The sequence below is a fragment of the Mycobacterium sp. NGS58 genome (assembly GCF_059812385.1).
In genome coordinates, this window is sequence record NZ_JCALCO010000022.1 from 1 (window position 1) to 57,671 (window position 57,671).

Annotated in this window: 49 protein-coding genes and 1 pseudogene (1 of these 50 running past the window's edge); 32 read left to right on the forward strand and 18 right to left on the reverse strand. The window is 67.7% G+C overall.

Annotated elements, in window-relative coordinates; translation table 11 throughout:
• The 11 genes from AC5Y4H_RS19490 to AC5Y4H_RS19540 form a co-directional block, all read left to right on the forward strand.
• A partial coding sequence (locus tag AC5Y4H_RS19490) for an MCE family protein (protein WP_499984144.1) occupies positions 1–818 on the forward strand: 818 nt, incomplete at its 5' end.
• A complete protein-coding gene (locus AC5Y4H_RS19495) occupies positions 815–1,855 on the forward strand; it encodes a virulence factor Mce family protein (RefSeq protein ID WP_499984146.1) in 1,041 nt (346 codons plus the stop codon). The genes AC5Y4H_RS19490 and AC5Y4H_RS19495, both read left to right, overlap by 4 nt.
• Positions 1,852–3,444, forward strand: coding sequence for a virulence factor Mce family protein (locus AC5Y4H_RS19500; protein WP_499984147.1), 1,593 nt, complete (start codon positions 1,852–1,854; stop codon positions 3,442–3,444). Before AC5Y4H_RS19495 ends, AC5Y4H_RS19500 begins: the two co-directional genes overlap by 4 nt.
• Positions 3,441–5,057 (forward strand): virulence factor Mce family protein, encoded by a 1,617-nt coding sequence (locus AC5Y4H_RS19505; protein ID WP_499984149.1) that lies wholly within the window; start codon positions 3,441–3,443, stop codon positions 5,055–5,057. Before AC5Y4H_RS19500 ends, AC5Y4H_RS19505 begins: the two co-directional genes overlap by 4 nt.
• Before the next feature lie 8 nt (positions 5,058–5,065).
• A complete protein-coding gene (locus AC5Y4H_RS19510; RefSeq protein WP_499984274.1) occupies positions 5,066–6,271 on the forward strand; it encodes a virulence factor Mce family protein in 1,206 nt (401 codons plus the stop codon).
• Positions 6,265–7,815, forward strand: coding sequence for a virulence factor Mce family protein (locus AC5Y4H_RS19515; RefSeq protein ID WP_499984151.1), 1,551 nt, complete (start codon positions 6,265–6,267; stop codon positions 7,813–7,815). Before AC5Y4H_RS19510 ends, AC5Y4H_RS19515 begins: the two co-directional genes overlap by 7 nt.
• The gene (locus tag AC5Y4H_RS19520) at positions 7,785–8,534 is read left to right on the forward strand and encodes an Rv1363c family protein (protein ID WP_499984152.1); all 750 of its coding nucleotides are present in this window, start codon (positions 7,785–7,787) and stop codon (positions 8,532–8,534) included. Before AC5Y4H_RS19515 ends, AC5Y4H_RS19520 begins: the two co-directional genes overlap by 31 nt.
• A complete protein-coding gene (locus tag AC5Y4H_RS19525; protein ID WP_499984154.1) occupies positions 8,531–9,502 on the forward strand; it encodes an RDD family protein in 972 nt (323 codons plus the stop codon). The genes AC5Y4H_RS19520 and AC5Y4H_RS19525 overlap by 4 nt, the downstream gene beginning before the upstream one ends.
• Positions 9,499–10,059, forward strand: a complete 561-nt coding sequence (locus AC5Y4H_RS19530; RefSeq protein WP_499984155.1) for an Rv1363c family protein — start codon at positions 9,499–9,501, stop codon at positions 10,057–10,059. Before AC5Y4H_RS19525 ends, AC5Y4H_RS19530 begins: the two co-directional genes overlap by 4 nt.
• A complete protein-coding gene (locus AC5Y4H_RS19535; RefSeq protein ID WP_499984157.1) occupies positions 10,026–10,790 on the forward strand; it encodes a mammalian cell entry protein in 765 nt (254 codons plus the stop codon). Before AC5Y4H_RS19530 ends, AC5Y4H_RS19535 begins: the two co-directional genes overlap by 34 nt.
• 37 nt (positions 10,791–10,827) lie before the next feature.
• A complete protein-coding gene (locus tag AC5Y4H_RS19540; protein WP_499984159.1) occupies positions 10,828–11,529 on the forward strand; it encodes a YoaK family protein in 702 nt (233 codons plus the stop codon).
• Here AC5Y4H_RS19540 and AC5Y4H_RS19545 read toward each other — a convergent pair.
• The 4 genes from AC5Y4H_RS19545 to AC5Y4H_RS19560 form a co-directional block, all read right to left on the reverse strand.
• Positions 11,522–12,631 (reverse strand): phosphodiester glycosidase family protein, encoded by a 1,110-nt coding sequence (locus AC5Y4H_RS19545; protein ID WP_499984275.1) that lies wholly within the window; start codon positions 12,629–12,631, stop codon positions 11,522–11,524. The genes AC5Y4H_RS19540 and AC5Y4H_RS19545 overlap by 8 nt on opposite strands.
• Positions 12,632–12,710: 79 nt before the next feature.
• A complete protein-coding gene (locus AC5Y4H_RS19550; protein WP_499984160.1) occupies positions 12,711–14,159 on the reverse strand; it encodes a YhgE/Pip domain-containing protein in 1,449 nt (482 codons plus the stop codon).
• A 57-nt stretch (positions 14,160–14,216) separates the two neighbouring features.
• On the reverse strand, positions 14,217–14,942 hold the full coding sequence (locus tag AC5Y4H_RS19555; protein WP_499984162.1) for a pirin family protein: 726 nt from the start codon (positions 14,940–14,942) through the stop codon (positions 14,217–14,219).
• 25 nt (positions 14,943–14,967) lie between these two features.
• Positions 14,968–15,792: an IclR family transcriptional regulator gene (locus tag AC5Y4H_RS19560; protein WP_499984277.1), complete on the reverse strand. Its 825-nt coding sequence runs from the start codon at positions 15,790–15,792 to the stop codon at positions 14,968–14,970.
• A 128-nt stretch (positions 15,793–15,920) separates the two neighbouring features.
• Between AC5Y4H_RS19560 and AC5Y4H_RS19565 the strand changes: the two genes are divergently transcribed.
• On the forward strand, positions 15,921–17,054 hold the full coding sequence (locus tag AC5Y4H_RS19565) for an NAD(P)H-dependent amine dehydrogenase family protein (protein ID WP_499984163.1): 1,134 nt from the start codon (positions 15,921–15,923) through the stop codon (positions 17,052–17,054).
• A 104-nt stretch (positions 17,055–17,158) separates the two neighbouring features.
• Here the strand turns inward: AC5Y4H_RS19565 and AC5Y4H_RS19570 are convergent, their stop codons facing one another.
• Positions 17,159–18,568, reverse strand: a complete 1,410-nt coding sequence (locus tag AC5Y4H_RS19570) for an alpha/beta hydrolase domain-containing protein (RefSeq protein WP_499984164.1) — start codon at positions 18,566–18,568, stop codon at positions 17,159–17,161.
• A gap of 13 nt (positions 18,569–18,581) precedes the next feature.
• Positions 18,582–19,716 (reverse strand): annotated as a pseudogene (locus AC5Y4H_RS19575) (sigma-70 family RNA polymerase sigma factor).
• On the opposite strand from AC5Y4H_RS19575, the gene AC5Y4H_RS19580 reads away from it, so the two are divergent.
• The 4 genes from AC5Y4H_RS19580 (at position 19,709) to AC5Y4H_RS19595 (ending at position 23,948) form a co-directional block, all read left to right on the forward strand.
• On the forward strand, positions 19,709–20,503 hold the full coding sequence (locus AC5Y4H_RS19580) for an alpha/beta hydrolase (protein WP_499984279.1): 795 nt from the start codon (positions 19,709–19,711) through the stop codon (positions 20,501–20,503). The pseudogene AC5Y4H_RS19575 and the gene AC5Y4H_RS19580 overlap by 8 nt on opposite strands.
• A gap of 66 nt (positions 20,504–20,569) precedes the next feature.
• Positions 20,570–21,319, forward strand: a complete 750-nt coding sequence (locus AC5Y4H_RS19585) for a DUF2786 domain-containing protein (protein WP_499984166.1) — start codon at positions 20,570–20,572, stop codon at positions 21,317–21,319.
• On the forward strand, positions 21,316–21,828 hold the full coding sequence (locus AC5Y4H_RS19590; RefSeq protein ID WP_499984168.1) for a TIGR04338 family metallohydrolase: 513 nt from the start codon (positions 21,316–21,318) through the stop codon (positions 21,826–21,828). The genes AC5Y4H_RS19585 and AC5Y4H_RS19590 overlap by 4 nt, the downstream gene beginning before the upstream one ends.
• 44 nt (positions 21,829–21,872) lie before the next feature.
• A complete protein-coding gene (locus AC5Y4H_RS19595) occupies positions 21,873–23,948 on the forward strand; it encodes a beta-glucosidase (protein WP_499984280.1) in 2,076 nt (691 codons plus the stop codon).
• Between the two features lie 42 nt (positions 23,949–23,990).
• Here the strand turns inward: AC5Y4H_RS19595 and mymT are convergent, their stop codons facing one another.
• Positions 23,991–24,137, reverse strand: a complete 147-nt coding sequence (gene mymT, locus AC5Y4H_RS19600) for a copper-binding metallothionein MymT (protein WP_067124138.1) — start codon at positions 24,135–24,137, stop codon at positions 23,991–23,993.
• Positions 24,138–24,295: 158 nt separating this feature from the next.
• Between mymT and AC5Y4H_RS19605 the strand changes: the two genes are divergently transcribed.
• A complete protein-coding gene (locus AC5Y4H_RS19605) occupies positions 24,296–24,949 on the forward strand; it encodes an O-methyltransferase (protein WP_499984172.1) in 654 nt (217 codons plus the stop codon).
• Here the strand turns inward: AC5Y4H_RS19605 and AC5Y4H_RS19610 are convergent.
• A complete protein-coding gene (locus tag AC5Y4H_RS19610) occupies positions 24,946–25,935 on the reverse strand; it encodes a nitronate monooxygenase (RefSeq protein WP_499984175.1) in 990 nt (329 codons plus the stop codon). The two genes, AC5Y4H_RS19605 and AC5Y4H_RS19610, sit on opposite strands and share 4 nt — an antisense overlap.
• A gap of 161 nt (positions 25,936–26,096) precedes the next feature.
• On the opposite strand from AC5Y4H_RS19610, the gene AC5Y4H_RS19615 reads away from it, so the two are divergent.
• Positions 26,097–26,537 carry an SPW repeat protein gene (locus AC5Y4H_RS19615; protein WP_499984179.1) on the forward strand — a complete coding sequence of 147 codons (441 nt, stop codon included), beginning with the start codon at positions 26,097–26,099 and terminating at the stop codon, positions 26,535–26,537.
• Between the two features lie 69 nt (positions 26,538–26,606).
• Here AC5Y4H_RS19615 and ilvD read toward each other — a convergent pair whose 3' ends face one another.
• Positions 26,607–28,319 carry a dihydroxy-acid dehydratase gene (ilvD, locus tag AC5Y4H_RS19620; protein ID WP_499984182.1) on the reverse strand — a complete coding sequence of 571 codons (1,713 nt, stop codon included), beginning with the start codon at positions 28,317–28,319 and terminating at the stop codon, positions 26,607–26,609.
• 118 nt (positions 28,320–28,437) lie between these two features.
• Between ilvD and ricR the strand changes: the two genes are divergently transcribed.
• The 5 genes from ricR (at position 28,438) to AC5Y4H_RS19645 (ending at position 34,265) form a co-directional block, all read left to right on the forward strand.
• Positions 28,438–28,728: a copper-sensing transcriptional repressor RicR gene (ricR, locus tag AC5Y4H_RS19625; RefSeq protein WP_112634682.1), complete on the forward strand. Its 291-nt coding sequence runs from the start codon at positions 28,438–28,440 to the stop codon at positions 28,726–28,728.
• Positions 28,729–28,875: 147 nt separating this feature from the next.
• Positions 28,876–30,108 (forward strand): MFS transporter, encoded by a 1,233-nt coding sequence (locus AC5Y4H_RS19630; protein ID WP_499984186.1) that lies wholly within the window; start codon positions 28,876–28,878, stop codon positions 30,106–30,108.
• A gap of 117 nt (positions 30,109–30,225) precedes the next feature.
• Positions 30,226–31,266: a L,D-transpeptidase gene (locus AC5Y4H_RS19635; RefSeq protein ID WP_499984188.1), complete on the forward strand. Its 1,041-nt coding sequence runs from the start codon at positions 30,226–30,228 to the stop codon at positions 31,264–31,266.
• A 168-nt stretch (positions 31,267–31,434) separates the two neighbouring features.
• Entirely contained in the window at positions 31,435–32,028 is a 594-nt protein-coding gene (locus AC5Y4H_RS19640) for a TetR/AcrR family transcriptional regulator (protein ID WP_499984190.1), read from the forward strand.
• Positions 32,025–34,265, forward strand: coding sequence for a molybdopterin-dependent oxidoreductase (locus AC5Y4H_RS19645; protein WP_499984191.1), 2,241 nt, complete (start codon positions 32,025–32,027; stop codon positions 34,263–34,265). The genes AC5Y4H_RS19640 and AC5Y4H_RS19645 overlap by 4 nt, the downstream gene beginning before the upstream one ends.
• Here AC5Y4H_RS19645 and AC5Y4H_RS19650 read toward each other — a convergent pair.
• Positions 34,249–36,237: a M13 family metallopeptidase gene (locus AC5Y4H_RS19650; protein WP_499984192.1), complete on the reverse strand. Its 1,989-nt coding sequence runs from the start codon at positions 36,235–36,237 to the stop codon at positions 34,249–34,251. The genes AC5Y4H_RS19645 and AC5Y4H_RS19650 overlap by 17 nt on opposite strands.
• Positions 36,238–36,278: 41 nt before the next feature.
• Here AC5Y4H_RS19650 and AC5Y4H_RS19655 point away from each other — a divergent pair, with 41 nt between their 5' ends.
• Both AC5Y4H_RS19655 and AC5Y4H_RS19660 read left to right on the forward strand, forming a co-directional pair.
• Complete coding sequence (locus AC5Y4H_RS19655; protein WP_499984194.1) at positions 36,279–36,935, forward strand: hypothetical protein; 657 nt, start codon at positions 36,279–36,281, stop codon at positions 36,933–36,935.
• 7 nt (positions 36,936–36,942) lie between these two features.
• A complete protein-coding gene (locus AC5Y4H_RS19660) occupies positions 36,943–37,626 on the forward strand; it encodes a hypothetical protein (RefSeq protein ID WP_499984195.1) in 684 nt (227 codons plus the stop codon).
• A gap of 4 nt (positions 37,627–37,630) precedes the next feature.
• Here AC5Y4H_RS19660 and AC5Y4H_RS19665 read toward each other — a convergent pair whose 3' ends face one another.
• Positions 37,631–38,167 (reverse strand): XRE family transcriptional regulator, encoded by a 537-nt coding sequence (locus AC5Y4H_RS19665; RefSeq protein ID WP_499984197.1) that lies wholly within the window; start codon positions 38,165–38,167, stop codon positions 37,631–37,633.
• Positions 38,164–41,202: an MMPL family transporter gene (locus AC5Y4H_RS19670; protein ID WP_499984199.1), complete on the reverse strand. Its 3,039-nt coding sequence runs from the start codon at positions 41,200–41,202 to the stop codon at positions 38,164–38,166. Before AC5Y4H_RS19670 ends, AC5Y4H_RS19665 begins: the two co-directional genes overlap by 4 nt.
• Before the next feature lie 350 nt (positions 41,203–41,552).
• Between AC5Y4H_RS19670 and AC5Y4H_RS19675 the strand changes: the two genes are divergently transcribed.
• Positions 41,553–42,107 (forward strand): hemophore, encoded by a 555-nt coding sequence (locus tag AC5Y4H_RS19675; RefSeq protein ID WP_499984200.1) that lies wholly within the window; start codon positions 41,553–41,555, stop codon positions 42,105–42,107.
• On the opposite strand, the gene AC5Y4H_RS19680 is transcribed toward AC5Y4H_RS19675, so the two are convergent.
• Complete coding sequence (locus AC5Y4H_RS19680) at positions 42,104–43,279, reverse strand: lysylphosphatidylglycerol synthase transmembrane domain-containing protein (protein WP_499984201.1); 1,176 nt, start codon at positions 43,277–43,279, stop codon at positions 42,104–42,106. The two genes, AC5Y4H_RS19675 and AC5Y4H_RS19680, sit on opposite strands and share 4 nt — an antisense overlap.
• Before the next feature lie 169 nt (positions 43,280–43,448).
• On the opposite strand from AC5Y4H_RS19680, the gene AC5Y4H_RS19685 reads away from it, so the two are divergent.
• The gene (locus AC5Y4H_RS19685) at positions 43,449–44,597 is read left to right on the forward strand and encodes an AI-2E family transporter (RefSeq protein ID WP_499984202.1); all 1,149 of its coding nucleotides are present in this window, start codon (positions 43,449–43,451) and stop codon (positions 44,595–44,597) included.
• Positions 44,598–44,642: 45 nt separating this feature from the next.
• Here the strand turns inward: AC5Y4H_RS19685 and mmpL3 are convergent, their stop codons facing one another.
• From mmpL3 to trmB, 3 genes are read right to left on the reverse strand one after another with little or no spacing between them, the layout of a single operon-like run.
• A complete protein-coding gene (gene mmpL3, locus AC5Y4H_RS19690) occupies positions 44,643–47,555 on the reverse strand; it encodes a trehalose monomycolate exporter MmpL3 (protein WP_499984203.1) in 2,913 nt (970 codons plus the stop codon).
• A 49-nt stretch (positions 47,556–47,604) separates the two neighbouring features.
• Positions 47,605–48,318 (reverse strand): NYN domain-containing protein, encoded by a 714-nt coding sequence (locus AC5Y4H_RS19695; RefSeq protein ID WP_499984282.1) that lies wholly within the window; start codon positions 48,316–48,318, stop codon positions 47,605–47,607.
• Positions 48,319–48,331: 13 nt separating this feature from the next.
• Complete coding sequence (gene trmB / locus AC5Y4H_RS19700; RefSeq protein ID WP_499984284.1) at positions 48,332–49,111, reverse strand: tRNA (guanosine(46)-N7)-methyltransferase TrmB; 780 nt, start codon at positions 49,109–49,111, stop codon at positions 48,332–48,334.
• A 192-nt stretch (positions 49,112–49,303) separates the two neighbouring features.
• Between trmB and AC5Y4H_RS19705 the strand changes: the two genes are divergently transcribed.
• The 5 genes from AC5Y4H_RS19705 to AC5Y4H_RS19725 all read left to right on the forward strand — a co-directional run bounded on the left by AC5Y4H_RS19705 (position 49,304) and on the right by AC5Y4H_RS19725 (position 56,541).
• Positions 49,304–50,404, forward strand: a complete 1,101-nt coding sequence (locus tag AC5Y4H_RS19705) for a hypothetical protein (RefSeq protein ID WP_499984204.1) — start codon at positions 49,304–49,306, stop codon at positions 50,402–50,404.
• Positions 50,401–51,966, forward strand: coding sequence for a hypothetical protein (locus AC5Y4H_RS19710; protein ID WP_499984206.1), 1,566 nt, complete (start codon positions 50,401–50,403; stop codon positions 51,964–51,966). The genes AC5Y4H_RS19705 and AC5Y4H_RS19710 overlap by 4 nt, the downstream gene beginning before the upstream one ends.
• A gap of 140 nt (positions 51,967–52,106) precedes the next feature.
• The gene (locus AC5Y4H_RS19715; RefSeq protein ID WP_499984207.1) at positions 52,107–53,936 is read left to right on the forward strand and encodes a phosphoenolpyruvate carboxykinase (GTP); all 1,830 of its coding nucleotides are present in this window, start codon (positions 52,107–52,109) and stop codon (positions 53,934–53,936) included.
• A 124-nt stretch (positions 53,937–54,060) separates the two neighbouring features.
• Positions 54,061–55,578 (forward strand): fatty-acid--CoA ligase FadD4, encoded by a 1,518-nt coding sequence (gene fadD4 / locus AC5Y4H_RS19720; protein ID WP_499984209.1) that lies wholly within the window; start codon positions 54,061–54,063, stop codon positions 55,576–55,578.
• A gap of 3 nt (positions 55,579–55,581) precedes the next feature.
• Positions 55,582–56,541, forward strand: a complete 960-nt coding sequence (locus tag AC5Y4H_RS19725; protein WP_499984210.1) for an enoyl-CoA hydratase/isomerase family protein — start codon at positions 55,582–55,584, stop codon at positions 56,539–56,541.
• Here AC5Y4H_RS19725 and AC5Y4H_RS19730 read toward each other — a convergent pair.
• Positions 56,526–56,993 (reverse strand): CD225/dispanin family protein, encoded by a 468-nt coding sequence (locus AC5Y4H_RS19730; protein ID WP_499984212.1) that lies wholly within the window; start codon positions 56,991–56,993, stop codon positions 56,526–56,528. The two genes, AC5Y4H_RS19725 and AC5Y4H_RS19730, sit on opposite strands and share 16 nt — an antisense overlap.
• A gap of 129 nt (positions 56,994–57,122) precedes the next feature.
• On the reverse strand, positions 57,123–57,671 hold the 3' portion of the coding sequence (locus AC5Y4H_RS19735; protein WP_499984213.1) for an acyl-CoA dehydrogenase family protein. 594 nt of this gene lie beyond the right edge of the window; the window shows 549 of its 1,143 coding nt (coding positions 595–1,143); its start codon lies off the right edge, out of view; its stop codon occupies positions 57,123–57,125.

Below are 57,671 nucleotides of genomic sequence, written 5' to 3' on the forward strand. Positions count from 1 at the left end.
ATCCGGTCAAGCTGAATCTGACGTTGAGTGCGGCGGCGCAGTCGTTGTCGGGGCTGGGGGAGAAGCTGGGCCAGTCGATCACCAACGCCAATACGCTTCTTGATGATGTGAATCCGCAGATGCCCCAGGCGCGCAAGGATATTCAGCAGTTGGCGGCGCTGGGTGATACGTATGCGAACGCGTCGCCGGATCTGTTCGATTTCTTGAACAATGCGGTGATCACCTCGCGCACGATCAATGCCCAGCAGAAGGATCTGGATCAGGCGTTGTTGTCGGCGGCCGGGTTCGGCAACACGGGTGCGGATCTGTTCAACAAGGGCGGGCCCTATCTGGCGCGCGGTGCCGAGGATTTGGTGCCGACGGCGCAACTGCTGGACACCTACAGCCCGGAGCTGTTCTGCACCGTGCGCAACTACCACGACATCGAGCCCAAAGCCTCATCGTTCCTGGGCGGCAACGGCTACTCGCTGGTCGCCCACACCCAGGCGTTGTCCGGCCTGGGACTGGTCGCGAACCCGCTGTCGCTGGTAGCCGTCGCCGCGCTGACGATGGGGCTTGGCGGCGCGGCCGGCCTGATCGGTGGTGCGCCCAACCCCTACGTCTACCCGGAGAACCTGCCTCGGGTGAACGCGCGCGGCGGCCCAGGCGGTGCGCCGGGTTGCTGGCAACCCCTCACCCATGACCTGTGGCCCGCTCCGGAGCTGGTGATGGACTCCGGCAACAGCCTCGCGCCGTACAACCACCTGGACACCGGATCGCCGTACGCGATCGAGTACGTCTGGGGCCGCCAGGTAGGGGATAACACGATCAACCCATGAAAATCACCGGAACCCTCGTCAAGCTCAGCATCTTCTCGGTGGTGCTGCTGGTCTTCACTGTGATGATCATCGTGGTGTTCGGTCAGATGCGCTTCGACCGCACCAACAAATACTCGGCGGAATTCATCAACGTCAGCGGCCTGCGCGCGGGCCAGTTCGTCCGCGCCTCGGGCGTTGAGGTCGGGAAGGTCGACACGGTAAAGCTGGTCGACGGTGGCAAGCGGGCGCTGGTGAAATTCAATGTCGATCGCTCGATCCCGCTGTACCAGTCGACGAGCGCCCAGATCCGCTACCTCGACCTGATCGGTAATCGCTACCTGGAGCTCAAGCGGGGTCAAGGCGAAGGGGCCGACAAGGTTTTGCCGCCAAACGGGTTCATCCCGCTGTCACGCACCCAGCCGGCGCTCGACCTCGACGCCCTGATCGGTGGGTTCAAGCCGCTGTTCCGGGCGCTCGACCCGCAAAAGGTCAACACCATCGCGAGCTCGCTGGTCACGGTGTTCCAGGGCCAGGGCGGCACCATCAACGACATCCTCGACCAGACCGCGCAGCTGACCAACCAGCTCGGCGAGCGTGACCAGGCCATCGGTGAGGTCATCAAGAACCTGAACACGGTGCTGGACACGACAGTTCGGCACCGGCAGCAGTTCGACCAGACCATCAACAACCTGGAGGTGTTGATCACGGGTCTCAAGGACCACGGTGACCAACTCGCCGGGGGGACCGCGCACATCAGTAACGCCGCGGGCACGGTTGCCGACCTGTTGGCCGAGGACCGCGGTCTGCTGCACAACACGCTCAACTACCTGGACGCGGTCCAGCAGCCGCTGATCGACCAGCAGGACCAACTGCAGGACTACCTCAAGAAGGTGCCGACGGCGTTGAACATGATCGGGCGCGCAATCGGGTCCTACGGGGACTTCGTGAACTTCTACGCCTGCGACATCACCCTGAAGATCAACGGTCTGCAGGCCGGTGGTCCGGTCCGCACGGTCCGGCTGTTCCAGCAGCCGACGGGTAGGTGCACGCCGCAATGAGAACACTGGAACCACCCAACCGGGTCCGCATCGGTCTGATGGGCATCGTCGTGACGCTGCTGGTGATCGGCGTGGGCCAAAGCTTCACCAGCGTCCCGATGTTGATGGCCAAACCGCACTACTACGGGCAGTTCAGCGACACCGGCGGCCTCAGCAAGGGCGACAAGGTCCGCATCGCCGGCGTGGACGTCGGCAAGGTGGAGGCCCTCAAGATCGACGGCGATCACATCGCGGTCCAGTTCAACGCCGGCACCGAACGCTTCGGCACCGAGAGCCGGATCGCGGTCAAGACCGACACCATCCTCGGTAAGAAGATTCTCGAACTCGAGCCGCGCGGCAACCAGACGCTGAAGCCCGGGGGGACGCTGCCGATCGGTCAGAGCACCACGCCCTACCAGATCTACGACGCGTTCTTCGACGTCACCAAGGCCGCCCAGGGTTGGGACATCGACACCGTCAAGCAGTCGCTGCACGTGCTGTCTCAGACCATCGACCAGACGTATCCGCACCTGAGCCCCGCGCTCGAAGGGGTGGAGAAGTTCTCCGCCACCATCGGCAAGCGCGACGAAGAGGTCAAGCACCTGCTCGCCCAAGCCAACAAGGTGGCCAGCATCCTCGGCGACCGCAGCGATCAGATCGACCGGTTGCTGGTCAACGCCAAGACGCTGCTGGCCGCGTTCAACGAGCGCGGCCAGGCGATCGATGCCCTGCTCGGCAACGTCGCGGCGTTCTCCGAACAGGTCAAGGGGCTGATCAACGACAACCCGAACCTGAACCACGTGCTGGAACAGCTCCGCACGGTCAGCGACATCCTGGTGCAGCGCAAAGACGACCTGGCCAACGGTTTCACCGAGGTCGGCAAGTTCTTGCCCTCGCTGAACGAGGCCATCGCGTCCGGACCGTTCTTCAAGGTGGTCCTGCACAACCTGGCCCTGTACCAGATTTCGCAGCCGTGGGTCGACGCCGCCTTCAAGAAGCGCGGCATCGATCCGGAGAACTTCTGGCGCAGCGCGGCGTTGCCGGAATTCCGGTGGCCCGACCCCAACGGCACCCGGTTCCCCAACGGCGCGCCGCCGCCGGCGCCGCCGGTGCTGGAGGGCACGCCGGATCACCCGGGTCCGGCGGTCCCGCCGGGTTCGCCGTGCTCGTACAGTCCGGCCAATCCCGGCGGCAACGTCACCATCGGGGACGAGGGTTTGCCGCGGCCGTGGAACCCATTGCCGTGTGCGGGTGCGATGACAGGGCCGTTCGGTGGGCCGGGCTTCCCGGCGCCGGTGGACGTGATGACCTCACCGCCGAACCCCGCGGGCCTGCCGCCGACGCCGGGCATCCCGATCGCGGGCCGGCCGGGCGATCCGCCACCCGACGTTCCGGGTACGCCGGTGCCGTTGCCGGCGCAGGCACCCCCGGGTGCGCGCACCGAGAACCTCGCACCCGCGGGACCGACGCCGCCGCCGTCGACGTTCGCGCCGGGATTCCCGCCGGGACCGGCGGCGCCGCCCGGGCCGGGCAACCAGCTCCCGGCACCGTTCATCAACCCCGGGGGATCCGGAGGCAGTGGCGCAGCGGGGGGAGGTAGCCAGAATTGAGCACCATCTTTGATATCCGCAACGTGCGGCTGCCGAAGCTGACTCGGGCATCGGTGATCATCGCATCGGTGGTGGTCATCCTGGCCATCGTCGTCGGCTACGTCGGTTGGCGGCTGTACCAGAAGGTGACCACCAACACGGTGGTGGCCTATTTCCCGGCGGCGAACGCGCTGTACCCGGGCGACAAGGTCCAGATCATGGGGCTGCGGGTGGGCGCGATCGACAAGATCGAGCCGGCCGGCAACAAGATGAAGGTGACGTTCCACTACGAGAACCAGTACCGCGTTCCCGCCAATGCCTCGGCGGTGATTCTCAACCCCACCCTGGTGGCGTCGCGGGCCATCCAGCTGGAGCCCGCCTACAAGGGCGGTCCGGTGCTGGCCGACAACGCGGTGATCCCCGAGGAGCGCACCCAGGTGCCGGTGGAGTGGGATCAGCTGCGCAACAGCATCACCAACATCATCTCCAAGCTGGGCCCGACGCCCGAGCAGCCGAAGGGCCCGTTCGGTGAGGTCATCGAGTCGTTCGCCGATGGGCTGGCCGGCAAGGGCAAGCAGTTCAACAACACGCTGAGCAACCTGTCGCAGGCGCTGACGGCGTTGAACGAGGGTCGCGGAGACTTCTTCGCGGTGGTGCGCAGCCTGGCGCTGTTCGTCAACGCGCTGCACAACGACGACCAGCAGTTCGTCGCGCTCAACCAGAACCTGGCCGACTTCACCACGCACCTCGCGCATTCCGACACCGACCTGGCGAACGCCATCCAGCAGTTCGACAGCCTGCTCACCACCGTGCGGCCCTGGCTGGACCAGAACCGCGGGGTGCTGGTCCAAGACATCAACAACCTGGAAACCGCGACGAACGCGCTGCTGCAACCCGATCCACTGAATGGGCTGGAGACCGCGCTGCACGTCCTGCCGACGGCCGCGTCGAATATCAACCAGATCTATCACCCGTCGCACGGTTCGGTGGTCGCCATCCCGTCGATCACCAACTTCGCGAACCCGATGCAGTTCATCTGTAGTGCGATCCAGGCCGGCAGCCGGCTGGGTTACCAAGAGTCCGCCGAGCTGTGCGCGCAGTACCTCGCGCCGATTCTCGACGCGATCAAGTTCAACTACCCGCCGTTCGGTTTGAACCTGTTCAGCACGGCCGAGACGCTGCCCAAGGAAGTCGCCTATTCGGAGGATCGGCTGCATCCGCCGAACGGATACAAGGACACCACCGTCCCGGGCATCTGGGTGCCGGACACCCCGACGTCACACCGCAACACCCAACCGGGCTGGATCGTCGCCCCGGGCATGCAGGGTCAGCAGGTCGGGCCGATCACCGCGGGTCTGATGACTCCGGACTCGCTGAACGAGCTGATGGGCGGACCGAACATCGCGCCGGTCCAGTCGACGTTGCAGACGCCGCCGGGGCCGCCGAACGCGTACGACGAAAATCCGATAGCGCCCGTCATCGGCCAGAATCCGCCGCAGGTTCCCATCCCGCCGCCACCGCCGGGGCCGGGCGTGATCCCGGGCCCCGTCGCCCCGACACCCGCGCCGGTGTCCGCGCCCGCACCGAACGCGGGCGGGCCCGCGTCACCCGCTGACTTTGGAGGTGGCCAGTGAGCCGCGCGATGGACGCGTTACGCGCCAGGGGCAAGCCGGACCGCCGGCCTGTGAGAGGTGCGGTTCGCGTGCTCCGCCATCGGAGCTGGCAAGGGCTGATCCTGCTGGTCGCCGCGATGGTGCTGAGCTCGTGTGGCTGGAAAGGTATCTCGCAGGTCCCGATCCCGGGCGGCCCCGGCAGTGGCTCCGGAGCCATGACCGTTTACGTACAGGTGCCCGACACCCTGGCGATCAACGGCAACAGCAAGGTGATGGTCGCAGACGTCTTCGTGGGCTCCATCAAGGCAATCCAGTTGAAGAACTGGATCGCCACCCTGACGCTGGGTCTGGACAAGAAGGTCAAGCTGCCCAAGAACGCGACCGCCAGGATCGGCCAGACCTCACTGCTGGGTTCGCAGCACGTCGAGCTCGCCGCGCCGCCAAACCCGTCGCCCGAACTGCTCAAGAACGGCGACACCATTCCGCTGAAGAACTCGACCTCGTATCCCACCACCGAGCAGACGCTGGCCAGTTTGTCGCTCATCCTGCGCGGCGGCGGCATCCCCAACCTGGAGGTGCTGCAGAACGAGATCTACAACGTCTTCAACGGACGCGGCGAGGCGATCCGGGCCCTGCTCGGCAAGCTGGACACCTTCACCAGCCAGCTCAACCAGCAGCGCGACGACATCACGCACGCGATCGACTCGACCAACCGGCTGCTGACCTACGTGGGTGGCCGGGCCGACGTCCTGGATCGGGTGCTCACCGACATCCCGCCGCTGATCAAGCATTTCGCCGACACGAAGAACCTGCTGATCAACGCCGTCGATTCGGTGGGACGGCTCAGCCAGGCCGCCGACCAATACCTTTCGGAGGCGCGCGGGCCGCTGCACACCGACTTGCAGGCGCTGCAGTGCCCGCTGAAGGAGCTCGGTAAGGCCTCGCCGTACCTGATCGGCGCGCTGAAGTTGATCCTCACCCAGCCGTTCGACATCGACACGGTCCCGAAGATCTTCCGCGGCGACTACATCAACATCTCGCTGACGCTCGACCTGACGTACAGCGCCGTCGACAACGCGTTCCTCACGGGAACCGGATTGTCGGGAGCCCTGCGGGCACTCGAGCAGTCGTTCGGACGCGATCCGGAGACGATGATCCCCGACGTGCGCTACACGCCGAACCCGAATGACGCGCCGGGCGGACCGCTGGTGGAAAGGGGGGACAGGAATTGCTGACTCCCTTCATCCGACGCCAGCTGATCGCCTTCGGGATCCTGACCATCATCTCGCTGCTCGTCCTCGGGATCTACTACCTGCAGATCCCGAGCCTGGTCGGCATCGGCCGGTACACGCTGAAAGCCGACCTGCCCGCATCCGGCGGGTTGTATCCCACGGCCAACGTCACCTATCGCGGCATCACCATCGGGAAGGTCACCGACGTCGAACCGACCGAGCACGGCGCCCTGGCGACGATGAGCATCGACAGCCACTACAAGATCCCGATCGATGCGACGGCCAACGTGCACTCGGTCTCCGCCGTCGGTGAGCAGTATCTGGACCTGACCTCGCCCGGTAACCCCGGCAAGTACCTGTCCGAGGGCCAGACGATCACGAAGGGCACCGTGCCGGCCGAGATCGGGCCGGCCCTGGATACGGCGAACCGTGGGCTCTCCGTGCTGCCGAAGGAGAAGATCGGCCAGCTGCTCGACGAGACGGCGCAATCCGTCGGCGGGCTGGGCCCCAACCTGCAGCGGTTGGTCGATGCCACGCAGGCAATCGTCGGCGACTTCAAGAACCAGATGACCGACGTCAACAACATCATCCAGAACTCCGGCCCGGTGCTGGACAGCCAGGTCAAATCGGGTGATGCCATTGAGCGCTGGGCACGCAACCTGAACCGGTTGGGCGCCCAGTCCGCGCAGGAAGATCAACATCTGAAAAGCCTGCTGCGCCAGGCGGCGCCGACGGCCGATCAGGTCAACTCGGTCTTCAACGACGTGCGGGATTCGCTGCCGCAGACGCTGGCCAACCTCGAGGTGGTGTTCGACCTGCTCAAGCGCTACCACACCGGCGTCGAGCAGGTCCTGGTGTTCCTCCCGCAGGGCGCATCGATCGCCCAGACGGTGGCCGCGCCGTTCCCCAACATGGCCGCGCTCGACCTGGCGCTGTCGATCAACCAGCCGCCGCCCTGCCTGACCGGCTTCATCCCCGCCCCAGAGTGGCGGTCCCCGGCCGATACCAGCATCCAGCCGTTGCCCACGGGCACGTACTGCAAGATCCCGATGGAGACCCCGGCCAACAGCGTGCGCGGGTCGCGCAACATCCCCTGTACGGACATTCCGGGCAAGCGAGCCGCGACTCCGCGGGAATGCCGTGACCCCAAGCCGTATGTGCCCGCGGGTACCAACCCCTGGTATGGCGACCCCAACCAGATTCTGACCTGCCCCGCACCGGCCGCGCGCTGTGATCAATCGGTCCGGCCAGGGATGGTGATCCCCGCGCCGTCGATCAACAACGGGTTGAACCCGGCACCCTCGGACCGGGTCGCGGGCACACCGCCGCCGACCAGCGATCCGTTGTCCCGGCCGGGGTCGGGTACCGTGCAGTGCAATGGCCAGCAGCCCAACCCCTGTGTCTACAAACCCAGCGGGCCTCCCTCGGCGATCTACAGTCCCCAAAGCGGTGAACTGGTAGGGCCAGACGGAGTGAAATACTCCGTCGAGAACTCGACCAGAACAGGAGACGATGGATGGAAGGAGATGCTGGCACCAGCCGGCTGAACCCCATCGACGCGGACGATTCGTTGACCACGCAGGACAAGGACGAGGATTCGACGGCACCCGAGACCGGATCCGGGCACACCGATCCGCAGGACGCCTCCGGGAATCCCGTGGAATCCACCGACGGTGATGCCGACGTCGACGCCGACCGGTCTGAAACCGACGGCCCTGCCGGGGATGACGCGGAATCCGGCGAGCCCGCCGTGGCCGCACCCCGCGGTCCATCCCGGGTGGGCCGCGGGTGGCTGGCCGCCATCGCCGCGGTGTTGGTGCTGTGCGCCGGCGCCGTCGGGGCGGGCGGCTACCTGGCGCTGCACTACCACCACCAGACCCAGCGGACCACCCGCAACGACGACGCGGCGCTGAAGGCCGCGGTGGAGTGCGTGTCGGCGACCCAGGCGCCGGACACCAACGCGATGACCGCGAGTGAGCAGAAGATCATCGACTGCGGCACGGACGCCTTCCGATCGCAGGCGTTGCTGTACACCAGCATGCTCGTGCAGGCGTATCAGGCCGCCAACGTCCACGTTCAGGTGTCGGACGTGCGGGCAGCCGTCGAACGCAACAACCCCGACGGTTCGATCGATATCCTTGTCGCACTGCGCGTCAAGGTGGCCAGCGACCAGAACCAGAGCGAAGCCGGCTACCGGTTGCGCGTGAAAATGGCGTTCGCCGAAGGGCAGTACAAGATCTCCAAGCTCGACCAGGTGACGAAGTGACGGTGGTGGTCGAACAGACTGCGCCCACGGCAAACCAGGAGTCATCGCCAGACACCCTGGCTCCCTGGCGTTCTCGCGTCAGCGCGTTCGCCGTCGACGTGCTGCCCGGCATAGCGGTGGTGACGACCCTGGTGTTGGTGTCGTTCACCGTGCCGACTGGCGGGGTGTGGTGGTGGCTGGCCATCTCCGTCCTCGGCATAGCGATCCTGCTGGTTCTCCTCAACCGGCTCTTGCTGCCGGTGATCACCGGCTGGAGCCTGGGCCGCGGGTTGGTGGGTATCGCGGTGACGCGACGCACCGGCGCCGCTGCGGGACCGTGGACGCTGCTGCTCCGCGACGTCGCCCACCTGCTCGATACCGCATCGATCGTGGGATGGCTTTGGCCCCTGTGGGATTCACGCCGCCGTACATTCGCCGACATCTTGGCGCGCACCGAAGTGCGCCGCCTGGAACCGGGCACGGTGCCGCCGCAGATCCGGCGCTGGAGCGCGGCCGCCGTGTCGAGCGCGCTGATGCTTTGCCTGGCCGGGGCCGCGGTGAGCTTCTTTGTGGTGTACTCCGCGGACCGGGCGACCGACCAGACCCGCGCCCAGCTCGCGACGCAGGGGCCCAAGATGGTCGCCCAGATGCTGACGTATGACCCCAAGACGCTGCACGACGACTTCGCCCGGGCACTGTCGCTGGCGACCGACAAATATCGGCCCCAGCTGGCGGCCCAGCAGGATTTGGTCCAGAAGGGCCACCCGGTCATCAACGAGTACTGGGTTACCAACAGCTCGATCGAATCGGCGAGCCCGGATCGGGCGACCATGCTGCTTTTCATGCAGGGCCGGCGCGGCACCGGGCCCGAACAGCGCTACATCAGCGCCACGGTGCGGGTGAACTTCGCCAAGGCCGGCGGTGACAGCTGGCGCGTGGACGATCTCAACGTGCTGACCAAGCCGAAACAGCCCGGGAGCGGCAAATGAGCCCCCGCCGCCGGTTTGCTCCCGGCGAGCGACCCCTGCTCGTCGCGCGCCCGGTCGAAGCAGGGGCGCCCCGGCCTTGGCTGATGCCGTTGGCGAGCACGGTCGCCGCGGTACTGATGGTGGCGGCGATCACCGCTTGCGTGCTGATGCTCGCCTCGCATGCATCCCGGGCGCGGACCGCGTCGAAGGACCGCGAGGTGCTGAACTACGTGAGCGGCTTCATGACGCAGTTCACCTCCATCGATCCGTTCCACGCCAACGACTACGTGAACCGGATCTTGGCGCAGGCAACCGGCGACTTCGCCAAGCAATACCAGAAGAACGCCAACGAGATCCTCCTCCAGGTCGCCCGGGCCGAACCGGCCACCGGCACCGTCCTGGACGCCGGCCTGGAGCGATGGAACGACGACGGCAGCGTCAATGTCATGGTGGCAACGGCGATCACCACCAAGTCGCCGGATGAAAAACAGGTAATGCAGAACGCCAATCGTTGGGCGGCAACCGCGACGCAGGAAGGGAACCAGTGGAAGATCAGCAGCCTGCAGCAGGTGATGTGACCGCCGAGGAGAGCGCAGCCGCCCCCGAGGACGCGGCCACCGAGGCGGCGGAGGGCAACGGGCCGGCGTCAAGCGACGAAAAGTCAGACGCGGCAACGGAATCCGAAGACACGGCAGCCGGGCCTGACGGCGGCGACGCCACGGACGAGCCCTCCGGCGGCGCCGCGGAGCAGGCGGCCGACTCGGCGCCGGCCGACGGCGCGCGGAAGAAGCGGCGAGCCGGCAGGGCCTGGGCCATCGTCGCCATGATTGCCGCCCTGCTATTCGTCGGATCCGCCGCGTTCGCCGGCGCCATGGTGCAGCCATATCTGGCCGACCGAGCCGTCGCCACAACGAAATTGAACGTCGCGCGGACCGCGGCCAACGCGATCACCACGCTGTGGACGTACACGCCGGAAAACATGGACACGCTCGCCGACCGCGCATCCCGCTACCTCAGCGGCGATTTCGAAGCGCAGTACCGCAAGTTCGTCGACGCGATCGTGGCGCCCAACAAGCAGGCCAAGATCACCAACAGCACCGAGGTCACCGGCGCGGCCGTCGAAACGCTCGACGACCCCAACGCTGCCGTCATCGTCTACACCAATACGACCTCCACCAGCCCGCTGACCAAGAACGTCCCGTCGCTGAAGTACCTGTCCTACCGGCTGTTCTTGAAGCGGTCCAGCAACCGTTGGCTGGTGACCAGGATGACCACGATCACGTCACTGGATCTGACGCCGAAAGTTTGACGGTGGCGGCCGGCGGAGCCGAAATATACTGCACCGCATGGCTGTCACGTCTCCGGTATCCGAACGATGGACCGTAGCAGCGTTGCTGCTGTTGACCTTCGCCACCGGATTGGCGGACTCGATCAGTATCCTGGCGCTGGGCCACGTGTTCGTCGCCAACATGACCGGCAACGTGATCTTCCTCGGATTCTGGCTGGCCCCGAGCAGCACCATCGACCTGACCGCGGTGGTGGTGGCGCTGCCGACCTTCGTCTGCACGACGATCGTCAGCGGCCGACTGGCGCGCTATTTCGGCAGCCGCACGCGAACGTGGATCACGACGATACTGGCAATCGAGATCGTGCTGCTGGTGACGCTGGCGATCCTGGCGGGCGCGGGAGTGCTGCGCTATCAAGGGAATTCCAAGTTGATCATGATCGGCATCCTGGCGGTGACGTTCGGCTTACAACACTCGAGCGCGCGCCAGTTCGGCATTCAGGAGTTGTCTACCACGGTGCTGACGTCGACGATCGTCAGCCTCGGACTGGACAGCCGCCTGGCCGGCGGCACCGGCGAACGCCACAGGCTGCGCATCGGCGTCGTCGCCACCATGTGCGCAGGCGCCTTCTTCGGCGCGACGATTTCGAGATACGTGATCGCCCCGGTGTTCGTGGTCACCGCGGCGGTGATAGCGACGAGCCTGCTGATCTTTTGGTTGGGGCCGGCCGCGACGAAAAGCGCCGCGGCCGTCGCTAATTGAACGCCAGCCAGCTGGGTAGCGCGCGCTCGTGTGAATCGCAGAGCACCTGCCTGGTGTCGCACGATCCGCGCGGTGATCCCGCCCCGGCCCACATGCCGCCGGTGTCGCGACGCAGCACGATCGCCGACGAGCCACCACCGTCGAGCAGCACGGCGTTATCGCTGCCGAGTCCGCGGAACAGATCCTGCATGTTGTCCGGGGTGTAGTTGCCACCCTCGAAGATGTACATCTCGTCCTTCTGCCTGGAGTATGCGATAGCCGTTCGTGCCGCGCTGGGCCCGCCGTCGTGCAGCTGGCCGGTGTTGCCGGGCGCCAACAGCCCGATGCCCGAGACCGCGACGAATCGCTCGTTCTTGTTCAGCAGGTCGGCGACCACCGGAGTGGCGGCGTCATAGTCGCTTTTTGTTCTGGGCCACACCACATATGGCGCACCGCCGGACGGCAGGATCATGGTTGACAGTGCGCTCCAGCTTTCGCCGCCGCCCGAAAGGCCCTGCTTGCCCGGGTAGGCGACGGTGCCGGTGACCGCCTGGTTGGCGCGTCCCTGGCCCTGGGTGTTGTCGACGAAGGCGCCCAACGGTGAACTGCAGCCGGTCTGGCGCCACGATCCGCCCTTTTGTCCGCGGACGTCGAAGAAGTTGGCGTTGATCGCGATGGTCGGCTGGCCCATGCGCTGCCAGGCCTGCAGCGGCGCGTAGAGCTCCGAGGCCTGCCAGAGGCCCTCACCGGTGCGGGCGCCGGGGTTGTTCTCACACCGGGCCTGATCGCCCTGGTGCGTGTCGACCAGCAGATGTGGCGACAGGCGTCCCGCGGCGTTCTTGATGATCATCAGGTGGCCGCCGTTGTTCATCTCGTACCAGCTGCCGCCGGCGTTGAGCATCGGCGCGGGATGGCCGGGGCCGAAGTTGTAGACCAGGTACGAACCACGCGTGCTGCCGATGGCATTCGCGAGCAGGTCACGGCCGTCGGCGGCCCGGGCCATGGGCTGTCCCGAGGTGATGGCCAAGGTGAAGCAGGCGACGACGGAGGCGCAGCACCCCGCGAGCCGGCGGAAGCTGGCGCGTCGGGTCAGCACGGTAGCCCTTTCCGCCTGAAGCTGGATGCAACATGAACATCATCTGCCTCAGAAGTCACACTGTCAACAAAGGTAACGGTGCGATGACGGTGCGGCTACACGCGAATTACGCTTGCTCGCTTGAACTTTCGGGCGAGGTGGCGGCGGGTTCGCCAACGCCGGATTCGGCCGGCTCGGTTGTGGCCGACGGCTCGGTTGTGGCCGGCGCGGCCGCATTCGCGTGCTTACCGCGGCGGGCCTGGTGCTGCGCCTGGTGCTCCTGGGCGATCGCGAGCTCGACCGCGCCCGGAATGCGGTGAAAGCCCTTGCGGTCGTAGAGATGTGTGACGATACCGCCGAGCAGCAGCCCGATGACGAGGCCGATCGTCGTCATGGTCAGCGCCTGGGTCAGGCCCGCATCGCCATGGCCGCCGAAGTAGAGCAGCGAGCGGGCCCCGAGGAAGACCTGGTGCATCGGTTCGAATTCGGCCAGCCAGCGGAAGAAGGACGGTGTCGCCTCCAGGGGTACCGTGGCGCCGGCCGACGGCAAACCCAGGATCACGAAGATGAGCATGCTGACCAGCATTCCGGCCGTGCCCAGAACCGAGAGCAGGGAACTGGACGTGATGCCAACCGCGGCGATCGCGAAGACTCCGAACGCCCAGAGTTGCCAACTGTGGTCGATGGGCATGCCGAGCCCGTCGGCTATCGCCAAATACACCGCCGAGGTGAGCAGCCCGAGCAGCACCATCATGGCCCACTTCAGCAACAGGGTCTGGAACCTGGAAATTCTGACCTGCTCGGCGAACCGGTACACCGGGCCGAATTCGGCAGGCACATAACCGAGCAGCGCGTCCACCAGCGTGCTGACCACGATGCTGCCGGTGAATCCGGCCAGCAGCAGCAGGAGCGCGTAGTAGAAGGCGGACAGGCCGTTGCCGGTGCCGTTCGGCAGCGGGTTGTACACGTTCGACTGGATGTCGATGGGGGCGCTCAGGCCCACCTGGGCCGCACCGGCCAGTGGTGCGCCGCCGGTCTGCGCGGCCACCTCCGCCATAACCCGTTGCCCGGCTATGCCGTTGGCCATCCCCATCGCGGTGTTGAGGGTCTGACCGGCGATGCTCGCGCCGAGCGTGCCGGCCCTCGGATTGGTGGACACCGTGATCGACGGCCGGTCCGCCCGGGCGGGTAGCACCGCGCTGGTCGCGAAGTCCCGCAACTTCGACGAGAAGCTGGGTGGAATCAGCACCTGGCCGTAGACCCGGCCGGTGTCCATTTGGTGCTTGGCCTCGGCGCGGGAGAGCACGCGAACGTCGAACCTGTTCTTGTCCAACCCATTGACCAGGCGGTCGACGATCTGTGCGCCGCCGGGCCCCGCGTCCTCGTTGACCACCGCGATGGGGAAATGACGCAGGTTGGTCGTCGGGTTCAAGATGCCACCGAGGTAGAGCGCGCAGAGCGCCGACATCAACGCCACGGTGATCACCAGGGGCGCCGCCCAGAACCGCACGGTGCGGATCGCCTTGATGTTCCGGTTGGGGTTGGGCGCCGCGTGCTGCGGGTGCGATTGAGGCATGCCGACTCCTGTCTGTCGAGCCCACTCTATGGGCTGGGGAGCCGGCCCTCTATGGCCTCAGTCACCGAGCTTTGCGTGCATCTCCCAGATCAGCAGTTCCGACGGCCCGCTCGCCGACACGCGCCGGCCGTCGGCGTCGGTGAATCGCACGGCGTCGCCCTCGGTCACCGCGCCGATTCCCTCCACGTTGACCCGGCCCCTGGCCGCGAAAAGGTGCAGGTAGGGAGCCCGCGGAAGGTCCACCGCCGCACCGGCCGCCAACCGCGTCACGTGTAGCGCGGCGTTGCGGTTGTGCAGGGTGATCGCGGCGTCGTGCGCGGGCATGCCTGAGGCGATCGTCACAAGATCGCCCGCCAACAGCTTCTCGTCGATTTCATGCTGTTGGTAGCTCGGTTCGACGCCGGTCTCATCGGGGGCCACCCACATCTGCACGAAATGAACCGGCTCAGTGGGGGAGTCGTTTCGCTCCGAGTGCAGGATTCCGTGGCCGGCCGACATCCGTTGCGCCAGGCCGGGATAGATCACACCTCGATTGCCCGCGGAGTCGCGATGCGACAGTTCGCCGTTCAGCACCCAGGTCACGATCTCCATGTCGCGGTGCGAATGGGTATCGAATCCCGTTCCCGGCGAGACGATGTCGTCGTTGTTCACCAGTAGCAGCCCGAAGTGGGTGTTTTCCGGGTCATAGTGGCCGCCGAAGGAGAATGAGTGCCGGGATGTCAGCCACGGCGTGCTGGTCACGGCCCGGCTTTCCGCACCCCTTATCTCGATGGTCGCGGACATGGCGCCAGCCTAATCGCTTGCCGCGTCAGGCCACCGCCGCGGTGAGCAGCCCTTGGGCGTGCCGCAGCGCCTTATCGAGTTCCGGCAAGGTCAACCCGGCGGCGTGGCCCAGGTGGATCTCGATCTGGTACTCCGGCTGCCCGTCATGGGCGAATATCGGCAGCACGACGAATTCCGTTGTGGCCAACTCGGTCTCGAGCACGTCGGTGACCGAACGCAAGGTGACCATCGTCATCAGCGTGGTGAGCTGGCGGGTGACCTGCGCTGTCGGCTCCAGCGAGGCGAGCACATCGGCAAGCCGAGTGTGCAGCGACCGGTGCGTGTCGTCGAACCGCCACGCGCCGTAGCCGCGGGCGCGGATATCGGCGAGTACCCGTCGGTGCTCGACGATTTCGGTGCGGGTGAGCCTGGGCATCACGCGATGCAGCCACGCCTCGACGAAGTCGTCGTCGCGCCAGGCCATGGCGACCAGACCGAACGGCGGGTCGATGGGGAAGCGCTGCCCCACGGCATGCTCGCCGTCGGTGCCGTGGCCGACCGCGTCGACGGTGGTCAGATGCCTGGCGCCGATCCTCGACATCGAGCAGCCCGCCCCCAGCGTGCGGTGCAGGAAGCGCAGCGCGTCACGCCCGCGGTCGAGCAACGGAAACTGCTCGCGCAGCCCATGCACCAGTCCGAACAATCCGCTGCCCAGCACGTAGCGGCGATCGCCGCGGCGGGCCACCCAGGCACGCCGTTCCAGTTCGGCCAGTACCAAGGCGCAGGTCGAGGTGCTGATCGCGCAGCTCTTCGCCAGCTCGGCCGAGGTCAGGCCCTGTGACGAATCCGCCAGCGCGGCAAGGATGTTCATTACCCGGGCGGTGGGCGGCGATTTGGTGCCCGTGTCGCTGCGGAATTCGGCCATTGACGTTCCCACCGCCACCTCCTTACGATCCGTCCAAAATGCCAAGCTATACGTCCTAATATTAGGAGAATGTGGTGTTCAAGGTGGGAGTTTGGGGGCCGGGTTCGATGGGCGTGGTCGCCCTGCGTGGGGTGATCGACCATCCGGAGCTGCAACTGGTCGATGTCGTCGTGCACAGCGATGCGAAAGCCGGGCGCGATGCGGGGGAGCTGTGTGGCATCGCGCCGGTCGGCGTGGTGGCCACCCAGGATCCGGCGGCCATGCTGGCCGGTGACGCCGACGTGGTGGTGTACGCGGCCGGCGCGAACCTGCGACCGCTGGAGGCCGTCGAGGACATGGTGTCGATACTGCGGGCCGGGAAGAACGTGGTGTCCTGCTCGGTGGTGCCGCTGGTATTTCCCGACGCCGTCGACGCCGCGTTCACCGATCCCCTGCGCCAGGCCGCGATCGACGGGGGTGCGTCGTTCTTCACCACGGGCATCGACTCCGGGTTCGCCAACGACGTGCTGCCGCTGCTTCTTACCGGCGTCTCCCGGGTGATCGAGTCGGTGCGGGTGACCGAGATGTTCAATTACGCGACCTATCCGGACCCCTCCGCCGTCTACGAGATCCTCGGATTCGGCCAGCAGCCGGACTATCCGGCGTTCGCGGCCCAGCCGGGGATCTTCACCTTCGGCTGGGGGCCGGTGCTACACCAGCTCGCCGCCGGGCTGGGCGTCAAGATCGACAACATCGAGGAGAGCAACGAGCGCATCCCTGCCTCCGAGTCTTTCGACACCCCCACGGGTCACATCGCCGCCGGAACAATCGCCGCGATGCGTTCGACGCTGACCGGTTACGTGGACGGGAAGCCGACTTTCGTGCTCGACCACGTGACGCGCATGCGTGATGACATCGCCCCGGATTGGCCGCAGCCGCGGATCTCCATTGCGCCGAAGGACCTGGGCTACGGGCCGGCGTCCGGACAGGGACTGTATCGGGTGGAGATCGAGGGCTCGCCGAGCATGCGCTGCGAATTCGAGATGGCCGAGGGCGCGGACCACGACCTGGGGGCGCGCATCGCCGGCTCGTCGCGAATGGTCAACGCCATCCCCGCGGTGTGTGCGGCCCCGCCCGGGCTACTGTCCGCGCTGGATCTGCCGTTGATCACCGGAACGGGCCTGGTGCGTCCGGTGCCCGGCCCGCCGCCGGACAGCCGCCTGTTCTAGCCCGGCGACGGCGAGCGCCGGAACGCCAGGAGCCGGGCAACCGGACCTAAACCCGGCGACGGCGAGCGCCGAAACCGCGCGAGTGAGGAGCCCGACGGACGGACCTAGGCCCGTCCGTCGGGATACGTCGCGGCGGCGAGCTCCAAGATCTCGGCGCGATCGGCCGGCAGGATGAACCCGGAGGCGATCGCCGCGTCGAGGGCCGCAGTGAAGCGTTCCAGGTACTGCGTGCCGCCGCCCGGATAGAGCCGCTGAATCATGTTGGCGTCGAACAGCTCTCCGGAGCCGAAGATGGCCGACATGATGCTCTCGTCGCCGCCCAGGCCCGACGTCCTGGCGATCGGCACGTCCACCCATGGGGTTCTGATGCCCCCACGGGCGAGTCCGTTGCCGTCCGGAACCGGCCGCGGCCCGGCGCTTTCGCGGACATCGAGCGGATCCGCACTCGGCGCCGGTTCGCCGGTGGCAACCCAGGTGTTCAGCGCCGCGAGCGCCGACTGCACCACATAGTGGTGCTGCGGGCCGAAGTTGATGTTGTGCGCCAACTGCTGGCCCATCAACATGCTGGTGGGCGTGTAGCCGGCCACGATAGCGTCGAGCGGTGCCGAGCCGCTGTCGATGAACGCCACCTGGATCGTGTAGTTGTCGGCGTGCGCGGCACCGGCGATCTCCCAGACCCGCAGCCGCTCGTTGTCCGGCTGCCTGGCGAAGTAGTAGCCCTCGCGCGGACCGCCGAAGACGTCGGTCTCGGTGATGACCGTCAGCAGCGGGACCCGCAGTTCAGGGCGGAACGTAACCGCCTGCGTCGCAGAGGAATCTTCGAAGATCGAGCTGCCATCCAGTGGGGCGGCCGGGCCGAAGCGGGAGTGCACCAGAAAGCCGTCGTAGATGCGGGCCAGCGGATCCACGGCATTGACGTAGGTCGTGAGGAACATTGCGGACTGCGATTCGCCCAGCGCGATGACACGTTGTGCGGGCAAGCCACGCAGAATCCGCTCGTGTTCGCCGCTCTTGATGAGCCCGCCGACCTGGGAGAAGATGTCGTAGGAAAATGCGTCACCCGGGTGGTGCAGGACCGCATACCGGTGCGGGTCTTGGCTTTTCAGCGACATATCCGTACCGAGCAGGCTTTCGCCGCCCTCGACTCCCACCCGTTGCGCCGAGACCGCGACGTAGGCATAACCGCTGCGCAGGATCTCGCGGTGGCTCATCATCCACACCGCGGCGGCGTCGATGCCACCGCTTACGTTGAGCCATTCAACGAGCGCCGTCCCGTTGAACCGGGCGGGGTCGGCCGGTGTCAACACCACGATGCGGGTGGTGAAATCGGCCGATCCCGAGGGAGTTACGTCCCAGCGGCCATCGGGTCCCAGCTCGCCTACCGGGGTGTAGCGGCAGGCCGTGCCGGCGACCAGGAACTCCTCGACGCAGTAGCCCACGTCGGCCAGGTCGAAGGCGCTCAGTAACAGCGCCGGCTTGCCAGGGGCGGGAGTCACCCGGGTGCTGTTCGTCATGACCGCGTCCTTCTCACCGCTGGTCCGCGGGCAGCGAACCGGGCAGGCCGAATTTCGTGAATAACGTGTCGTCGAGGAAGGCCACCACATGGGTTACCTTGCCATCCCGTACATCGAGCACATGCAACTGAAATGGAACATGCGCCTCGCCTGCGCGCATGTACATGGCCGCGGCAGGCTGGCCGTTGGCGATCAGCGGGAGCATGCGCATGTCCCCGCTGCCCTCCGCCGGGCACTGCTGATGAATAAGGGTGACGATGGCCTGCGCGCCCTGATACCAGCCGGTGTACGGCGGCATCTCCCAGATCGCCTCCGCGGTGAACAGGTCGACCAGGCGGTCGATGTCATAGGTTTCGAATGCGGCGATGTAGCGTGCCAGCAGATCCTGGGCCTCGGCCGAATCCGGCTGCACCAGTTCGTCTTCGGCGCTGGGCCCGACGGCTTCGAGCTGAGACCGGGCGCGCTGCAGCAGGCTGTTGACGGCGGTAGTGGTGGTCCCGACCGCGTCGGCCACCTCGGCGGAGCGCCACTGCAGCACGTCGCGCAGGAGCAGTACCGCCCGTTGGCGTGGCGGAAGATGTTGCAGCGCAGCAACAAACGCCAACCGCACGGACTCGCGTGACCCGACCACGACCGAAGGGTCGGCCGGATGCTCGGTCAGGTCCGGCAGCGGTTCCAGCCATGACACTTCGCGTCGCTCCACCAGCTCGGCGGTCGGGTCCGAGCTGGGACCGCCCAGACCCACCGGCAGCGGCCTGCGCTGGCGTCCCTCCAACGCGGTCAGGCAGGTGTTGGTGGCGATGCGATGCAACCATGTCCGCATCGAGGACTTACCTTCGAAACGGTCATAGGCCTTCCAGGCCCGTATCAGGGTCTCTTGCACCAGGTCCTCGGCATCGTGCACGGACCCGGTCATTCGATAGCAATGGGCCAGCAGTTCGCGGCGAAAGGGTTCGGCGCGCGCCGAGAAATCCTCGCCGGTTACCGGGTCACCTTCAGAGTTCTGCGCGAGAAGGCTCATCCGCAAGAGCCTACGCAGTGTCGGGGCTCCCGGCCCACAACAGCAGCCATTACGCTGCCCTTGATGACTAGGACCCGCGAGTGAACCGCACCGAACGCAGTTTCGACGGGTTCGGCGGCGTGCGCATCGTCTACGACGTCTGGATGCCGGACACGGCCCCGCGAGCCGTCCTGGTGCTCTCACACGGTCTCGGCGAGTACGCCCGTCGCTACGACCACGTGGCAAAGCGCTTCGGCGAGGCCGGCCTGGTCACCTACGCGCTGGACCATCGCGGACACGGCCGCTCCGGCGGTAAGCGGGTGCTGGTGCGCGACATCCATGAGTACACCTCCGACTTCGACACCCTGGTCGGCATCGCCACCCGGGAACACCACGGCCTCAAGTGCATCGTGCTGGGGCACAGCATGGGCGGCGGAATCGTCTTCGCCTACGGGGTCGAACGCCCGGACAACTACGACCTGATGGTGCTGTCGGGGCCCGCGGTCGCGGCCCAGGACCAGGTCTCGCCGCTGCTGGCGGTGGCCGCCAAGGTGCTCGGGGCCGTCGTGCCCGGGCTGCCGGCGCAGGAACTCGACGTCGATGCGATCTCCCGGGACCCCGCGGTGGTGGCCGCCTACAAAGAAGACCCGCTGGTGTATCACGGCAAGGTACCCGCCGGCATCGGCCGCGCGCTGCTCCAGGTCGGCGAGACCATGCCGCAGCGGGCACCGGCGCTGACGGCGCCGCTGTTGGTGGTGCACGGCGAACAGGACCGGCTGATCTCCGTCGCGGGCAGCCGTCGCCTCGTCGAGTGCGTCGGGTCCACCGACGTCGAGTTGAAGGTCTACCCGGGGCTTTACCACGAGGTTTTCAACGAGCCCGAGCGCCGGCAGGTGCTCGATGACGTGGTCTCCTGGATCACCGCCCGGCTGTGAGGCGGGACGTGTCGGCCGGCTCCCGTACTTTGGCGACAGAGCCAAGCGAAGGGGAGGAGAGGCGCCGTGACTGACGACAAGATGCTGGCGCGCATCGCCGCGCTGCTGCGTCAGGCAGAGGGCACCGACAACACCCACGAAGCCGACGCGTTCATGTCCGCCGCGCAGCGGCTCGCGACGGCCGCGTCCATCGACCTCGCAGTGGCGCGCTCCCATTCGGCCCAGCGATCGGCGGCGCAGACGCCGACGCAACGCACCATCACCATCGGAGCCGCCGGCACCAAGGGGTTACGCACCTATGTGCAGCTGTTCGTGCTGATCGCCGCGGCCAACGATGTGCGCTGCGACGTGGCCTCGAATTCGACGTTCGTGTATGCCTACGGGTTCGTCGAGGACATCGACGCCAGCCACGCCCTGTACGCCAGCCTGGTCGTCCAGATGGTCCGCGCGTCGGATGCCTACCTCGCCTCGGGTGCGCATCGTCCCACGCCGACGATCACCGCCCGGCTCAATTTCCAGCTGGCGTTCGGGGCACGCGTCGGCCAGCGGCTGACCGAGGCCCGCGACCAGGCCCGGCGGGAGGCCACCAGAGACCGCAGCCGGTCGTCGGGTACCGCTATAGCGTTGCGGGACAAGGAGGTCGAGCTGGTGGACTACTACCGGGGTGCGTCGAAGGCGCGCGGCACCTGGCAGGCCGCCCGGGCGTCGGCCGGGTATTCCTCGGCGGCGCGGCGTGCCGGGGACCGGGCCGGCAAGCGAGCGCGGCTCGGCAACAGTCCCGAACTCCCCGGGGCGCGGAGTGCGCTGAGCGGGTGACGGCGGGGAACGCGCCTCGGCGGGATTCTCAACGGTCCAGGGTCTATGCGGCTGAGGAGTTCGTCCGCACCCTGTTCGACCGTGCCGCCCAGCACGGTTCACCGGTGGTGGATTTCTTCGGCACGCAGTTGACGCTGCCGCCGGAGGGCCGATTCGGTTCGGTGGCCTCCGCGCAACGCTATGTGGACGACGTGCTGGCCCTCCCCGCGGTGCGTCAACGGTGGCCGGCCGTCGCGCCGCTGCGGGTGCGTCAACGGCGCGCCGCCACCGCCGCGCACTACGAAAACCGCGACGGCACAGGCATTATCGCGGTTCCCGATCGCGACACGGCCGACTGGGCGCTGCGCGAGCTGGTGATGCTGCACGAAGTGGCGCATCATTTGTGCCAGGCCGAGCCGCCGCACGGCCCGGCGTTCGTTGCGACGATCTGCGAGTTGACGGAGCTGGTGATGGGGCCGGAACTGGGGCACGTGCTGCGCGTGGTCTACGCCAAGGAGGGCGTGCGGTGAGCCTCGCCGATCCCGACGCGCGGGCCCGCGAGGTAGAAGCCCGGATGACCGACGACGAGCGATTCGTCCTGCTGGTGTCCGTGATCGGTGCCAGCGAGATGTGGCCGGTCCGCGACGAGCGCATCCCCGGGGACGTGCCGATGAGTGCGGGATACGTGCCGGGGATTCCCCGTTTGGGTGTGCCGGCCTTGCTGATGAGCGACGCCGGCCTCGGCGTCACCAACCCGGGTTTCCGCCCGGGCGACACGGCCACTGCATTGCCCGCCGGACTGGCCCTGGCCGCCAGCTTCAATCCGTCGCTGGCCCGGGCCGCGGGCGAGGTGATCGGCCGCGAAGCGCGCAGTCGTGGGTTCAACGTGCAGCTCGCCGGCGCGATGAACCTGGCCCGCGACCCGCGCAACGGCCGCAATTTCGAATACCATTCCGAGGATCCGCTGTTGACCGCCACGATGGCCGCCGAATCGATCGGCGGCATACAGCGCCATGGCGTGATCTCGACGGTCAAGCACTACTCGTTGAACTGCAACGAAACAAATCGGCACTTCCTGGACGCGGTCATCGATCCCGATGCCCACCGCGAATCCGATTTGCTGGCCTTTGAATTGGCGATCGAGCGCTCGCAACCCGGCGCCGTGATGAGCGCCTACAACAAGATCAACGGTGATTATGCCGCTGCGAACGCCGTATTGATCAACGACGTGCTGAAGGGCGCCTGGTGTTACCGCGGATGGGTGATGTCGGACTGGGGTGCCACGCCAAGCTGGCAGTGCGCTCTGGCCGGCCTCGATCAGGAGTGTGGGGCCCAGATCGACGCTTTGTTATGGCAGTCCGAGTCCTTCGGTGCGCCGTTGCGTGACGCGTATGCCGCCGGCCTGCTGACCAAGGATCGCCTGTCAGATATGGTTCGCCGGATCCTGCGGTCCATGTTCGCCGTCGGCGTCGACGACGCCGATGCGGCACCGGCACCGGACCTGGCCGCGCACAACGAGATTGCGCTGAACATCGCGCGGCAGGGAACGGTGCTACTGACCAACCGGGGCGTCTTGCCGCTGGCGCCGGGGTCGAGCGCGCGCATCGCCGTCATCGGGGGGTATGCGCACGTGGGCGTGCCGGCCGGATACGGTTCCAGCACCGTCGTTCCGGCTGGCGGGTATGCGGGTGTGGTCCCGATCGGTGGCACCGGCCTGGAGGCCGGGCTCCGCAATCTGTATCTGCTGGCGCCGGGTCCGCTGGAGGAGCTGCGAGAACTATTGCCACAAGCGCAGATTGAGTTCGATCCCGGCATCAGTCCGGCCGAGTCCGTGCGCGCGGCGCGCAGGGCCGACATCGTGATCGTCTTCGCGGTCCGCGCGGAGGGCGAAGGCTTCGACATCGCCGACCTCTCGCTGCCGTGGGGCCAAGACGAGCTGATCACCGCGGTGTCGGCGGCCAACCCCAACACCGTCGTGGTGCTGCAGACGGGCAATCCGGTGACGATGCCCTGGCGGGACTCGGTGAGAGCCATTGTGCAAGCGTGGTTTCCGGGCCAGGCGGGTGCCCGGGCCATCGCCGAGATCCTCACCGGGCGGGTGAATCCCTCGGGCCGGCTGCCGATCACCTTTCCGGTCGATCTGGCCCAAACGCCACGCCCGCGGCTGCCCGGCGCAGACGAGCCGTGGGGGACACCCACCCGGATCGACTACGTCGAAGGAGCCGACGTCGGCTACCGATGGTATGCCGCGCGCGGGCATGAACCGATGTTCGCGTTCGGTCATGGATTGTCCTACACCAGGTTTGACTACCAAGATCTGGTAGTCAGCGGCGGAGAAACGGTCCGTGCGAGCTTGCGCGTCGCCAACGTCGGCGACCGCGCGGGGGCGGACGTAGCCCAGCTGTACCTGACGGTCGCCGCGGGTGAACCGTGCTTACGCCTGCTGGGATTCGCTCGGGTGGAGCTCGAGCCTGGTGCAATACAGCGGGTGACCATCGAGGCGGACCCGCGACTGCTCGCCCGCTACGACGGCAGCGCTGGAAGTTGGCGGATCCGCCCGGGTGCCTACACGGCGGCGGTGGGCACGTCGGCGAACGCGATGCGGCTGGAAGCCGCGGTCGAGCTGACCGGTCGTACGTTCGGGCGATAAGTCACACGGGCACACACCCGAACGCACGACCGGTCCGGCGGGCTATTTGACCGGGGTCAGCGCGTCGCCGCACGTGCAGCGGTAGGGCTCACCCGAGCCCGAGCAGTGGCAGGGGACCTCGATGCGGACGCGACAGCCGCAGCCTTCGTGGCCGCAGGTCAATTCGGTACCGGCCTCGTACGTTGCCATTTAACTCACCCTTTTCTCGTTGTGATGACTCGTGCGGTGCGGGTCGACCGCACCCCCACTATATACCCCCCATGGGTATACGGTAAATGGCCGCGGTCGATCCGATACCGGCCCGGCCCCCGATGCCAACACGGCCGGGCGCCACTAGCGTGAGCGTCATGACCGAGAAGCCAACCCCCAAAGACGTCGACGAATTCTTGGACAGCACGGTGGTGCACGGCGATCCCAGCTTGAGCGCGGCCCTGGAGGCCAGCCGCGCGGCCGGATTGCCGCCGATTGCCGTATCGGTCCAGCAAGGGAAATTCTTGAGCCTGCTCGCCGGCGCCACGGGTGCGCGCAGCATCCTCGAGCTCGGCACGCTCGGCGGTTTTTCCACCATCTGGCTGGCGCGGGGCGCCGGCCCGCAGGGACGAGTGGTGACGCTGGAATACGAGCCCAAGCACGCCGAAGTGGCGCGGGCCAACCTGGAGCGGGCCGGCCTCGCCGATCGGGTGGAGGTGATCGTCGGGGCCGCGCTGGACACGCTGCCGACGGTGACCGGTCCCTTCGATCTGATCTTCATCGACGCCGATAAGGAGAACTACCCCGCCTACCTGGACTGGTCGGTGCGATTGGCCCGCCCCGGCACGGTCATCGTGGTGGACAACGTGATTCGGCAGGGGCAGATCCTCGATCCGGAATCCAACGCTCAAGCGCAAGCTGTGCGCCAGACGCTCGAGGCGATGGGCGAGGATCCACGGCTGGACACCGCGGTGATCCAGACGGTGGGCGCCAAGCACTGGGACGGCTTCGCCCTCGCGCTGGTGCGCTAGGCGTCAGCGCGGGCGAGGTCGGCGACCGCCTGCTCGGCGGAGATGAGTTCGCCTATCCGCAAAGCGGTTTCGCCGGCATACAAGGCCGCGCTGTCCAACCAGGAATCGGGCACGCCGGCCACCGGCGCCAGCGGCGTGAAGAACGGGAAGGCCGGTGACTGCAGACGCATCAGCGGCCCCGCATCGAAATAGCCCAGCGCCGACAGCGGGCGGCTGGCCGCGTTCAGCGCCGCGGGCAGCGCCTTGGCCTTCCCGTTCTGGTCACACCACCGCCGGGTTGCCGCGTTGGGCACGACGCGGTGGCGCAACGGCCAGCTCAGGGCGAACAGGTTGGTCTCGATCGTCATGTCGGCCCGCAGGATTCGGCGCTGGTACTCGCGGTTCGCGTTGGCCTCGTACGTCAAGAGGAATCGAGTGCCCGCGATGACACCGCTTGCGCCGGCGTCCAGCGCGGCGCGGGTGTCGGCGCCGGTGGCGATGCCGCCGGCCACGAACACTGGGCGGTTGGCGGCCACGGCGAGGGCGCGCGGCAGAAAGTCCAGCGCAGCCATGGTGCCCACGAGATGGCCGCCGGCCTCGCGGCCCTGAGCGATCAAACCATCGGCGCCCCAGGTGATCGCGGCGCGCGCCTGCGCTTCGGTGCCCACCATCACGAAGACGAAGATCCCGGCATCGCGCAGGTGCGCGACGAGCCCCCGCTTCTGGCCGAACGCCAGCACGATGGCGTCCACCCGGGCATCGACACAAACCGCGACATGACGACGATGAACGAAGGGCACCAACAGGTTTACCGCGACCGCGCGGCCCGGCGCCGCGGCGCGCATCTGTTCAATCGATGTTCTCAGCCGGCGGGGTGTGTCGATGCCCAGCGTGCCCAGTCCGCCCGCGCGGGCGACCGCGCCCGCCAACGGTGCGCCGGCCAGTCCGCCGCCCATGCCGGCCTGTCCGACGAGTACATCGAGGCGCAGCCGGTCCGCGATATCCATGCCTAAGACGCTACGCGCCTTGGGGATACGGCCACACAGAGCAGCCCCGGCTGCGCACCCGTTTTCGTTGCTGGCCAATGGCGCGCGGGCGTAATCTTGACGGCAGATGGATGGGTGCAGTCCGGCTCAAAAGGCTTGCTGCATAACAGAAAGGTCACAAAATGAGTACAGTCCATTCATCAATCGATCACCATCCCGATTTGTTGGCTCTACGCGCGCGCTATGAGCGCGTCGCCGAGTCGATGAGCGCGCATGTCACGTTCGGCCTGGCCCTGCTGACGGGCTTGTACGTGGCCGCGTCGCCATGGATCGTTGGATTCAACGCCACGGCATCGCTGGCCACGTCCGACCTGATCGTGGGGATCGCGGCGGCGTTCTTGGCCTACGGGTTCGCCACGACGCTGGATCGCGCGCACGGCATGACCTGGACGTTGCCGGTGCTGGGCGTGTGGGTCATCGTCTCGACGTGGATCCTGCCGGGTGTCACGATGACCGCCGGCATGACCTGGTCGAATGTCGTTGCGGGTGCGCTGTTGGCGTTCCTGGGCTTCAACGCGACCTACTTCGGCATGCGCACCCGCGCGACGGGCACGCACGCGTAATCACGAACTCGGTTAGAGCGCAGGGCGGTTCGCTCGGCCCGGGCCGAATCCCACGGCCCGGGACGGCGATCAACCGCAGACCGCGCCGATCGCGGCCGAGCTGACCAGCTTCACGTACTTGGCCAGCACGCCGGTCTTGTAGCGCGGCTCCGGCGGGGTGAAATCCGTTCGCCGGGCCTCGAATTCGGTGGGATCCGTCAGCACGTCGAGCACATGGTTGGCGACGTCCAGGCGGATGCGGTCACCGTCTTGCAGGAAGGCGATCGGTCCGGCGTCGACCGCTTCGGGCGCGATGTGACCGACGCACAGGCCGGTGGTCCCGCCGGAGAACCGGCCGTCGGTGAGCAGCAACACGTCTTTGCCCAGACCGGCACCCTTGATGGCCCCGGTGATCGCCAGCATTTCGCGCATGCCGGGGCCGCCCTTGGGGCCCTCATAGCGGATCACGACGGCGTCACCCTTGGTGATGGTGCCGTCCTCCAACGCGTCCAGCGCGGCCCGCTCGCCATCGAAAACCCTTGCGGTGCCCTCGAACACGTCGGAATCGAAACCGGCCGACTTCACCACCGCGCCCTCGGGCGCCAGCGAGCCCCGCAGGATCGTGATGCCGCCGGTCGGGTGGATGGGATTGCTCAGGGCGCGCAGCACCTTCCCGTCCGGGTCGGGCGGCGCGATCTCGGCCAGGTTCTCGGCCACCGTCGCACCGGTCACCGTCAGGCAGTCTCCGCGCAGCAGCCCGGCGTCCAACAGCGCCTTCATCACCACCGGGACGCCGCCGATGTGGTCGACATGGGACATGACGTGGCGGCCGAACGGCTTCACGTCGGCCAGGTGCGGAACCTTCGACCCGATCCGGCTGAAATCGTCGAGCGAGAGCGCGACGCCGGCTTCGTGGGCGATCGCCAGCAGGTGCAGCACCGCGTTGGTCGACCCGCCGAAGGCCATCACCACCGCGATCGCGTTTTCGAAGGCCTCCCTGGTGAGGATGTCGCGGGCGGTGATGCCCCGCCGCAGCAGCTCGACGACCGCCGCCCCGCTGCGCCGCGCGAATCCGTCGCGGCGGCGGTCGGGCGCCGGTGGCGCCGCGCTGCCGGGCAACGACATCCCGAGCGCCTCGGCCGCGCTGGCCATCGTGTTGGCGGTGTACATGCCCCCACATGCGCCCTCACCGGGACAGATCGCGCGTTCGATGGCGTCGACGTCCTCGCGGGGCATCAGGCCCCGGGCGCAGGCGCCGACCGCCTCGAACGCGTCGATGATGGTGACCTCGCGCTCGGTGCCGTCGGACAGTTTGGCCACCCCGGGCAGGATGGACCCCGCGTAGAGGAACACCGAGGCCAGGTCGAGCCGCGCGGCCGCCATCAGCATCCCGGGCAGCGATTTGTCGCAACCGGCCAGCAGCACCGAGCCGTCCAGGCGTTCGGCCTGCATCACCGTTTCGACGCTGTCGGCGATCACCTCGCGGGAGACCAGCGAAAAGTGCATCCCCTCGTGGCCCATCGAGATGCCGTCGGACACCGAGATGGTGCCGAACTCCAGCGGGTATCCGCCGGCCGAGAACACGCCCTCCTTGACCGCCTTGGCGAGCCGGTCCAGGGAGAGGTTGCACGGGGTGATCTCGTTCCAGGACGAGGCCACCCCGATCTGCGGCTTGGCGAAGTCTTCGTCTCCCATCCCTACGGCCCGCAGCATGCCCCGGGCGGCGGCCTTCTCCAGGCCGTCGGTGACGTCACGACTACGCGGCTTGATGTCGGCGCTGGCCGCCGAATCGGTGGTGGGCATCGTTCAAGTATGCGCTGGCCAGTCGCGATGGCCGTTTCCGGGGTTATACCCCAATGGGGTATAACCTGGAGTTCGGCGTGATGCCGCCGCAGGGTACGCAATTCAGCAGGGGTGACAGATGACGAACGACCACGGGTACTCGCAGCAGAAGGACAACTACGCCAAGCGGCTGCGCCGCATCGAGGGCCAGGTGCGCGGCATCGCCCGAATGATCGAGGAGGACAAGTACTGCATCGACGTCCTCACCCAGGTCAGCGCCGTCAACAGCGCCCTGCGTTCGGTCGCCCTGAACCTGCTCGACGAGCACCTGAACCACTGTGTCACCCGAGCCGTCGCCGAGGGCGGCGACGACGCGCAAGCCAAGCTCGACGAGGCCTCCGCCGCCATCGCGCGGCTGGTTCGTTCGTGACGTGGTTTGTCGATCGGTAATGCAGTTGAGACCTTCGCCACGGCCGTGATGCAGGGGGAGGCGTAGTTGCGGTCCGTACGGTAAGGCAGTGTGATCGCATTAGGCGCGACAACCCAGGAAGTGGGTAGTCCGGCCGGTATAGACGCCATGACTGCCGAAATCAACGCTGCCGCGCGAACGTGGACCCCACGGATCGCGGCACAGCTGGCTGTGCTGGCGGCCGCGGCCTTCACCTACGTCACCGCCGAGATTCTCCCGGTTGGTGCGCTGCCGGCCATCGCTCGCGACCTGCACGTCAGTTTGTTCGCGGTGGGAACCCTGCTGACCTGGTACGCCTTCGTGGCGGCCCTGACGACGTTCCCGCTGGTGCGCTGGACCGCGCACTGGCCGCGACGGCGCGCGCTCATGCTCAGCCTGACCTGCCTGACGGCGTCGCAGGTGATCTCGGCCCTGGCGCCCAATTTCGCGGTGCTGGCCACCGGCCGGGTGCTCTGCGCGATCACCCACGGCCTGCTGTGGGCGGTCATCGCTCCGATCGCGACCCGGCTCGTGCCACCGAGCCACGCGGGGCGCGCCACCATGTCGATCTACGTCGGCACCAGCCTCGCCCTGGTGGTGGGGAGCCCGTTGACCGCGGCCCTGAGTCTGATGTGGGGCTGGCGCGTGGCCGTTGTGTGTGTCACCGTGGCGGCCGCCGCCGTCACGTTCGCCGCCCGGCTGGTGCTGCCGGAGATGGTGCTCACCGAGGATCAGCTCGCCCACGTCGGCCCGAGGTCACGACACCACCGCAACCCCCGGCTGATCCTGGTGAGCGTGCTGGCGATGATCGCGGTCACCGGCCACTTCGTGTCCTACACCTTCATCGTCGAGATCATCCGCAACGTCCTCGGCGTGCGGGGGCCGAACCTCGCCTTCGTGCTGGCCGCCTACGGGCTGGCCGGCCTGCTGTCGTTACCGCTGGTGGCGCGTCCGCTTGACCACCGGCCCAAGAGCGCCGTCATTCTGTGCATCACCGGGTTGACGGTGGCCTTCGTGGTGCTGACCGGGCTCGCGTTCGGCGGTCGGGCCGGCGTGGCCACCGCGCTGATCGGAACCGCCGCCATCGTGCTGTGGGGGGCGATGGCCACCGCGGTCTCGCCGATGATGCAATCGGCCGCGATGCGCAACGGGGCCGACGACCCCGACGGGGCATCGGGGTTCTACGTGACCGCGTTCCAGGTCGGCATCATGGCCGGCTCGCTGGTCGGCGGGCTCCTCTACGAGCGCAGCGTCACGATGATGCTGGCCGCCTCGGCGGCCCTGATGGCCGTCGCGCTGATCGGCATCGCGGCCAACCGGCGGATGCTGGACGTAGCTCCGACAAGCTCACCCGATTCATAGCCGCCCAGGTCAAGCGCGTAATCAGCACGCTTCCCGGGGCACCGCCAACCGCCGATGATGGTAGCTGGCGTGGCCCCTATGCCACACTGTGTCGAGAACACGAGTGGAGGTATGCGTATGTCAGGCTGGACGAGGGCCGGCACAAGGAAGGGCCTCTTCGCCGCTCTGAGCACAACCGGGTTGGCGTCCGTCGTGGGCTTGGCGCTGGTGTTGAGCGCGGCCCCCGCATCGGCGGATCCGGACCCGGCTCCCGCTGATCCGGGCGCGGTCGCCGCTCCCCCCGGGCCGCCCCCACCGCCCGATCCCCTGGCGCCGCCTCCGCCCGACCCGCTCGCCGCCCCGCCGCCGCCCAACCCGCTGGCGCCGCCGGCGCCCTGGCTTCCGCCCAACGCGCAGCCCGCGGCGGCCGCGGCCGATGGGCAGAACGCCACGCCGTTCACCGGCACGGCGCCGTTCGGGCCGCCCAAAATTGTCCCCGCCAACGGGTCGACCGTGGGTGTGGGCCAGCCGATCATCATCAACTTCCCCGGAACGGTCGAGAACGCCGACGCGGCCATCGGCGCCGTGCACGTCTCGTCGGTGCCCGCGGTGCCGGGCAAGTTCTACTGGATGACCCCAACGCAACTGCGCTGGCGACCGATCAACTTCTGGCCCGCGCACACCGCGGTGACCGTCGACGCCGGCGGCACCGTCTCGACCTTTCAGACCGGTGACACGCTGATCGCCACGGCCGACGACGCCACCCATCAGCTGATCGTCTCCCGCAACGGCACGGTGGAGAAGACCTTTCCGATGTCGATGGGCATGACGTCCGGCAACCACCAGACCCCCAACGGCACCTACTACGTGCAGGACAAGAAGTCGTCGGTGGTGATGGACTCCTCGACCTACGGGGTGCCGGTCAGCTCGACCTACGGCTACAAGGTGACGGTGGAGGACGCGGTCCGCTTCGACAACGTCGGCGACTACGTGCACAGCGCGCCGTGGTCGGTCGACGACCAGGGCAAGCGCGACGTCAGCCACGGCTGCATCAACATCAGTCCCAGCAACGCGAAGTGGTTCTTCGACAACTTCGGTCCGGGTGACCCGATCGTGGTGAAGAACTCCAGCGGTGGCAACTACAAGAAGAACGACGGATCCGCCGACTGGATGAACTAGCCCGCAGCGCCAACGCAGAATCGCCCATTTCCATTCGGAGATGGGCGATTTCGCGTCTGCGCGTCAGCGAAGCCGTTCGGTGAATCACGCCAACAGCGGAGAGGGGCTTTCGCTCGCCGGGCGGTTATGTATAGCATCATACATAACCCGGATGCCTGAGGAGCTGCGATGCGTGGTCCACGCGAGCGGATGGTCGTCTCCGCCGCACTGCTGATCCGCGAGCGGGGCGCGCACGCCACCGCGATCTCCGATGTGCTCGAGCACAGTGGCGCGCCCCGCGGATCGGCCTATCACTACTTCCCGGGCGGCCGCACGCAGCTGCTGTGCGAGGCCGTCGACTACGCCGGCGAGCATGTCGCCGCCGTCATCGCCGGCGCCGACGACGGCCGGCAGCTGCTGGACACGCTGATCGACAAGTACCGCCGGCAGCTATTGGAGAGCGACTTCCGCGCCGGCTGTCCCATCGTGGCGGTGTCCGTCGAAGCGGGGGAGCAGCAAGAGACCGAACGCATGGTGATCGAACGCGCCGCGGCGGTTTTCGACCGATGGTCGGATCTGATCGCCGCGCGGTTCATCGCGGACGGCATTGCGCCGGAGCGGGCGCGCGAACTTGCGGTCCTCGCGACCGCGTCGCTCGAGGGTGCGATCGTGCTCGCGCGGGTGCGGCGTGACCTGACACCCCTCGACGTCGTCCACCGCCAGCTGCGCGATCTGCTGGTGGCGGCGTCGCCCCAGGCGCCCGGAAAAGGAACTGTGCGATGACCGGTGAATGGCAATCCAGCGCGTGCATCCTGTGCGAATGCAACTGCGGCATCGTCGTCCAAGTCGAAGACCGTCGGCTGGCGCGCATCCGCGGCGACAAAGCGCACCCGGCCTCGCAGGGCTATACCTGCAACAAGGCGTTGCGACTGGACCAGTACCAGAACAGCGGCGCCCGGCTGACCTCCCCACTGCGCCGCCGCGCCGACGGCAGCTACGAGGAGATCGATTGGGACACCGCGATCGTGGAGATCGCCGAGGGATTCAAGGGCATTCGCGACAACTACGGCGGCGACAAGATCTTCTACTACGGCGGCGGCGGGCAGGGCAATCACCTGGGCGGGGCGTACAGCGGCGCCTTCTTGAAGGCATTGGGCTCGCGCTACCGCTCAAACGCGCTGGCGCAGGAGAAAACCGGTGAGGCCTGGATCGACGGGCACCTCTACGGCGGTCATACCAGGGGTGAATTCGAGCATGCCGAAGTCGCGGTGTTCGTCGGGAAGAACCCGTGGATGTCGCAGAGCTTTCCGCGGGCCCGGGTGGTACTCAATGAGATCGCCAAAGATCCGGCCCGCTCGATGATCGTCATCGATCCGGTGGTCACCGACACCGCCAAGATGTCCGACTTCCACCTGCGGGTGCGACCCGGCACCGATGCGTGGTGCCTAGCGGCGCTGGCCGCCCTCCTCGTCCAGGAAAACCTATGCAACGAAACATTTCTCGGTGATCATGTGCGCGGCGCGGATTCCGTCCGCGCCGCCCTGCGCGAGGTTCCGGTGGGCGACTACGCCGAACGCTGCGGGGTCGACCAGGAATTGCTGCGCGCGGCGGCGCGGCGCATCGGCACGGCCGCCGGCGTCGCGGTGTTCGAAGACCTCGGTGTACAGCAGGCGCCCAACAGCACGCTGTGTTCCTACCTGAACAAATTGCTCTGGATCCTCACCGGTAACTTCGGGAAAAAGGGCGGCCAGCACCTGCATTCGTCGTTTGCTCCGCTGTTCGGCCAGTTCTCCGGGCGCACACCCGTCACCGGTGCCCCGATCATCTCCGGGCTGGTGCCCAGCAATGTGGTGCCCGAGGAAATCCTGACCGACCACCCGGACCGGTTCCGGGCCATGATCGTGGAAAGCAGCAATCCCGCGCACTCGCTGGCCAACTCGGTCGCTTGCCGGGAGGCCTTTCAAGCCCTGGAACTGATGGTGGTCATCGATGTCGCGATGACCGAGACCGCCAGGCTCGCACATTACGTGCTGCCCGCGGCGTCCCAATTCGAGAAACCGGAAGCCACCTTCTTCAACCTCGAATTCCCGCACAACACGTTCCAGCTGCGCCGCCCTCTGCTGGAACCCCTGCCGGGAACCCTGGCCGAACCCGAGATCTGGGCGCGGCTGGTGCGTGCGCTCGGTGTGGTGGACGACTCGGATCTGCGGCCACTGCACGAGGCCGCGCGAAACGGCCGGCAGGCATACACCGAAGCGTTCCTCGGCGCCGCCGCGGCCAATCCCACTGTGGCACAGCTGCTTCCGTATGTACTGTACGAAACGCTCGGACCGACTCTGCCCGATGGGCTGCGCGGCGCGGCCGCCCTGTGGGGCCTCGCCCAGAAAACCGCGCTGACCTATCCGGAGGCGGTGCGGCGCGCCGGGCACGCCGACGGCAACGCCCTGTTCGACGCGATCCTGGACACGCCGTCGGGGGTGACTTTCACCGTGCACAACTATGAGGACGACTTCACGCTGATCAGCCACGCCGACCACAAGATTGCGTTGGAAATTCCGTCCATGCTCGACGAATTGAAGGCGCTATCTCGCACTCCACCCCGGCTCACCACGCCGGAGTTCCCGATCGTGTTGTCGGTGGGCGAGCGGCGCGCCTACACCGCGAACGACATCTTCCGCGACCCGACCTGGCGCAAACGTGACGCCGACGGCGCACTGCGGATCAGCGTCGAGGACGCCCAGACCCTCGGGCTGGTCGAGGGATGCCGGGCGCGCATCAGCACCGCGTCCGGTAGCGCCGAGGCCACCGTCGAGATCACGGAGACGATGATGGCCGGTCATGCCGCCCTCCCCAACGGGTTTGGGCTCGATTACCTCGACGCCGAGGGACGCACCGTCACTCCCGGTGTCGCCCCGAACGTGCTCACGTCGACCGAGTGGCGCGACCCCTACGCCGGCACGCCGTGGCACAAGCACGTGCCCGCACGGATCGAGGCCATGAGCGTCAGTTCCAGATCTTGACCCGGCTGTCCGGCTCCAAGAACAGCGCACCGGCGTCGGCGCCCTCGAAGGCGTCGTAGAAGGCGTCCATGTTGCGCAGCACGCCGTTGCAGCGGAACTCCGGCGGCGAATGCGGATCCACCGCGAGGCGCCGGATCGCCTCCGCTTCACGGGATTTGGTGCGCCATACCTGGGCCCAGCCGTAGAACACGCGCTGTACGCCGGTGAGGCCGTCGATCACCGGGGCGGGCTGGCCGTTCAGTGACAACTGGTAGGCCAGCAGCGCGATCGACAAGCCACCCAGGTCGCCGATGTTCTCACCGACGGTGAAAGCACCGTTGACGTGGTGGTCGCTGTCCAGGCCCCGCGGCGTGTAGGCGTCGTACTGCTCGATGAGAGCCTTTGTGCGCGTTCCGAATTCGGTCCGGTCGGCATCCGTCCACCAGTCGACCAGGTTGCCGTCACCGTCGTACTTTGCGCCCTGGTCGTCGAAGCCGTGCCCGATCTCGTGCCCGATCACCGCGCCGATGCCACCGTAGTTGGCCGCGTCGTCGGCCTCGGGGTCGAAGAACGGCGGCTGCAAAATGGCGGCCGGGAAGACGATTTCGTTCATCCCCGGGTTGTAGTACGCGTTGACCGTCTGCGGCGTCATGAACCACTCGTCCTTATCCACCGGGCCGCCGAGCTTGGCCAGCTCACGATCGTGGTTGACGGCATACCCGCGCAGGTAGTTGCCGTACAGGTCGTCGCGATGAATCACCAGTGCGGAGTAGTCGCGCCACTTCGCCGGGTAGCCGACCTTGGCGGTGAACTTCCCCAGCTTGCCCAGCGCCCGCTCCCGGGTCTGCGGCGTCATCCAGTCCAGGTCGCTGATGCTTATCCGGTACGCCGCCCGCAGGTTGGCGACCAGTTCGTCGATGCGGGCCTTCGCCCCGGGCGGGAAATGCCGCTGCACGTAAAGCTTTCCGACGGCGTCGCCCATCAGGTTTTCCACCAGCGACACCGCGCGCTTCCACCGCTCCCGGATCTGCTCGGCGCCGGTCAGCAGCCGGCCGTAGAAGTCGAAGTCCGCGGACACCAGCTCGTCGGTCAGCCAGGAGGCCCGCGCCCGGATCAGCCGCCACCGCGCCCAGCTCTTCCACACCTCAAGGTCCTCGTTGCGCCACAGCTCGGCGAAGGTGCGTAGGTAGTCGGGTTGGCGCACAATCACTTCCGCGAGCGACTCGGGGCTCGCGCCCAGTGCGGTGGCCCACCCCGCCCAATCGAAGCCCACGGACTCGTCACGCAGTTCGGCGAACGTGCGCAGGTTGTAGCTGAGGTCGGCGTCGCGGCGTTTGACCACATCCCAATGGGCCTCGGCAAGCTTGCCCTCCAGTGCGACGACCCGTTCGGCGTCCCGGATGTGGTCGTCGGGGTCCCCGCCGAACACCAGGGCGAACATCCGCGCGATGTGTGCGGGATACGCCTCCAGCACCTGCAGGTGCCGCTCTTCGCGGTAGTAGGACTCGTCGGGCAGCCCGAGGCCGGACTGGGTGAAGTGCACCAGGTAGCGGGCCGAGTTCTTGGCGTCGGTGTCCACGTACACCCCGACGCCGCCGCCCGCGCCCGTGCGCTGCAGCGCGCCGATGGCTCGGGCCAGCGCGTCGGCGTCGACGGCGTCGTCGATCACGGACATCTCGTCGCGCAGTGGCCGCACGCCGCGCGACTGCACGGTGTCCTCGTCGAGGAAGCTGGCATACAGGTCGCCGATGCGCTGCGCGTCGTCGTCCGCGGCGCCCGAGCCCTGCTGGCTGGCCTCCACGATCAGATCGCGCACCTGTTCTTCGGCGCGGTCATACAGCTGGCGGAAGGCGCCGTCGGTCGCCCGGTCCGCCGGTATCTCGTATTCGGCCAGCCAGCGACCGTTGACATGACCGAACAGGTCGTCTTGAGGGCGGATGCTGTCGTCGACAAAGCTCAGGTCGATGCCCGAGCGGATGGCCGTATTCGTCACCCCGCCATCCTTCCATCTTTCCCGGATGCGACGATCGGGCCATGTCCGACGGCGAGCGAACCGAAGAAGATTCCGTTGACGTCGACCCCGACGATGACACGAGCGACGACACCGCCGACCTCGACGGGGAGGAATCCGAAGGCGCCGAGATGTTTTCCCATTACGGCATCGCGTCGGCAGTTCTCGGTGTGCTGTCGGTGGCCGCGGTCGTGCTCGCCGCCATCATCTGGTCCGATCACCGCGACCAGGTTGCCGAACGCGGCTATCTGAGCCGCGCCATGCAAACCGCCGCGGACTGGGCGAATGTCTTGATCAACATGAACAGCGGCAATGTCGACGCCAGCCTGCAGCGGCTGCATGACGGGACGGTCGGCGAACTGAACACCGACTTCGATGCGGCCGTGCAGCCGTACAAGGCTGTGGTGGAAAAGCTGCAGTCGAAGAGCGCCGGACGGATCGACGCGGTGGCGATCGAAACCGTGCACCACGACCTGGACACCCAGCCCGGCGTCTCCCGTCCGGTAGTCACCACCAAGCTGCCGCCGTTCGCGAGTCGAACCGACTCGGTGATATTGATCGCCACGTCGGTCAGCGAAAACGCCGGAGCCAAGCCGCAAACCGTGCACTGGAGTCTGCGGCTGGACGTCTCCGACGTGGAGGGCAAGCAGATGATCTCCAGGTTGGCGTCGATCAGGTGAGGATCCGATGAGGAACATCTGGCGGCTGGCCGCCTTCGACATCCTGGCGCCGCTGGCCGCGATCGCGGCCCTGCTGGCCATCGGGCTGGTGCTCGACTGGCCGCTGTGGTGGGTGTCGGCGTGCTCGGTGCTGATCCTGCTGATCGTCGAAGGGGTGGCGATCAATTTCTGGCTGCTGCGCCGCGATTCGGTCAGCCTGGGCACCGACGACGACGCACCGGGGCTGCGGTTGGCGGTCGTCCTGCTGTGCACGGCGGCGCTGGGAGCGGCCGTCGCGACCGGCTACACGCATTGGACCGAGGCGGACAACGACTTCACCAACGACTCCCACCGAGTCGTTCAGATCGCCACCGGCATGGCGGAGGCGATGGCGTCGTTCAGCCCCACCGCCCCTACCGGCTCCATCGACCGGGCCACGGCGATGATCGTCCCGGAGCACGCGGCCGCGTTCAAGGAGCAGTACACCAAGTCCAGCGCCGAGCTGGCCCAGCACAATGTCACCGCGCAAGCCACCACGGTGTCGGCCGGGGTCGAGGCCCTGGGCCCGGCGGCGGCCAGTGTGGCGGTGGTGCTGCGGGTCACTCAGAACACCCCGGGACAGCCGCCCAGTCAGGCGGCGCCGGCGCTGCGGGTGACGCTGACCAAGCGGGGCAGCGACTGGCTGGTCGCCGATGTGCTGCCGGTCAGATAGCGCATCAGTTCGCTTCGGCTGACCGAGCGGACTTCACCTTGACGAATCGATCCGACAACCGGCGGATCCGGATCATCAGCGCGGCCGTCGGGCTGGTGCTGCCGTCGAGGTAGCCGGCCAGCTCCTCGGCCGTGACGCCGATGCGGGACGCGAACTCCTGCGGCGCCAGACCCGACCGCTCGATCAGGAGCCCGACGTGACGCGCCACCTCGGCGCGTTCGTTGGCCTCCAGGTGGGTGCGGGCACGCTCGAGCACTTCCCATAGCGCCTTGGCGATGCCGTACGGCCGGGTGCCCTCGAGGACCTCCTCGACCTGGCGGGCGGTCCGCCCGTACGGGTCGCGCTTGAGTGCGCCGGCGATGCGCTTCCAGGTGGCGATGTCACCGCCCTGCAGGGCGGAACGGATGGCCGCGGTCGGCCAGAACTCCACCGGCTGGTCGGTGTCCTGCAGGGGCCCGGATGGCCCATTGCCGGGTTGACGCCGTTCGGGGGCCGGCCGCTGGGGCGGCGGCGCGGAGCGTCGGTCGGGTGCCAACGTCACCTCGCCTCCTCCAGCATCGCTACGGCCACAGACATGCAGCGTTGCCTGATTCCCTCCCAGTCCGAGTCGGCCTCGGCGTCCGATCCCTGGTCTTCGGGGTAGTCGCAGGGGTCGGGATCTGCGAGGCGACGGACCAGCTGGGTGGCAATCCACTGCCGCCTGGATGATTTACAACAGTAGTACCTGTCCATTCCGGCCAGCACCACCGCGGCGGTCTCGGGCTCCAACGTATCGACCATGTCTGCAAAGTCGGCGTAATCGCGCCGGGTGTTACGGCACATGATCAGGTAGCCCTTGAGCCGCAGCGTCTCCGCGCCGGTGGGGACCAGCAGCCGGTCGCCGGTGGGCAGCTGCACGTTGGTGGTCTCCACCGGGCTGCGCCGCTCGTATCTCGGTCCGTCGTCGACCGCCGTGGCGGTGTCGCTTTCCAGCGCGTCGATCGCGACCGACAGGCGTCCCCGCCACAACGTCACCGGGTGCACGGGCCGGTCGACCCCGGCGATGGCCTTGGCGATGCCGTTGCGCGAGGTCAGGCCGGTGACGAGCTTCTTGGCCGCCGGGGAGCCGTTGGTGTGGCCGTTGCTGCCGGGCTTCTTGTCGGCCCCGACGCCGACGCTGGCCTTCTCGCCGAGGGCGACCTGGTGGGGGATCTGCCCGGGCCCCAGGCCGCGCGACTGATCCTCGTCCGGGCCCAGCGCCGTCTGCGCGGTGCGGGCACAGCCGGTGAAGGCCAGCGGGTCGGCCACGCAGATCGCGTCGGGCGCCAAATGTTTCAGCTTGGCGGCCGACTTGACCACCATGCGCAGGTCGGCACTGGGGGCCACCAGCGCCGAAATGTCGTCGGGGATGACGACGACGTCGCCGAGATCGACCTCGGGCAGCGGCCGGTCGAAGTCGACCGACGGCAGCACGCGGGACAGCCACGGCGGCAGCCACCAGTTCCACTGGGCGAACATCGCCATCAGCGCCGGCACCATCACCAGCCGCACCACGGTGGCATCAACCGCGATCGCCACCGCGCACGCCACGCCGATCTCGGCCACCAGCGGCATGCCGGCGAATGCGAAGCCGACGAACACCGCGATCATGATCAGCGCCGCGCTGGTGATGGTGCGGGCGCTGGTGCTGACGCCGTAGGCCACCGCATCGCGGGTGTTTCCGGAATGCAGGAAGCGCTCCCGGATGCGGGTGAGCAGGAAGATCTCGTAGTCCATCGACAACCCGAAGGTCATCGCGAGCACCAGCGGGGGAACTGTGCTGTCGATCGAGCTGATCTGCGCGAAGCCGAGGTCTTTCAGCCACCCCCACTGGAACACCATCACGAGGCTGCCATAGGCGGCGGCGACCGACAGCAGCGTCATCAGGACGCCCTTGAGCGCCAGGAACACCGAGTGAATGGAGAGCAATAGCATCACGAACGCGATCAGCGCGACGAAGCCCAGCACCAGCGGCTCGGTCGCGGATACCCGGTCGTCGAAGTCCTTGATCAGAGCGGTCGGGCCGCCGACGTCGACGCGCGCGGTGCCCGCTTCGGGGACCTTGGGCAGCTGCGCGCGCATCCAGCCGACGGTCTCGCGGGCCTTCATGTCCTCGGGATCCACCGACAACACCGCGGACAGCAAAGCGCTGCCGTTGTCCTCGGCGAACTGCGGCGGCGACACCGAGACGATGTTGGGGGCCTGCGACATCCGCTGCCGGATCGCGCCGACGGTGTGGCTGTGTTCGGGGGAGGCCGCGCCGCCGTCGGGGAAGTTGATCAGCACGCGGATCGGCCCCAACGCACCGGGACCGAGGGCCTGGGCCGCGGCGCCGACGCCGGCGCGGATTTCGTGCGCCGAGTCGAACTGGCGCAGCAGGCTGTTGCCCAAGACCATTGACGACGCCGGCGCGGCCATCACGAGCAGCACCAGCGACGCGGCCAGCGCGGACATCCACGGCCGGCGCATCACCCAGCCGATCCAGCGGTTCCAGAACCGCGACTGCGTGCTCTCGGGCCGTCGCGACCAGTGCAGGAAGCCGGACCGTTTGGCCGCCGCCCGCCCGAACGTCGCGAGCGCGGCAGGCGTCAGGGTCGTCGAGGTCAGCATTGCCACCGCGACGGCCAGGATGGCGCCGGTGGCCATCGACTTGAGGGCGGGGGTGTTGATCACGTAGATCCCGGTCAGCGAGGCGACAACCGTCATGCCGGACAGCACCACGGCCAGGCCGGAGGTGGCCATGGCGGCGTCGACGGCTTCGCGGGGCTGGCGCCCGGTCCGCAGCTCCTCCCGGAACCGCATCAAGATGAATAGTGAGTAGTCGACCGCGAGCGCGATCCCGAACATCGACACCGTCGAGGTCACGAACACGGACATGGTGGTGTAGGCGGACAGCAGATAAACCAGGCCCATGGTGACCACGACCGTGCAGATCCCCAAGGCAAGGGGGATGGCCGCGGCGGCCAGCGACCCGAACACCGCGAGCAGCACGATGAGAATGACGGGCAGGTTCCACTTTTCGGCGGCCGCGATGTCGTGTTTGGTGTTGGCCGCGGCGGCGGCGGACAGCGCGCCCTGCCCGATCACGTAGAGCCGCACGCGGCCGTTCGCGGTCTCGCCGGGCTGATCGCCCTTGATGCCGACCTTGGTCCGGAGCTGCTTGGCGATGTCGCTCGTGTTACGCGAATCCAGCCGCACCGACAGCACGTAGGGGCGGTCGGGTTGCGGCGGGCGCTGCGTGGGGTTGGGGATTTCGGCGGTGCCGGGAATGCCGCTGGCGATCTGTCGCAGCTGCGCGACGGCGTCGTTCATGTCCTGGTAGCTGGCATCGGGCCGGGGCGCGGCCACCAGCGCCAGCGACGATCCACCCTGGTCGTGGTACAGCTCCTCGAGCTGGTCGTGGACCGCCAACGATTGCGATCCGGCCACGTCGAAACCACCGCCGGTCAGATTTCCCGACTGCGCCAACGCCAGGTACACCGCCGGAACCAATGCCAGCAACCAGCCTGTGAAGACCAACCAGCGGTACTTACGCAGGCTGCGGCTGAGGCGGATCATTAACTGCTGGATGTTGTCGCTCCCCGGTTCTCGCGTAGCGCGTGCTCGCGACGATACCGCAGCGGGCTGTGGAATATCTGGCTTATCTAGTTCCTGAGCTGCGGCGACGGCGTTGTTGCCAAGACGCTGCGAAGACGTTGTGAACCGGTGACCAAGCGGGATTTCGGTCACATATTCCGGGTTCGGGTTCGTTCGAACTGGCAGCGGTGATATCGCCGGTGGCAGGATGTCGGATGGCCCGGCGGGTGGCCGCCGAGATTCAGGGATGCCCGCGCACAGGGGCCTTCTATTTGCAGCCGTTTGCGGGGCGCCGATTGCGGCGTCCGCCGCAAACTCCTAAGGAGTTATCGATGACGAGAGCCACCGCTGGCCGCGGTCGCAAAATCTTCGCGGGGCTGATCGCCGCCACCGTGCCCGGCGCAGCCTTGGCGGTGCTCGCCGGCGCCCCGGCGACCGGCGCCAACGACCCGTGCGCGGCCAGTGAGGTCGCCCGGACGATCGGGTCGGTCTCCAAGTCGATGGGTGACTACCTTGATTCGCACCCGGAAACCAACCAGACGATGACCTCGATGCTGCAGCAGCAGGCCGGGCCGCAGTCGGTGAACGGGTTGAAGTCCTACTTCGAGGCCAACCCCAAGGTGGCCGGTGACATGACGTCGATCGCGCAGCCGCTGACCACCCTGTCGACGCAGTGCAAGCTGCCGATCTCGATCCCGCAGGCGATGGGTCTGATGCAGCAGGCGCAGGGCGCGGCCGGCGGGCTGCCCGCGCTGCCCGGTAACCCCGCGGCCGCATCGCCATTGGGCGGGACCACCGGTGGCGGCGCCCCGGTCGCGGCACCGCAGCCCGCCCCGCCCGCGACCAACCCGCTGCCGGGTCCGTCGCGCGGAAACACCGTCGGCTAGAGCGGTCCGTCGGCTTCGGGGTTCCGGTCGGGCGGCAACGGCCCCTGCAGGGCGGTCTCGGTCGGGTCGGCCGGGCGGTCGCCGTGGAGCGGCACGACCGGTAGTGGACCCGTGATCGGGTCCTCATCGGAGTCGGCGACGTTCTCAGTGCGGAACACGAAGAAGAACACCACCCAGCCGATCGCGGAGATGAGCAACCAGCTGATCAGTCGGTAGATCAGCATCGCCGAGATCGCGTTTGGCAGCGACATCCCGCTGGACACCAGGCCGGGCACCAGCACCGCCTCGACGATCAGGAGGCCGCCGGGCATCAGCGGGATAGTGCCGACCGCGCGGGCGGCCGCGTAGGCCACCGTCAACCCGGCCACCGACGCGTGGTCCCCGGCGGCGTACGCGGCGAAGCCGAGGCAGGCGACGTCCGCGATCCAGTTGAACATCGACCAGCCGAACGCCACCCCCAGGTCGCGGCGGCCCAGGCTCACCGATTCCAGCTGCATCAGCGTCTCGCGCCACTTATCCAGGCCGGTGTCGGCGGGCCTGCCGCGGACCGAGTTGATCCACGCCAACACGCGGGTGCCGATGCCGTCGATCAGCTCCGGCCGTGACGCGACGGCCTGGGCCAGCAGCAGCAACGCGACGAACCCGCCGAGGGTGAACAACAACGAGAACGGGTTGTTCTTGGCGCCCAGGAGGAAGGCGCCGCCCAGGCCGAGCAAAGCCAACCCGACCGCCTGCAGCACGCCCGACATCACCAACTGCCACGACGCCACCACGGTCGAGGCGCCCCATAGCCGCTGCTGGCGGAACAGGAACGTCGCCGACAGCACGGGTCCGCCGGGCAGCGTGGTGCTGAGCGAATTGGCGGCATAGAAGGCGGCCTCGGAGCGCAATTGCTTGACGTGTACGCCCGCCGACTTGAGCAACGTGCGCTGGATCTGAGCAAAGCTGTGCATCGACGCGGCCGCCGCCACCGCCGATGCGAGCAACCACCACCAATTCGCCTCATACAGGCTCATCCAGGCCTTGGCCAGCTGATCCCAACCCAGCGAAACCTCGACGGCAAGCACGACGGCTACCGCGCCCAGGATCACCCAGCGCACCCACCAGTACTTCCCGCGCGGGGTCTCTTCGCGCGGGAGGTCGAGATTGCGGGCGGGTGCGTCGTGCGGCACGTGATTTAGGGTAACGGTGCAGGTGGCGCCGCGATCGCTGTGGATCGCTTACCGTGTCGACGTCGTAACCGGATCGTGCCGACGGCAGCCGCCCCCGAACGGTGCGCGCAGGCCCTTGGGACAGGTTGAGTCACGTTTGACCGCGCGCCGCGGCGGATAGGCTGGCCAGATGTCAGCAAACGTCGACGATGCTTCGGTCGAACCCCTTGTCCGCAAGACCGCAGCCTGGGCGTGGCGCTTGCTCGTCATCCTGATCGCCGTGCTCGCGCTGTTGTGGGTGGTGAAGAAACTTGAAGTCATCGTCGTTCCCGTGCTGGTGGCGCTGCTGCTGAGCGCGCTGCTGGTGCCCGTGGTCGACTGGCTGGACAAGCGGGGCCTGCCCCGCGGCGGCGCGGTGGCCCTGGTGTTGCTGGGCGGCTTCGCCATCCTGGGCGGCATCCTGGCGTTCGTCGTCCTGCAGTTCATCGACGGCCTGCCCGGCTTGACCGAACAGGTGACGAACAGCATCGAGTCGACGCGCCGCTGGCTGATCCACGGGCCGGCGCATCTGCGCAACGAACAGATCGACAACGTGGGCAACGCCGCCATCGAGGCGTTGCACAACAATCAGGCGAAGCTCACCAGCGGCGCGCTCTCCACCGCGGCCACCGTCACGGAGCTGGTCACGGCGGCGGTGCTGGTGCTGTTCACGCTGATCTTCTTTCTCTACGGCGGGCGCAACATCTGGCAGTACGTCGTGCAGATCATCCCCTCGGACGTCCGCGGCCGGGTCCACGAAGCCGGTACCGCGGGATACGGGTCACTGATCGGGTACGTGCGGGCGACGTTCCTGGTGGCGCTGACCGACGCGGCCGGGGTCGGCACGGGCCTGGCGATCATGGGCGTGCCGCTCGCGCTGCCGCTGGCATCGCTGGTGTTCCTGGGCGCGTTCATCCCACTGGTCGGTGCCTTGATCTCAGGCCTGGTGGCGGTGGTGGTCGCGCTGCTTGCCAAGGGATTTGTCTACGCCCTGATCACGCTGGGCCTGCTGATCGCGGTCAACCAGATCGAGGCCCATTTGCTGCAGCCGCTGGTGATGGGCCGCGCGGTCTCGATTCACCCGCTCGCGGTGGTGCTCGCCATCTCGACCGGCGGGGTGCTCGCCGGGATCGTCGGCGCCCTGCTGGCGGTACCGACGGTGGCGTTCCTGAACAACGCGCTCCAGGTCCTGTTGGCGCCCGATCCGTCCGCCGAGGCCGAGAAGCAGACGGAGGACGCGGATGAGAAGAACGCGATCCTGCAGGCCGAGCCGGACAAACCCGAGGGCGAATCCGGCTGAGGCTCACGCCTTTTCGAGGTTGATGCGGGGCGGCTGGGCGCCTGGTTACAGCCGTCCCTCGCGGCGCAGCAGATCCTGCGCGGACAGCCCACCGCCGGAGCGCCGGCGTTGCCGCGCCGGGTCGCCGTTCTCGCCCTGCCCGCGCGCGTTCGCCTGATCGGTGGCCGCGTTGGGGTCGTCGCCCTCCGCACGCATCTTCGGCAGGGCCGTGGTGGGTTCGGCGGCGTCGCCGGTGTCGTCGGACCGGTGGCCGGGCACCGGGATGGCCCGCGTCGGATCGCCGGACGGCGGTGCGGCCGCACCCGGCGCCGGGGGTCGCTGGGCGGCCTGTGGTGCGGAGTTGGTGGCGGAGCGCATCTCGGCCGGGCGGTCATGCCCGGGCGCCCCCTGCGCGGAGAAGCGCGCGGTCTTGGCTTCGGTCGGCTGGCTGGGCCGGGCCGGGATGCGGGTGCCGCCCGCGCCTTCGCTCGTGCGCGTCGTCGCACCGGTCGGGGACGGTTCCCGCGCGGGGCGCGGCTCGGCCGGACCCGGGCGCGCCGGCCGCGGCGGCTCAAGAGCGCCGGGATGGGTGGGATCGTGCGGTGGCCGCGGTGCAGCCGCGACCAGGCTGGCCGCGACGGGCGGCCGAGCGGGCCGGCCGTTGAGCGTGGGCCGCTTGCGCTCGTCGGGCAGGTCGATCTCGCCGAGCCCGATCTTGTTCTGCAAACGCCGAGCCCAGCGCGGCGCCCACCAGCAGTCGTCGCCGAGCAGCTTCATCACCGACGGCACCAGGAACATCCGGACGACGGTCGCGTCCAGCAGCAGCGCCGCCATCAGACCGAAGGCCAGGTACTTCATCAGCACCAGGTCGGAGAAGACGAACGAACTGGCGACCACGGCGAGCACCAGCGCGGCGGCAGTGATCAGGCGTCCGGTGGTCGCGGTGCCGATCCGGATGGCTTCGGCCGTCGACATGCCGCGTTCGCGCGCTTCGACCATGCGCGAGACCAGGAACACCTCGTAGTCGGTGGCCAGGCCGAAACCGACGGCGACGACCAGCGCGATCACCACCACCATCAGCGGGGTCGGGGTGAAATTCAAGACACCCGACAAGTGCCCGTCGACGAAGATCCAGGTCAGGATCCCCATCGTCGAGCCCAGCGTGAGCGCGCTCATGAGCACCGCCTTGACCGGCAGCACCACCGACCCGAACGCCAGGAACATGAGCAGCAGGGTGGCGCCCAGCAGCAGCACCAGCATCAGCGGAGCCTTGTCGAACAGGCTGTGGATGCTGTCCTGCTCCAGCGCCGGCGTGCCCCCAACGTAGAGGTTCAGCCCCTTCGGCGGATTCACCGACCGCAGCTCGGCGAGCTTCTTCGCGGCATCACCCTTGTTGACCAAGCCATTCTGGATCACCCGGACCGAGTCGTCCTTGGGCACCGTGGTGCCGTTCGGTCCCGCGACGCAGGGGTTGCCGGCAATGGCCGGACACGGCCGTTCCTGCCAGGTCGTGTCGGTGAAGCCGCCGATCGAAGAAATCCTGTTGCGGATGTCGGCAACCTGCTGGTCGGTCACCTTGCTGCCGTTGCTGCTCTGGATCACCACCGTCAGCTGTTCGGTCCGGTAGCCGGGGAACTGCTTATCGAAGTGCTCCTGGGCCAGGCGCACCGGGTTGTCCGGTGGTAGGTACTTCTCGCTCATGCCGCCGAACGACAGGTTGCCCAGCGGGATGACCAGCAAAATCATGCCGACGGCGATCGGGATGGCGAAGGCCAGCGGCCTCTTCATCACCCAGTTGACGAGCTTGCCCCAGAATCCGGCCTCGACCTCTTCGCGGGTCTTCGTCTTCTGCAGCCGGTCGGCCAGCCAGTTCAGGTAGGCGCGCGAATACTTCCAATTCCGCAGGAACGGCACCCGAAACGCGGTCCGCACACCCAGCGCGTCGACGTGACGGCCTAGGATGGCCAGGCACGCCGGAAGGAACGTGATCGACAGCAACGCGGCAAGCCCCACGGCGGCGAAGATCGCGTAGGTGAGCGAATGCACGAAGCCCTGCGGCAGCACCAGCAGGCTGGCGCTCGACGCGATGATCAGCACCGCGGAGAAGGTGACGGTGCGCCCGGCGGTCATCACCGTTCTTCGCACCGCGGCCTCGGTGTCGTAGCCCTCGGCTATCTCCTCCCGGAACCGGCTCACCACGAACAGCCCATAGTCGATGGCGATACCCAGCCCGATCAGCGACACCACCGGCTGGGCGAAATAGTGCACCGGCCCGAACACGGCAACCAGTCGCAGGATGCCCAGCGCGCCGGCGATGCTCAGCCCGCCCACGATGGCCGGCAGGCCGGCCGCGACCGCGCCGCCGAACACCAGGAACAGCACCACCGCCACCATCGGCACCGCCAGGACCTCCATGCGTCGCTGGTCGGTGGCGATGGTGCCAGTCAGGGCGTCGGCAATCGGCTCGAGGCCGGCCAGCTGCACCGTGCCTCCGTTGAGCTTCTGCAGGTCTGGCTGGATGGCTTTGTAGTTGTTGAGGATGCTGTCGTCGTCATTGCCCTTCAGCGGAATGCTGACGAAGGTGTGCTTCCTGTCCTCGCTGACCATTCCCTTGATGACCGGGTTGGTGCTGTCCGGTGCGGCCAGCCAGCCGGCCCAGCCGACGACCTGGTCGGGGTGGTCGGTCTTGAACTTGTTGAGTTCGGCGACGAGTTTGTCGCGCCACGCCGGATCGTCGGCGGTTTTCCCGTTGGGAGCGGTGAAGGTGGCCACGACGTGGCTGGTGCGGTCGCGGCCGTAGGTCTGGTCGCCCAGCACCGAGGCCTTAACGGATTGGCTGCCGTCGTCGTAGAAGCCGCTCTGTGTAACATGCTTGCCCAGGCTGACTCCGAAGACGCCGCCCAGCAGACACAGAGCCACCGTGACCCCGATCACGATGTACCGATATCGGTACACAGTTCGACCCCACCAGGCGAACACGCAAGCTCCTTACTGGATCGTTTCCGACCCGCGCATCGGTTTTCCAGTGTCACACACGCGCGGTCAGCAGCGCGGAGAGCGGCCGGAACGGCTGCAGCCACGCACCCTGGTCAGGCAGCGAATCTAGGCCGATCCGCGGCAACGGTTCCCGGAAGACACCAGCGATATCCTCCAGATCAACGAAGTCCAAGGTATCCGACGCTAGCGCCCAACTCGCATGTTCGCGAAATCCGATCACCTGGACGCTGACCCCGGTCCGTGCGATGTCTTCCAGCGGGTGACGAAACGCCTGGCCGTCGGCCGAGGCCACCACCAGCGCCGCCAGTCCTTCGGTGCGCCGCAGTTCGATGTGGGCCAGCATGTCCCGGTCGACGTCGCTGTCCTCGTCGATCTTCGGCTTCGCGAACACCGCGAATCCGACGTTTCGGAGCGCGTCCACCCAGGGCCGGACGACGTCGGCGCTGCCCGGCGCGATGTTGGTGAAGACGGTGGCCTCGGGTTCCACCACGACACCGGGGCGGCCGGCGCTGACCTCGGCGGTGCGCGACAACAGCCAGCGTCCCAGGGCGTCGAACCGCGGGCGCTCCAGGGCCGTCGGGCGGCGGCCCAGGATGGAGCCCAGGCCCATGTCGAGGTTGGGGGCGTCCCACACCAGCAGCACGCGTCCACCCGGGGGAGCGAAGCCGCCCAGCTCGTCGCCGGTCAGCACCGCCGGCGGCGCGACGGGTTGCGCGCCCGCCGCGGTCTCTTCGGTCAGGCTCATACTCATCGCCTACTCATTGTCTAAGCCAAATGAATTCGGTGACGGCGCTGCCCGCTTCTTGAGCCTTCGTCTCGTACTTGGTGGTCGGGCGCACGATCGAGATCGGCAGCGCGCTGTCGGGACCCACCGGATGCAGACGGGATTCACCCGCGCCGACCTCGGCGATGTGTTCGGCGTAGCCGGCGTGGTCCGTCGCAACGTGCAGGACACCACCAGGGAGTAGCCGGTCGGCTATCAAGCCAATCGTGCCGGGCTGCAGGAACCGGCGTTTGTGGTGCCGGGCTTTCGGCCACGGATCGGGAAAGAAGACGCGCACCCCGGTCAGCGAACCGGGAGCGATGAGGCGTTGCAGGACATCGAGGGCGTTGCCGCGGATCAGCCGGATGTTGCGCACCTGGTCGCGGTCGATGGCGGACAGCAGTTGCGCCAGCCCGCGGCGGTAGATCTCCACCGCGACCACATCGATACCGGGCTCATCCTTCGCCATCGCCAGCGTGGATATGCCACTGCCGCAGCCGATCTCGAGTACCACCGGGGCCCGCCGGCCGAACCATGCGGTGGTATCGAGCGGGGGCTCGGGGCTGCCGGGTTCAGTGGGTGCGCCCACGGACAGGCCGAGTTCGGGCCAGCGTCGCTCCCAAGTCTGGCGCTGCGCATCCGACAGCGTCGAGCGTCGTGATCGGAACGCCGTTGCGGGGAGATAGCGCAGGGCGGGGCGGTCCGAATCCCCGGTCGACGTGGCGGCAGACATCGCCACCCCGCGCTGCGCATGCATTTGTCCATGGTGGCCTATAAATCTGGGATGTAGCCGCCCCTGGTCCGGATTGATACCCAACAGTTGCCTCCAACTGGTAACTGATTAACGGTGGCTCGCTTCTTCGTGACGCGGGTGCCACCATTCGGTGGGACCGCTCGGCCCCGGCGCTGCATCCGGTAGCGGCTGCGCCGGTCGGGCATGGGGTCATCCAGACCGAACAGGCGGGATATGAGAGCACAAGGACACCGAACTTTCGTCGACGAGCTGGCCGGGTTCGCTGCCGGCCACGCCGACCCGCGCGTGACGGCGATCGCGCAGCGATGCGCCGCACCCCTGCGCGTGGTCGTGCGAGGCCGTCGTGGCGTCGGCTGCTCCACCGTGCGCCGCGCCCTGGCCGGAGCGGGACGTGGGGCAGGCATCGCGGTCGAGGGGCCGCTGAGCGACCGCGACGTCGACGCGGTGGTCTACGTGATCACCGAGGTGGTTAAGCCTGAGGACACCCAGGCGATCGCCCAGGTCTTGGGGGCCGGGCGTCCGGTGCTGGCGGTGCTGAACAAGGCCGACTTGGCGGGCTCGCTGTCCGGCCGTGGCGGCGACGGCCCCGTCGCCGCCGCCCGCGCGAGATGCACGGAGCTCTCGGCGCTGATCGGCGTGCCCATGGAACCGATGAACGGCTTGCTCGCGCTCGCCGCGCTCGACGACCTGGACAGCACGCAGTGGACGGCGCTGTCCACGCTTGCCGCTCACCCCGGTGGCACCGCGTGTTTCGACGGTTCGTTCGCCGGATTCCTGGCGGCCGAAGCCCCGGTGCCGGCCGAGGCGCGGCGGCGCCTGCTAACCACCCTTGACCTGTTCGGCACCGCGCTGGCGGTAGCCGCCTTCCGGCAGGGCAGGACCCCGGCCCAGGTGCTCACCCTGCTGTACCGGATGAGTGGCATCGACGCGGTCCTGGCCAGAATCGGCGCGCTGGGCGCCGAGGCGCGCTATCGGCGGGTGCTGGACGCCGTCGCGGAACTCGAGGCGCTGGCCGCCGAGGGCGGCAGGCTCGGTGAGCGCATCAGCGGGTTCCTATCCTGTGACGAGACCGTGCTCGCCCGGATGGCGGCCGCCGTGGACCTGGCTGAGGCGGTCGGCCTGGAGGCGGGCGACCAGAAGGCCCTCGACGCGCATCGCGACCCGTCCGCACACCTGCCTCGGGCGGTGCGGTGGCAGCGCTACAGCCGCGCGTCGGCCAGCCCGCTGCACCGCGCCTGCGGCGCCGACATCGCCCGGGGGTCGCTGCGGCTGTGGTCCCAGGCCTGCGGGTCGCTGCCGGGGGATTCCTGGTGAGCGGCGAAGCCGGCCACGACCCCGTCGCGGAGGTGGACGCTCTGGTGACGACGGCCGGCCCCGGCCTGGATCCGCCGGCGATCCAGCGCTGCGACGTGGTGCTGGTGACCGGTCCGTGGATGGCGGGGGTCAGCGCGGTGGCCGACGCCCTGCGTGAGCGGCTGCCGCAACGTAAATTCGTCGAGTCGACCGACCTGGGGCCCGGCGAGGTGCCGACGGCCGTGGTGTTCGTGGTGTCCGCGGCGGCGAACCTGACGCCGTCGGACTGCGCGCTGCTGGACGCCGCGACCGAACACACCGACGCCGTCGTCGGCGTGGTGTCCAAGATCGACGTGCACCTCAACTGGCGAGACATCGTCGCCGCCAACCGCGACTCGCTGGGTGCCCACGCGCCTCGCTACGGCCGGGCGCCGTGGGTGGGTGCGGCGGCCCAGCCCGACCTGGGTGACCCGGACGTCGACGACCTGGTCGAAGCCGTCGCGGGGCTGCTCGATGACCCCGATCTCGCGCGCCGAAACAGGTTGCGGGCGTGGGAATCCCGTCTGCAGACGATCGCAAGCCGGTATGACCGCGAGGTCGAGGGGTCCGGCCGGCGGGCCCGGGTCGAGGCGCTGCGCGAAGAGCGCAGCACCGCCCTGCAGCAGCAACGTCAGGCGAAAAGCGAGCGGACCATCACAATGCGCGGCCAGGTCCAGCAGGCGCGGGTCACCCTGTCGCATTCCGCGCGTAACCGGTGTGCGGCGGTGCGCACCGACCTGCAGGAACACGCGGCGGGGTTGTCGCGGCGCGGTATGTCCGGCTTCGAGGCGCTCGCCCGCGATCAGCTGGATGCGGTGGTGGCCGAAGTCAGCGAGGCCACGGACGCCCGACTGGTCGAGGTGGCGCAGTTGCTGAGCGTGCCCATAAAGCTGCCGCCGCGCGAGCGGCTGCCGGAGGTCGAGTTCTCGCCTCCTCCGCTGAAATCGCGCCGCCAGGAAACCTGGCTGACGGTCGTGCTGGGCATCGGCTTCGGCCTCGGGGTGGCGCTGACGCTGAGCCGGCTGATGAGCGGCCTGGCCTCACGCCTGAACCCGGCGCTGGCCGTCGCCGCGGCGCTGGCATGCGTGGCGATGTCGGTCGGGCTTACTTTCATGGTGATCAACATCCGTGCGCTGCTGCACGACCGTGCGCTGCTCGACCGCTGGGCGGGCGACGTCACGGCCTCGCTGCAGTCGGTGGTCGAGGAGCTGGTCGCCACCAGGGTGCTGGTCGCCGAGTCGGTGTTGAGCAAGGCGCTGCTGGCTCAGGACGAGGCCGACAACGTCCAGGTGTCCGCCTCGGTGGGCGTCATCGACACCGAATTGCGCGAGCACGCCCTGGCCGCCGCGCGGGCCGCGGCCACGCGCGATCGGGAGATGCCCGCGGTGACGGCGGCCCTGGCGGCCGTCCGTGCAGAACTGGGAGAACCGGGTGTACGACAAGACGAAAGTCACTCCGAAGGCACCGGCGTTGACGAAACCGAAAAACCCGCTTCGAGGAGCGAAGATGGTGATTCGCCTGGATCTTCTGAATCGTTGTTGTGAGAAGGCTTATACCTGCCCGAGACTCACCCGACAAGATCCTCACGATAACCTGTAGTTAACGCCACCAATTCCTTAATTGTGTGGTCGAGAGCATAGCGAGCAACAGCAGCCCGATACGCAGAAGAATCCAGGAGAGTTCGATGACGTCAGCGACCATTCCCGGTTTGGACACAGCACCCACGAACCACCAGGGCCTGCTGTCATGGGTGCAGGAGGTCGCCGAACTCACCCAGCCCGACCGGGTGGTCTTCGCTGACGGCTCCGACGAGGAGTTCAACCGGCTGGCCGCCCATCTGGTCGAGGCCGGCACGTTCACGAAGCTGAACGAGAAGAAGCACCCCAACTCCTACCTGGCGCTGTCCGACCCCTCCGACGTGGCGCGCGTCGAGTCGCGGACCTTCATCTGCTCCGAGCGCGAGATCGACGCCGGCCCCACCAACAACTGGATGGACCCGGCCGAGATGCGCGGCATCCTGAACGACCTGTACCGCGGCTGCATGCGCGGCCGCACCATGTACGTGGTGCCGTTCTGCATGGGCCCGCTAGGCGCCGACGACCCGAAGCTGGGTGTGGAGATCACCGACTCCGAGTACGTCGTCGTCTCCATGCGCACCATGACCCGGATGGGCAAGGCCGCCCTGGAAAAGATGGGCGATGACGGGTTCTTCGTAAAGGCGCTGCACTCCGTGGGCGCCCCGCTGGAGCCGGGCCAGAAAGATGTGCCGTGGCCCTGTAACGACACCAAATACATCACGCACTTCCCCGAGACCCGCGAAATCATGAGCTACGGCTCGGGCTACGGCGGCAACGCGCTGCTGGGCAAGAAGTGCTACTCGCTGCGGATCGCCTCGGCGATGGCCCACGACGAGGGCTGGCTCGCCGAGCACATGCTGATCCTCAAGCTGATCTCCCCGGAGAACAAGGCGTACTACTTCGCCGCGGCGTTCCCGTCCGCGTGCGGCAAGACCAACCTCGCGATGCTGCAGCCGACCATCCCGGGCTGGCGCGCCGAGACCCTCGGCGACGACATCGCGTGGATGCGGTTCGGCAAGGACGGCCGCCTGTACGCGGTCAATCCCGAGTTCGGATTCTTCGGGGTGGCGCCGGGCACCAACTGGAAGTCCAACCCGAACGCGATGCGCACCATCGAGGCGGGCAACACCGTCTTCACCAACGTGGCACTCACCGACGACAACGACGTGTGGTGGGAGGGCCTGGAGGGCGAGCCCGACCACTTGATCGACTGGAAGGGCAACGACTGGATCCTGCGCGAGACGGACACCAAAGCGGCGCACCCGAACTCGCGGTACTGCACCCCGATGTCGCAGTGCCCCATCCTGGCGCCGGAGTGGGACGACCCGCAGGGTGTGCCGATCTCGGGGATCCTGTTCGGTGCCCGCCGTAAGACGACGGTGCCGCTGGTGACCGAGGCCCGCGACTGGCAGCACGGGGTGTTCATGGGCGCCACCATGGGCAGCGAGCAGACCGCCGCCGCCGAGGGCAAGGTGGGCACCGTGCGCCGCGACCCGATGGCGATGCTGCCGTTCCTGGGCTACCACGTCGCCGACTACTTCCAGCACTGGCTCGACCTCGGTAAGAACTCCGACGAGTCCAAGATGCCCAAGGTGTTCTTCGTCAACTGGTTCCGCCGCGGCGACAAGGGCGAGTTCCTCTGGCCGGGCTTCGGCGAGAACAGCCGGGTGCTCAAGTGGATCGTGGACCGCATCGAGCACCAGGCCGGTGGCCAGGACACCCCGATCGGCATCGTGCCGACAGCCGACGACCTGGACCTGGACGGCCTGGACGTCGACGGCGCTGACGTGGCCAAGGCGCTGGCGGTCAACCCGGCCGAATGGCGCGAGGAACTGCCCCTGATCGAGGAGTGGTTCGAGTTCATCGGCGACAAGCTGCCCACCGGTGTCCGCGACGAGTTCGAGGCGCTCAAGCAGCGGCTTTCCGAGGCGAGCTGAGACCCGCGCGGGGGCCGATCGATAAGTCGGCACTCGCGCACCACACGTTTGCTGGAGATGGGCTTCGAGCCCGCGCGGTCGACCACTTAACACCCGTCAAGTTTGGCGGCGGTACAGTCTGCGCATGCAGATTCGCCCCTATATCGGCGCCGACAAACCTGCTGTCATCCTGTACCCGTCCGGAACGGTCGTCACCTTCGACGACCTCGAAGCGCGCGCCAATCGACTAGCGCACCGGTTCCGCGAGGCGGGTCTGCGCGAGGGCGAAACGGTCGCAATCCTGATGGAGAACAACGAGCACATCCACGCGGTGATGTGGGCGGCTCGCCGCAGCGGTTTGTACTACGTGCCGATCAACACCCACCTGACCGCCGCAGAGGCCGCCTACATCATCGACAACAGCAGCGCCAAAGCCATGATCGGCTCGGCGGTGCTGCGCGACACCCTCGCCGGCCTGGCCGAGCATTTGCCGGGCGGGCTACCCGAGTTGCTGCTGATCGCGGACGGCGACCTGGCCGGTTGGGATCGTTACCCGGAATGCGTTGCCGGACAACCCGATACACCGATCGATGACGAGATCGAGGGCGACCTGCTGCAATACTCATCGGGCACCACCGGGCGGCCCAAGGGCATCAAACGCGAATTGCCGCACGTGCCGCCGGCCGAGGCGCCCGGCATGATGTCCGCACTCGTCGGCTTCTGGATGACGCCCGAGTCGATTTACCTCAGCCCGGCGCCGCTGTACCACACGGCGCCGTCGGTGTGGTCGATGAGCGCGCAGGCCGGCGGCATCACCACGGTGGTGATGGAGAAGTTCGACGCCGAGGGCTGCCTGGACGCCATCCAGCGTCACCGGGTCACGCACGGCCAATTCGTCCCGGCCATGTTCACCCGCATGCTGAAACTGCCTGACCGGGTGCGTCATTCGTACGACCTGTCCAGTCTGAAGCGGGTGATGCACGCGGCGGCGCCGTGCCCCGTGGAGATCAAGAAGCAGATGATCGACTGGTGGGGCCCGATCATCGACGAGTACTACGCGTCCTCGGAAGCGCACGGCTCGACGCTGATCACCGCCGAGGACTGGCTGGCGCATCCGGGTTCGGTGGGCAAACCCATGGGCGGCGCCGTGCACATCCTCGACGAGAACGGCAACGAGTTGCCCCCCGGGCAGGCCGGCGAGATCTACTTCGAGGGTGGCTATTCCTTCGAATACCTCAACGACCCAACGAAAACCGCCTCATCGCGCGACAAGCACGGCTGGGCGACCGTCGGGGACATCGGCTATCTCGACGACGAGGGTTACCTGTACCTGACCGACCGGCGTCACCACATGATCATTTCCGGAGGGGTGAACATCTACCCGCAGGAAGCCGAGAACCTTCTGGTCACCCACCCGAAGGTGCTGGACGCGGCGGTGTTCGGGGTGCCGGACGACGAGATGGGCCAGCGTGTGGTGGCGGCCGTGCAGACCGTCGATGCCACCGACTCCACCGACGAATTCGCCGAGGAGTTGACGGCGTGGCTGCGAGACCGGTTGGCGCACTACAAATGCCCGCGCTCGATCGCCTTCGAAGCACAGCTGCCGCGCACCGACACGGGCAAGCTCTACAAGAATGGGCTGATCGAGAAGTACTCGGTGTGACCGATGCTCCGGGTGGTCGACCTGTCGAGGGCGCCGCACGACGGCCCCGCGTCGCCGCCCGGGGTGATCGTCGCCGTCGGCTCGGCCTCCGACATCGCCGGGGCCGAATTCTGGCTTGATGCAGCAACTTTCACGGTGACAGAGGATTGCTGCGCCGACCGGCGCGTCATCACCGTTGATTCGGTGCGGACGACGGTGGAGGAGCTGACGGCCCGCTGCGAGCGCTGGCCGCACGCCAGCGGGGTCTGTGACGACGTGTTGCGCGCGGTGGATCCCCAGGGCCCGACGTTGGCCGCGGTGATGACGGAGTCGTTGGCGTACTCGACTCTGCAGGCCGGTCCGGAGTTCGCACGATGGTTGCGCGAGCGCGGCCCGATCCGCATGCCCGAAATCCCCGACCCGGTTCGGGCGACCCGTGACGGCGACGTCGTGCGGATCGCGTTCAACCGGCCGCAGCGGCACAATGCGTTCTCCACCGACGCGCGCGCGGCGCTGTTGGAGGCCCTGGCGGTGGCGCAACTGGATCACTCGGTCACCGGCATAGTGTTGAGCGGTAACGGCCCGTCGTTCTGCAGCGGTGGGGACCTGGCCGAGTTCGGCACTTTCGCCGACCCGGTGAGCGCGCACCTGGCCCGTACCCGCTACAGCCCAGCTCTGTCGCTCGACGCGCTGGCAGCCAGGCTCGGCCGGGCGTGCCGGGCCGAGGTGCACGGGCGGGTGATGGGCAGCGGACTGGAGATGGCGGCGTTTTGCGGATGGGTCACCGCCCACAAGGATGCGACGTTCGGGCTGCCCGAACTGGCATTGGGATTGCTCCCCGGAGCCGGTGGCACCATCAGCGTCACGCGGCGGATAGGTCGTTGGCGCACAGCGTATCTCGTATTGTCAGGTCGCACCGTCGCTGCGGATACCGCGTTGGCCTGGGGGCTGGTCGACGAGGCTCGAGGTCAGAAGCCCGAATAGGTGGTGGTGGTTGTTGACGGGATGGAAGAGACGATCGCCGCGAACATGGCGAACCACAGCACGACGCCGATCACCGCCGCGGCGGCGCCCACCACCGCACCGATGATGACCCACTTCTTGGCATTGTTGGACGCCTCGTACGCCTCGGCGTAGCGCCCCTGGGCCCACAGCCCGGACACCTTGTTGGAGTAGACGATCGACACGATTCCGAACGGCAGGCAGCACAGCACCGTGCACAGGATCGCCCAGACGAGATAGTTGTCGGGCTCCTGCATTCCCGGCTGCGGCGCCGGCCAGCCCGGGGGTGGCGGCTGGCCCTGCCATCCCGGTGGGTGCTGAGCTTGCCACCCGGCGGGCTGCTGGCCCTGCCATTCCGGTTGTTGGCCTTGCCATTCCGGTTGCTGCCCAGGCCATCCTGGCGAACCTCCGAGCGGCACGGGAGGATAACTCATGGCAGCTGCCTTTCCCTTAATTCCCTCGGCTGGCGAACAGCTTTACTTCCATACCGGTTTGCCCGCCGGAGAAGTCAGGTTAATATACTCCCAAACTCCGTTCTCGGGCCGAAAGATTGGCGGTCCCGATCAGATCCCGCCGCGCGTCACCAGTTGCCGGGCGATCACATTTCGCTGGATCTCGTTGGTGCCTTCACCGACGATCATCAGCGGCGCGTCACGGAAATAGCGTTCGACGTCGTATTCGGTGGAGTAGCCGTAGCCGCCGTGGATTCGCACCGCGTTCAGCGCGATCTCCATGGCGACCTCGGAGGCGAACAATTTCGCCATCCCCGCTTCCATGTCGCAGCGTTCGCCGCTGTCGTACCGCTCGGCGGCATACCGCGTGAGCTGGCGGGCCGCGGTGAGTTTGGTCGCCATGTCGGCCAGGTAGTTACCGATCGACTGGTGCTGCCAGATCGGCTGGCCGAAGCTCTCGCGCTGCTGGGCGTAGGCCAGTGCGTCCTCGAGCGCCGCGGTGGCCACACCGAGGGCACGGGAGGCCACCTGGATGCGTCCCGTCTCGAGTCCCTTCATCATCTGTGAAAAGCCCTCGCCCACAACGTGTCCCAGCACAGCCGTCCGGGGTGCCCGGAAGTTGTCGAACGACAGCTCGCAGGATTCGACGCCCTTGTAACC

Excerpts from the sequence above, each read along its gene's own strand:
- AC5Y4H_RS19670 (WP_499984199.1), bottom strand. The coding sequence starts at position 41,202 with ATGATCCGCCTCAGCCGCAGCCTGCGTAAGTACCGCTGGTTGGTCTTC.
- AC5Y4H_RS19520 (WP_499984152.1), top strand. The coding sequence starts at position 7,785 with ATGGAAGGAGATGCTGGCACCAGCCGGCTGAACCCCATCGACGCGGAC.
- AC5Y4H_RS19550 (WP_499984160.1), bottom strand. The coding sequence starts at position 14,159 with ATGCCTCAATCGCACCCGCAGCACGCGGCGCCCAACCCCAACCGGAAC.
- AC5Y4H_RS19555 (WP_499984162.1), bottom strand. The coding sequence starts at position 14,942 with ATGTCCGCGACCATCGAGATAAGGGGTGCGGAAAGCCGGGCCGTGACC.
- fadD4 (WP_499984209.1), top strand. The coding sequence starts at position 54,061 with ATGCAGATTCGCCCCTATATCGGCGCCGACAAACCTGCTGTCATCCTG.
- AC5Y4H_RS19660 (WP_499984195.1), top strand. The coding sequence starts at position 36,943 with ATGAGGAACATCTGGCGGCTGGCCGCCTTCGACATCCTGGCGCCGCTG.
- AC5Y4H_RS19610 (WP_499984175.1), bottom strand. The coding sequence starts at position 25,935 with ATGGATATCGCGGACCGGCTGCGCCTCGATGTACTCGTCGGACAGGCC.
- AC5Y4H_RS19645 (WP_499984191.1), top strand. The coding sequence starts at position 32,025 with ATGACCGGTGAATGGCAATCCAGCGCGTGCATCCTGTGCGAATGCAAC.
- AC5Y4H_RS19655 (WP_499984194.1), top strand. The coding sequence starts at position 36,279 with ATGTCCGACGGCGAGCGAACCGAAGAAGATTCCGTTGACGTCGACCCC.
- AC5Y4H_RS19685 (WP_499984202.1), top strand. The coding sequence starts at position 43,449 with ATGTCAGCAAACGTCGACGATGCTTCGGTCGAACCCCTTGTCCGCAAG.
- AC5Y4H_RS19635 (WP_499984188.1), top strand. The coding sequence starts at position 30,226 with ATGTCAGGCTGGACGAGGGCCGGCACAAGGAAGGGCCTCTTCGCCGCT.
- AC5Y4H_RS19560 (WP_499984277.1), bottom strand. The coding sequence starts at position 15,792 with ATGAACATCCTTGCCGCGCTGGCGGATTCGTCACAGGGCCTGACCTCG.
- AC5Y4H_RS19540 (WP_499984159.1), top strand. The coding sequence starts at position 10,828 with ATGGCTGTCACGTCTCCGGTATCCGAACGATGGACCGTAGCAGCGTTG.
- AC5Y4H_RS19730 (WP_499984212.1), bottom strand. The coding sequence starts at position 56,993 with ATGAGTTATCCTCCCGTGCCGCTCGGAGGTTCGCCAGGATGGCCTGGG.
- AC5Y4H_RS19500 (WP_499984147.1), top strand. The coding sequence starts at position 1,852 with ATGAGAACACTGGAACCACCCAACCGGGTCCGCATCGGTCTGATGGGC.
- AC5Y4H_RS19725 (WP_499984210.1), top strand. The coding sequence starts at position 55,582 with ATGCTCCGGGTGGTCGACCTGTCGAGGGCGCCGCACGACGGCCCCGCG.
- AC5Y4H_RS19530 (WP_499984155.1), top strand. The coding sequence starts at position 9,499 with ATGAGCCCCCGCCGCCGGTTTGCTCCCGGCGAGCGACCCCTGCTCGTC.
- AC5Y4H_RS19675 (WP_499984200.1), top strand. The coding sequence starts at position 41,553 with ATGACGAGAGCCACCGCTGGCCGCGGTCGCAAAATCTTCGCGGGGCTG.
- AC5Y4H_RS19715 (WP_499984207.1), top strand. The coding sequence starts at position 52,107 with ATGACGTCAGCGACCATTCCCGGTTTGGACACAGCACCCACGAACCAC.
- ilvD (WP_499984182.1), bottom strand. The coding sequence starts at position 28,319 with ATGCCCACCACCGATTCGGCGGCCAGCGCCGACATCAAGCCGCGTAGT.
- AC5Y4H_RS19695 (WP_499984282.1), bottom strand. The coding sequence starts at position 48,318 with ATGAGCCTGACCGAAGAGACCGCGGCGGGCGCGCAACCCGTCGCGCCG.
- AC5Y4H_RS19605 (WP_499984172.1), top strand. The coding sequence starts at position 24,296 with ATGACCGAGAAGCCAACCCCCAAAGACGTCGACGAATTCTTGGACAGC.
- AC5Y4H_RS19615 (WP_499984179.1), top strand. The coding sequence starts at position 26,097 with ATGAGTACAGTCCATTCATCAATCGATCACCATCCCGATTTGTTGGCT.
- AC5Y4H_RS19595 (WP_499984280.1), top strand. The coding sequence starts at position 21,873 with ATGACCGACGACGAGCGATTCGTCCTGCTGGTGTCCGTGATCGGTGCC.
- AC5Y4H_RS19510 (WP_499984274.1), top strand. The coding sequence starts at position 5,066 with ATGGACGCGTTACGCGCCAGGGGCAAGCCGGACCGCCGGCCTGTGAGA.
- AC5Y4H_RS19705 (WP_499984204.1), top strand. The coding sequence starts at position 49,304 with ATGAGAGCACAAGGACACCGAACTTTCGTCGACGAGCTGGCCGGGTTC.
- mymT (WP_067124138.1), bottom strand. The coding sequence starts at position 24,137 with ATGGCAACGTACGAGGCCGGTACCGAATTGACCTGCGGCCACGAAGGC.
- AC5Y4H_RS19570 (WP_499984164.1), bottom strand. The coding sequence starts at position 18,568 with ATGACGAACAGCACCCGGGTGACTCCCGCCCCTGGCAAGCCGGCGCTG.
- AC5Y4H_RS19630 (WP_499984186.1), top strand. The coding sequence starts at position 28,876 with ATGACTGCCGAAATCAACGCTGCCGCGCGAACGTGGACCCCACGGATC.
- AC5Y4H_RS19640 (WP_499984190.1), top strand. The coding sequence starts at position 31,435 with ATGCGTGGTCCACGCGAGCGGATGGTCGTCTCCGCCGCACTGCTGATC.
- AC5Y4H_RS19495 (WP_499984146.1), top strand. The coding sequence starts at position 815 with ATGAAAATCACCGGAACCCTCGTCAAGCTCAGCATCTTCTCGGTGGTG.
- ricR (WP_112634682.1), top strand. The coding sequence starts at position 28,438 with ATGACGAACGACCACGGGTACTCGCAGCAGAAGGACAACTACGCCAAG.